Genomic DNA, 55695 nt, shown 5'->3' with positions numbered 1-55695 from the left:
GACGCTTCGCGCTGCGCGAAGAACAAGACAGCCTGCGCGATGTCGTCGGGCGTGCCGATGCGCTGCACGGGCACCGATTTCTTCAGCCGCTCCTGAAGGTCCGCATCGAAGGTCTGAAACAGCGGCGTATCGACGATGCCCGGCGCAATCGCGTTGACCGTGATGCCGGCGCTCGCCCATTCGAGCGCGAGACTGCGCGTGAGACTCACCACGCCGCCCTTCGCGGCCGAATAGTTCGACTGTCCGACACCGCCCAGCCACGCGCGCGACGAAATGTTCACGATGCGCCCATAGCGCGCGGCGCTCATGTGTGCGAGCACGGCGCGGCAACACAGAAACTGCGACTTCAGGTTCACGCCTATCACAGCGTCCCAGTCGTCGTCGCTCATCTTCGTGATGCGTTTGTCGCGCACGATGCCCGCGTTGTTCACCAGCACGTCGATCTGGCCAAAGCGTTCGACGACAGCTTCGACCGCCTCGTTGACGGATGCGCTATTCGTCACATCGACGGGCAGCGCGATCACGTCGGCGCCCGCTGCGGCCAGCGTGCTGGCGGCGTGATCGAGGGCCACGCGGTCGAGATCGAACAGCGCGATGCGCCTGCCGTTGCGAGCCAGCGCAGCCGCGATGCCGAAACCGATACCCTTCGCGCCGCCCGTGACGATGGCGACCTCGGCGGCCGGGTTGTGAGGTGATGCGTTCATGACGTGTCTCCATGGAATGAAAAGCCTGTGCATCCCATGCTAGGGCGCGCCACACCCCACGCTCAAACAACTTTTTTCGCGGCTTCGATTGACTTTCGCTCAATCGAAACCGCTCGCGCCCGCGCGTCGGCCGTCTGCGGCCTGGTTGCAAAAAATATCAATCGAAAGCGCAGAAAAAGTCGTTTGAGCGGCGCATCTGGCGAAACCTACGATGCGTCCATGTGCCGGACAGACTGCTGATTTTCCCGTTTCAAGCGATACGTCCAGCACTTTTCACCTGCGTTGCGCAACCAGCGCGCGCTCACCACAAGAGACACGGAGACAGCATGGACACCATCCTTCCGGGCGTTGCGCACGAAGAAGCCGCTACGCCGCTCACGCGAGCGCAGAGAAAAGCCATCGTTGCGGCGACGCTCGGCACGGTCGTCGAATTCACCGACTGGATCATTTACGCGACCTTCGCCGCACTGTTTTCACGGCACTTCTTTCCTGCGAACAACGACCGCGTGTCACTGCTCTCCGCGTTTGCCGTGTTCGCGGTCGGCTTCGTGATGCGGCCTATCGGCGGCGCGCTGCTCGGCGCGTATGCCGACCGGCACGGCCGCAAGAACGGTCTCGCGCTGTCGGTTGCGTTGATGGCGGGCAGCTCGCTCGTGATCGCCGTATGTCCTGGCTATGAATCGATCGGCATCGCGGCGCCGCTGATACTCGTGCTCGCGAGGCTGATTCAAGGCTTTGCGGCGGGTGGCGAGTTCGGTTCGGCGTCGACATTCCTGATCGAATCGTCTGCGCCTTCGCGGCGCGGCTTCGCAGGATCGTGGCAGCACTTCGCGGTCAACGCGGGCGTGTTGGTGGCGGCGTTGATCGGCGCGATCCTCACGTCGATGATCGACCATGCGGGCATGGCGAAGTGGGGCTGGCGCGTTGCCTTCACGATTGCCGGCCTGCTCGGCTTCGTTGCGCTGTGGGTCCGGCTCGCCGTCGCCGAAACCGATGCGTTCAGGAAGAGTGCCGCGACGCATCAACGCACGCGTCATCCGTTTCTCGAGATCGTTCGCGAGCATCCTCGCGCGGCGCTGCGCGTGATCGGCATCGCGATGGCGGGCAACCTCTGCATCTATCTGTGGCTCGTGCTGTTTCCGACGCTCGCTCATCTGCGCACCGGCTTGCCGCTGCACGACGCGTTCAACGCGAGCGTGATCTCGATCGTCGTCTCGCTGATCGCGATTCCGTTTATCGGCAGGTTGTCGGACCGTATCGGCCGCAAGCCCGTGCTGCTCGTTTTCGCAGGCGGCTCGGCGCTGTTCGCATGGCCCGCGCTGCATTTCCTCAGCAACGACTTCTGGAGCGCCACCGCAATCGTCACGATCGGCATGCTGCTTTCGTCGGGCTTCGCCGCAACCTGCGCGACGGTGATGGCCGAGCAGTTCCCGGCGCGAGTGCGTGCAACGGGTGTCGCGCTGCCCTATGCGGTATCGGCAGCACTGTTCGGTGGCACGCTGCCGTACATCGTCACTGCCATGTCGAATTCGGGTCTGTCGCAATACCTGTGGGTCTATGTCGCGACCGTGTGCGCCGTGGGCTTCGTGGTCTATGCGCGGATGCCGGAGACGCGCGGGAAGGTTCTCGATTGAGCGCTACTGAAGGTTAAGCAGACTCGCTCGTCGTCGTAGGTTCTGAAGTACTTTTATTGGAGGCAGCAATGCGCAAGGTTGTAATTGGCGGCGTCGGCATGACGTCCTTTGGCAAGTTCCTGGAGCGGAATCTGAAGTCGCTCGCTGAAGAATCGGTCTCGCTCGCATTGAAGGATGCGCGCGTCAGCGTCAACGACGTCGATCGTATCTTCTTCGGCAACGCGGCAGCAGGCGTCGTCACGGGTCAGGAAATGATTCGCGCGCAGTCGTCGCTGCGTAATACAGGGCTCGACGGCAAGCCGATGTTCAATGTCGAGAATGCGTGCGCGTCGGGCAGCTCGGCGTTGAATCTCGCTTGGCTTTCCGTTGCTTCGGGACAGTCGGAAACGGCGCTCGTGGTCGGTGTCGAAAAGCTCACGCACGAAGACAAGGCGATCTCGTTCGGCGCGTTTGCTAAAGCCGTCGATCTAGAAGAGCCGCTGCCCGAAGGCGTGACGACGGGGACGGGCTCGCTCTTCATGGATCTCTATGCGGCAAAGGCGCGCAAATGGATGGAGAAGACGGGCGCGGAGGCGAGCGATTTCGCGCGCGTCGTCGTGAAGAGCCGCCGCGCTGGGTCGCTGAATCCGCATGCGCAGTTCCGCAACGAGACGAGTGTCGAAGAAGTGCTCGCCAGCCGGACGGTCAGCGATCCGTTGACGCTCTTCATGTGCTCGTCGATCGGCGACGGCGGCGCGGCTGTGTTCATCTGCTCGGAACAATTCGCGGCGAAGCGCGACATTCGCCCGGTGTACATACGCGCGAGTTCGATCGTGTCGGCGAAAGCGGATGGATCGGGCGAGCTGGTCGCGGTGCGCGCGGCGAACGCCGCGTATGAACAGGCGGGCATCGGTCCGTCGGATGTGCATGTCGTCGAATTGCACGACGCGTCCGCGCCTGCCGAACTCATTCACTACGAGAACCTCGGTCTGTGCGCGCCCGGCGATGCGCCGAAGCTGATTCGTTCCGGCGATACGGATATCGGCGGGCGGATCTCAGTGAATCCGAGCGGCGGCTTGTTGTCGCGCGGTCATCCAGTCGGCGCGACGGGCGTCGCGCAGATCGTCGAGCTGACGCAGCAATTGCGCGGCACGGCGGGCGCTCGGCAACGGCCTGGGGCGAAGGTGGCGCTGGCCGAGAATAATGGGGGGCAACTGGCGGGGGACTCGGCGGTTGCGCTGGTGACTATTCTGTCGACTTGATTGCAGCTTGCTTCAACGTCGCGCCGCGTGGAGTACGCGGCGCGTTCAACGATCATCCGTTGCGGGCTTCTTGCGCGCCTGCGCTTCGATCAGTTGCAGCAACACCTTCACAGGCTCGCTCAAATGCTGCGGCGCGCGATGCACGAGGCCGACGTCGCGATGAAACGTGTGATGCTCGAGATCGACAGCGCGCACCTTCGCGGGCCAGCGCCGATACGTCGCCGTTTGCGGCACGAGCGCCACGCCGACGCCGTTTTCCACCAGTCTGACGATGGCTTCCAGTTCGTCCAGCTCGCACACGTCGCGCACGGTGAAGTGCATGCGGCGCAGGAAACGGTCCACTTGCCGGCCGCCGAACGACGCGCGGTCGTAGCGAATGAACGGCTGATCCGCCAGCAGTTCCGCCCAGTCCTTTCCCTTCACGCCACGCGGCACGATCAGCCTGAACGGCTCCTGCGCGAGCGTCGTCCAGCGCAGATCGCTTTGGAACGAAAACGGCGGGCGAATGATCGCGGCGATATCGATCTCGCCGGCGTCGACGAGATTGACGAGTTCCATCGACACGCCGGGAATCACACGCGTCGTGCATCCCGGACATTGCGCATGAAACCGCGCCAACGCATCCGGCAGCAGCGAGCGCTGCACCGACGCAATCGCACCGACCGTCACGCGCACGGTGGCCGCCGGGCCCGCCGCCGTCGAACTGAGATTGTTGTAGAGCCGGACGACTTCCTGCGCCTGCACGAGTATCTGCTGACCAGTCGCATTCAAACGCGCCGTTCGCCCTTCGCGGTCGAACAGTGCAACGCCCATTTCCGCTTCGAGCCGTTGCATCTGCGCGCTGACGGCAGCCTGTGTCAGACCGATCCGCTTGCCGGCAGCAGCGAACGTACCCTCCTGGGCAACGGTAATCAGCGTTTTCAGTTCACGGATCATTGATAAATTTCATTTGTGTTTGACGAAATTATATATTGATTTAATTTTTCAATTCCGCCGCGTACTATGTGCGGTCTGCGAGCGCCCCACATGGAGAAAACAGTGAGCCTTTCCCCTTTTCATCTGGCCATTCCCGTCTACGACCTTCCCGCCGCGCGTGACTTTTACGGACGCGTGTTCGGCCTCGAAGAAGGCCGCTCCAGCACGCAATGGGTCGACTTCAATTTCTTCGGCCATCAACTCGTGATTCACGAGCATCCGAAGACGGCGTCGCAAGAGAGCGTACACAGCAATCCCGTCGACGGTCATGACGTGCCCGTGCCGCATTTCGGCGTCGTGCTTGCGTGGGATCAATGGGAAGCGCTCGCAGCACGGTTGAGGTCGTTCGGCACGAAGTTCGTGATCGAGCCGTATATCCGCTTTCAAGGGCAGGTCGGCGAACAGGCGACCATGTTCCTGTTCGATCCGTGCGGCAACGCGCTGGAGTTCAAGGCGTTCAAGGACATCGGCCAGCTGTTTGCGAAGTAACGCGTGTTTGCACTTGCTGGTCAGCCTGTCACCCGTCACGGTCGAACAGATGGCAGCCACACGCTCGTACTGGAAGATCGAGACCGATCCGCTTGCATGCGACAGCGACACGCTGTGTTTCAAAACAGCGCCCATCGTCGACATGCTGCGCGACGGACGCAATGTGCTCGCGTTCACGCGTCGCCCGCACGCATCGGCGCGTTACGCGCAGCAAGAGGATGCCGCGCGGACCGCGCATGCGTGCGCGGCACTGCTGCGCGACGTGGTGCGCGCAGCGAGGCCACAGCGCATCGGCATTGCGGGCGGCGACACGTCGAGCCACGCGGTCCAGGCGCTCGACGCATGGGGTCTGTCCTATCGCGCACCGCTGACGGCGGGCGTCACCGTGTGCCGCCTGCACGCCGACGAGCCTTGGCTCGACGGCACCGAGGTCATGTTCAAGGGCGGACAGATGGGCGACGTCGATGTCCTCGAACGACTGATCGAGGGCTGAATGCGCGTTGTGCGCGTCAGCCCTCAAGCTTCGACATCGCAGCCGTCGCCGGATCGTACTGGTAGCCCTTCTGCGCGAGTTGCTGGGTCATCGTCGCGCCGATCAGCTTCTTCTGCGCTTCCCTGAACACCAGTTCGTGGTCGGGCTTGAGACGCTCCAGTTCGAACGAGAGCCTGCGCAGGAGCGCGACTTCGCCGGTGCTGCGCGCGTCGATGAAGAGGATTTTTTCGTTCGCCTGGTCGAGCCGCTGCTTGATGTCCTTCGCGTACGTCACCCATTGCTCGGCGTTCGCACGAAGCTCGTTGTAGGCCTTCGTGTGAGTCTTCGCCTGAGCGGCGATCTGGCGTTGCAAGGACGCGAGTTCTTCCGTGACATCGGTTCCGCCCGGCAGTTCGCCGCCTTGCGCGGCCTTTGTCGACGCCTGTTCGTGCGGGCGCTCGGCCTGCCTTTGCGCCAGCTCGCCTGCGCGCTGTTCCGCTGCATCCGCCCGCTCCTTCGCGTCGAACGCGTCTTGCGTCGCGCGCGCCAGTTCGGCGCTGGCCGCCGTCTGCGACTCGCTCATCGCGCTGATCTGTGCGCGGGCTTCGTCGAGTTCGCGCGTGACGCGCTGCAACTCGTCGAGTTGCGTCGACGCGTTGTCGCTTTTCGCTGCGGCCGCCTCGCGCTCGGACGAAAGGCTCTGCTCCGATTGCGCTGCCTGCCGTTCGGCTGCGTCCGCCCTTTCCTTCGCCGCCGATGCGTCCTGTGCGAGCCTCGTCAGTTCTGCGCTCGCTGACGTTTGTGCGTCGGTGAGCGTGCCGATCTGCTTGCGGGCTTCGTCGAGTGCTTGCGTGACGCGTTGCAGTTCGTTGAGTTGCGACGACGCTTCGCTGTTTCGCGTGGCGGCGGCTTCCTGCTCGGCTGCGAGGCTTTGTTCCAGTTGCGCTGCACGTTGCTCGGCTGCATCCGCTCTTTCTTTTGCGGCGGATACTTCTTGCGTGAGCCGCGACAGTTCGGCGCTTGCAATGGACTGCGCATCCGTCAAGGCGGCCACCTGTTTGCGTGCTTCGTCGCGTTCCGCTGCGAGCGTTTGTTCGGCCGCTTCCGCGCGGTTCTTCGCCGCGGATGCGTCTTGCGTCACCTGCGCCAGTTCTGCGGCTGTCGCCGTTTGCGTCTCGGTCAGTGCGTTGATCCGATTGCGCGCGTCTTCGAGTTCATGCGTGACGCGTTGCAACTCGTTCGATTGCGCCGCCGCTTCAGCGGTTCGCGCTGTCGCTGCCTCGCGTTCCGCAGCAAGGTCGCGTTCCAGACGGGCCGACAGTTGCGCGGCGGCATCGGCACGGCGTTTCTCGGCGGATGCATCTTGCGTGATCTGCGCCAGTTCAGCGGCTGCTACCGTTTGCGCCTCGGTCAGCGCGTTGATCTGACTGCGGGCCTCTTCGAGTTCGCGCGTGACACGTTGCAATTCGTCGAACTGAGCGGACGCTTCGCTGTTGCGCGCCACGGCTGCCTCGCGCGCGACGGCAAGACTCTCATCCAACTGGACGGCGCGCTGTTCGGCGGCTTCGGCCCGCTGCTGCACGGCAGCGGCTTCCTGCCTGGCGTTCGCCAGTTCGGCGCTTGTCGCCGTCTGCGCCTCGGTGAGCGCGTTGATCTGTGTTCGCGCTTCTTCGAGTTCATGCGTGACGCGCTGCAATTCGCCCGTCCGCGCCGCCGATGCTTCCCGCTCGCTCGCGAGGTTCTGCTCCAGTTCGATCACGCGTTGCTCGGCGGTTTCTGCCCTTTCTTTCGCGGCGGTCGAGTCTTGTGTCAACGCGTCGATCCGTGAACGGGCTTCGTCCAGTTCGCGCGTGACACGCTGCCGTTCATCGCTTTGCGCCGCCGTGGCCTCGCGCTCCACCGCCAAGCTCTGCTCCAGTTCCGCTGCGCGCTGTTCGGCCGACTCCGCGCGTTGCTTTGCGGACGATGCGTCTTCCGTGACCCGCGCCAGCTCGGACGTCGCGGCCGTCTGCGCCTCGTTCAGCGCATTGATCTGCGCGCGCGCTTCTTCCAGTTCGGTCCTGACATGCTGAAGCTCGTCGCTGTGCGCCGCCGTTATCTCACGCTCTACTGTCAGACTCTGCTCGAGTTGCGACGCGTGCTGCTCGGCGGCATCGGCCCTTTGCTTCGCGGCGAAGGCGTCCTGCGAGACCCGCGCCAGTTCGGCGCTCGCGGCCGTCTGCGCCTCGGTCAGCGTATCGGCCCGCGTCCGTGTTTCTTCCAGTTCGCGCGTGATGCGCAGCAGTTCGTCGCGCTGCGCAGCCGTTGCCTCGCGTTCCACCGTCAAGCTCTGGTCCAGCTGCGCTGCGCGCTGCTCGGCTGCGCCGGCTCGTTCGAGCGCCGCAGACGCGTCCTGCGTCGCGCGCGCCAGTTCAACTGCCCCCAGCGCGTGCGCCTCGGTCAGCGCGCCAATCTGCGCTCGCGATTCGTCCAGTTCTCGTGTGACGCGCTCCAGTACGCCACGCTGCTCGGAAAGGTCCGCGGCATGTTCCAGGGCGGCGTCGCGTTCCGCGGCGAGTGCGTTGCGGGTCTCGCTCAAGTCGGCCTCGACCGATGCGAGGCGCGCCGTGCTCTCGTTCGCCTGCGCCGTCGCTGCTTCGGCGCGCGACACTGCCGCGCCCGCCTCCTGAGACCAGCGCTCCGCCTCTTCCGACTTCGCCTGGCAAGCCTCATCCAGCGTCGCGATCTGCCGGCGCGCGTCGTCGCGCTCGCGGCCAAGCCGCGCGATTTCCTCGTTCTTACTCGAAACCGTCGCGGCCAGCCATTCGTTTGCCTTGTGCTGATCCTCGAGCGTGCTCTGGATCGCCGTGAGCTTCGCTTCACCCGCCGATGCGCGCTCGCTCAGGTTCTGGACGTTCGCCTCGGCGGCTTCCGCGCGCGCGGTCACGGCCTCCAGTTCCGAGCGAACCTGCGCGGCGGATTCCTGCAACGCATGCAGGTCGTTGCGCAACCCGTCCAGCCGCTCGCGCCCTGTTTCCACTTCTTCTCCCGTCTTCTGATAGGCGGCAAGCGCCTCGTCACGCTCTTTGCGCACGACATCGAGTTGCTGGCTCGCCGCGCCTAGACCCTCGCTGAGCATCCGGCCCGCGTCGTCCTGAGAAGCGGACCAGATGCGGCGCGCGGCCTCCATCAAGGTTTCCGCCAGTTCGCCAGGCAGCGCCTTCTGGGCTTGCGGCTCCGGCGCCTGCGGTGCCTGCGGCTGGCGCGTCTCGCGCCAGCGTTGCAGCGCCGCGGCGACGGCGACGATCGAACCGCTGCGAACTTCCGCCCAGATCGTGACGGGGGAAACCAGACGGCCTTCTTCGGTCATGCGGTCTGCAATGGCTGCGACCTGCTCATCAGTCATGGTGGTGTCGGTGTCGGTGGACATATGCGCCTCGAGAATCAACTGGCCAGGCGAAAGACAAAATTTTCGATACGTTACTACGATCGGCGGCATCCGCGACTGAAGAAACGTGCCAATGCTCATCCAGTAAGCATTTGACGGGCGATGCAGGCGCCTGGTACGCCGAGCCGTGATTTTGACAGGACGCATCAGCGAGATGGGCGATGGCCCTGCATGGGGACGGTCGTCAGACCCGTGCAACGGCGCGCGACGGGCGTTCAACGCAGCCGCAGAACGTATGCCCACGCGCCATTCCCGTCGGCAGGCGACGCTCGCACGGGAAATTTGATCGCGTGCAAGACCGCATTCCCTTGTGCGACAATACGAATAATTCTCATTTAGTAGTTTTATTTTGCTTACTGGACTCGTCCGGAAGACCGCGCATGCCGGCAGACAATCTCTCGTTGCGTCTCGAGGTCGAAAACCTCTACGTCGCCCATCATGGCTGGCTTCACACGTGGCTGCGCCGCAAGCTGGGATGCGCGCATCGGGCGGCCGACCTTGCGCACGACACTTTTATGCGCCTGCTCGCGCGCGACGAACCGCTTGAATTGCTCGAACCGCGCGCCTTCCTCACGACGGTCGCCCAGCGCGTCCTGGCGAATCACTGGCGACGTGAGCAGATCGAGCGCGCCTATCTCGAAGCGCTCGCGCTGGTGCCGGAGCCGCTTGCGCCGTCGCCCGAAGAACGTGCCGTGCTGCTCGAAACATTGTGCGAGATCGACGCGTTGCTCGACGGTCTGCCCGTACCCGTCAAGCGCGCATTCCTGATGGCGCAACTCGACGGCGCGACGCAGACGGAAATCGCGACCACGCTGCGTATTTCCCTCGCGACGGTGAAGCGCTATCTGCTGAAAGCGGCAGCGCAATGCTTCTTCGCGATGAAACTGGAATAGACGCGTGAATATCGGCAGTCCTCCTGGCATCGCTCCGAATGTCGCGCGTCGCGCGGTCGAATGGTGGCTCGATCTGCAGTCCGGTGACATCACCGACTCGCAACGACGCGCGTTCGAATGCTGGCGAGCCGAACACGCCGATCACGATCGCGCGTGGCGGCACATTCAGTCCGTGAGTCAACGTCTTCAGATGGTCAATGAAAGCCCGGCTGCGAATGCCGCGCGCGCCGCGTTGACGCGTCCGCGTTCGCCGGCACGGCGCGCCGGCATCAAGGCGCTCGTTGTCCTCTTCTTTGCGGGCGGAACGGCCTGGCTTGCGCGCGATCAGATTACGTGGCGCGGCTGGAGCGCGGATCTGCGCACCAGCACGGGCGAGCAGCGCAACGTGACGCTCGCTGATGGCACGCGGCTCATGCTCAATACCGCGAGCGCCGTCGATGTCCGCTTCTCGGACACGGAGCGCCGCATCGTTCTGATTCGCGGCGAAATCATGGTCGTCACGGGACACGACGACGGTCCCGCGCCGCGCCCGTTCGTCGCGCAGACGGCACAAGGTGTTTCGATACCGCTCGGCACGCGCTTCTCGCTCAGACAGGAGGATTCGACGACGCGGCTCGACGTGTTCGAAGGTGCGGTCAAGGCCGAACCAGCCCGCGCGCCGGGCGTGTCCAAGGTCGCGCGTGCAGGCGAGAGCATGCGCTTCACCGCCACGCAGATCATGCCGATCGAGCCGACAAGCACCGATACGGCCGCATGGACACAAGGCATGCTGGTCGCGAGCAACATGCGTCTCGCCGACTTCCTGTCGGAACTCGGGCGGTATCGCGACGGCTACGTGCGATGCGATCCTTCGATCGCGGACTTCCGCCTGTCGGGCACCTATCCGCTATCGGACACGGATCGCGTACTCAACACGCTTGCGAGCACGCTGCCCGTCGAGCTGGAGTACATCACGCGCTATTGGGTAACGGTGAAGCCAGCGCGTTCTTAGGGCGGCAATCACTACGCGGCAAAAAATTTTCATCGATATTGAGCTGTTTTCGATTCTCGCGGGACAAGGCAGATGAGAACACCAGATCATCTACCTCCTCGAGCTTCGTAAAACATGGGACTTTCTGCAAGAGCCTGCGCGAATACCGCCGCACTTGAATCACGTCGTCGCGCGTTTCCCGGACGGCACATCATCGGCATCGCGACGGCAACGATCTTCGCGACCATTGCATCTCCCGCCGTTTTCGCCGCCGATGCAACGGAGTCGGCCCAAACCTCGCCGCGCAAGTCTTTCGACATCGCCGCTGGGCCGCTCGAAAGCGCACTCAACCAGTACGGCCAGCAAGCGCAAATCATGCTGTCGTATCCGAGCGCGCTCACCGCGAATCGTCATAGCGCGGGCCTGCATGGCGAATACGATACGCAGCAAGGTCTCGTGCGCTTGTTGCGCGGCACGGGGCTGTCGTCCATCCAGCAGACCAACGGAAGCTACACGCTGGTCGAAGATGCGAGCAATGTCGAACTCGACGACAGCGCCGTGTTGCCCACCGTCAAGGTCGCCGCGACAGGCATCCGCCCCGGCAGTTACCGACCGCCTCCCGAAGCGAATGTTACGCGCTCCGACATTCCCGTCATCGATACGCCGCAAGCCATCAATATCGTGCCCGCGCAAGTGTTGCGCGATCAGCGCCCGCGCAATCTCGACGACGCGCTCGCCAACGTCAGCGGCATCGTCCAGGGCAACACGCTGGCGGGCACTCAGGACACGTTGCTCAAACGCGGCTTCGGCGGCAACCGCGACGGCTCGATCATGCACAACGGCATGCCGCTCGTGCAGGGCCGCGGCCTCAACGCCGCAGCCGATAGCGTCGAAGTGCTCAAGGGACCGTCGTCGCTGCTCTACGGCATCATGGACCCGGGCGGCGTCGTCGACGTGGTGAGCAAGCAGCCGTTGCTCACGCCTTATCACGCCATCTCGGCGCTCGGCTCGACCTACGGCCACGGCCGCAACGGCGCGGACGGCACGCTCGATCTGACAGGACCAATCGGCGATTCAGGCCTTGCGTACCGTCTCGTCGTCGACCAGGTCAACGAACAATACTGGCGCAACTTTGGCGAACACCGCGAGACCCTCGTCGCGCCTTCGCTTGCCTGGTATGGACGCGATACACAGGTCGTACTGTCGTATGAGTATCGCAAGTTTCTTTATCCGTTCGATCGCGGCACCGCGCTCGATCCAAAGACCAACAAGCCGCTGGCCATTCCCGCGCGCGAGCGTCTCGACGAGCCGTTCAACGAAATGGACGGCGAATCGAATCTCGCGCAACTGACCATCGATCATCAGATCGACGCGAACTGGAAGGCGCATTTCGGCTACAGCTACAACCGCGAAACGTACGACGCCGGGCAGTTGCGCGTGCAAGGCGTCAACAGCACGACAGGCGTGCTCTCGCGCAGCAACGACGCGACGCACGGAGCGCTCAGCACGGACAGCTACGCGATCGCCTACATCGATGGACATTTCACCGTAGCGGGTCTACGCAACGACCTGCAGGTGGGTGTCGATGACGAGTACCGGCGCATCTATCGCAAGGACCTGTTGCGGCAGGCGACGAAGTACACATTCAACTATCTGCACCCCGTCTACGGCCTCGAAAGCCCGTCGGCCACCGTATCCGCCAGCGACAGCGACCAGACCGACACGTTGCATGACGCATCCGTGTTCTTTCAGGACAGTCTGCATCTGACCGACAAGTGGATACTTGTCGGCGGTGCGCGGTTCCTGTCGTACAACCAGGTCGCGGGACGCGGCCGCCCGTTCCAGGTGAACACCGATCTGAACGGCACCAAATGGCTACCGCGCACGGGTGTCGTCTACAAGTGGACCGATACCGTCTCGCTGTACGGCAGCTATACGCAATCGCTCAAACCGACGTCGACCATCGCTCCGCTCAGCACGGGCGTTGTGATCGACTCGTCGGTGCTGCCGGAAGAAGCGACCTCGTGGGAAGTCGGCGCGAAAGTCGCGATGCCTGCGGGAGTGACCGGCACGCTCGCATTTTTCAACATCGACAAATCGAACGTGCTGGTGTCGCAGTACAACGACACGACCAAGCAAACCGACTGGCGAACTTCAGGCAAGGCGCGCTCGCGGGGCATCGAACTCGATGTCGCCGGGCAGATCGGCCAACGCTGGAGCGTCATTGCGAGCTACGCGTACATCGACGCGAAAACGACGGAAGACCCGCTGTATGCGGGCAACCGGCTGTGGAATGTCGCGCAGCATACGGCGTCGCTCGCCGCCGTCTACGACTTCGGCGCGATCTTCGGCGGCGATCAGTTGCGCGTGGGCGCGGGCGCGCACTATGTCGGCGAGCGGCCCGGCGATTCCGCGAACAGCTTCACCCTGCCCGCCTATACCGTCGCCGATGCGTTCGCGAACTACAACACGAAATGGGGCGGACACAATGTGTCGTTCCAGTTGAATGTGAAGAACCTCTTCAACAAGACGTATTACCCGTCCAGCGCTAATCGCTATTTCGTAGCGGTCGGCGATGCGCGGCAGGTGTCTCTCCTTTCCACGCTCGAATTCTGAACCCGGCTACGAGGAGTTCACCATGAAACGCAATCAACCCGCCACGATCGATCACACGCGACGCCATGCGCTCTCTTCCCTTCTGGGTCTGGCGACTGCCGCGCTCTTACCTTCCATCGCTCGCGCCAATGCCAAAGATACGCAGAAAAGTATCGTGATGGTCATACAAGTGAACGGCCCCAACCTTGCAACCGATCAGCGCATTGCCGCGCATCTCGGCGCGCGAGGCTATTCGGTTCAACTCGTCGATCAGGATTACCACCCTGAACTCGCGCGCGGCGCAAGTTTGATCGTCGTATCGTCGACAGTGTCGTCGAAGGATGTGCTGCCTGGGTGGCGCACGCTATCTGTGCCGCTCGTCACTTGGGAAAACGATCTGCTCGACGATCTGGCGATGAGCGGCAAGCGCCATGATGTCGATTTCGGCGAGACCGAAAAAGAGCGTTATCTGTGGCTGGTGAATGCGCCGCATCCTATTGCTGCGGGCTTGCCGGCAGGTGTTGTCAATGTGTACGGGAAGCAGGCGGTGATGAGTTGGGGCAAGCCGGGCCTCGGCGCATCCATTATCGCAAGCGTCTACGGTCAGCCCGACAAGGCCGCAATTTTTGCCTACGAAACGGGGGCGACGATGGATTACGAAACGCTCGCGCCTGCCCGACGCGTGATGTTCTTCATGAGCAACGACTCCTTCGCGAACCTCTCGCAGTCAGGCCAGCAATTGTTCGATGCCGCAATAGACTGGGCAATCAAACGTTAGACATCCCCCACTCGGCTGCACGCTGTTTCATCAATGATGTTCGAATAGCTTGCTATCGCTCATGCCTTTCGCCGGCGATCCCGACTGCGAAAAATTCAACGGCATCGTTCCGTAGTCACTTGCCGATTGCCGTGCAGCTATGGACGCGCTTGCGTTGTAGTCGGGATAGTGCACCTTCGATTGATGCAGCGTGCCGTCTTTCTCGGCTTGCACAATTTGCGCCTTGACTTCGGCGCGCGTCGTACTTTCATTCGAATCGATCTTCGCGTATGAGATTGCGGGCATTAAAAGCGCGGCAGTCAGCATCGCGACGGTGATTGAGGTTTTCATCGAACTCTCCTTCCTTGATGAGCGGGTTCAAAAAGATGCCCGTTCAGATTAGGTCCAAAAGACTTAACGGTTCCTTATCCGCTCACGGCGAATTCAAGTTACCGTTGTGCATCAGGCTTGGGACCAGGTTTGTGACGGTTAGATTATTGTCGAGCGCGGATGACCATAATCTGGCCGCTCGATTACTAATCTGTCATCTGCAAGGAAGGCCATCGAATGAAGCTGACACCTGGGAGGTGTCAATCAATGGCGTACGTTTGGCTGTATCCGAAGCATCAATCTGTCGATGAATGTTCGGATAAGATAGGTTTGCCTGGTGCTGTCGAATGCGTTGGACGCATTAGAAGAAGCAACAGTCACACGACATGGTGTGCCCGTCGCCTCCTTACCTCTTTGAACGCCCAGCTTAGAATTGCATCGTCGCACTAGCCACCGCCGTACGCGTCGCGGACGGGCTGACGTAGTAGCCCCACGCGGTCGTCCAGTAACGGCGGTTCAAGAGATTGTTGATGCCCGCACGGAACGTCACTTCTTTCCCCGCAATACGCGTTTCATATTTGCCGCTCAGATCGAACACCGTATATGCCGGCACGAATTGCGTGTTGGCAGCATCCACGGCCATATCGCTGACATAGCGGCCACCGAACGCCAGCGTAAGGCGACGCATGTACGACGGGTTGTATTCGACACGGCCCGTCACCGTCCATCGCGGCGCCCCATAGATGCGCTTGCCCTCAATAGTCGGATCGTCGATATCGACCGCCTTGGTATCGAGCCACATCACGCCGCCCATAACGCGCCAGTCGCTGGCAAGCTGAAGCCAGCCGCTCGCGTCGACGCCCGTATATCGCTTGGTGCCGTCCTGAACGAAAATGTTGGCGGAGTTCGTGTAGTAGTAGCCCTGATCGACGCGGAATAGCGCGAGATTCGCGCCCCACTTGCTGCGATCCGTCTTGAAGCCCACTTCGTACTGCTTGCTGCGCAGCGGACCAAATGTCGCCGGGTAGTTGAGGTTGGTGTTCGCAGCCGAACCACCTTGCTCGAGCGACTGGACGTAACTGACGTACAGCGTCGAATACGGGTCCGTCTTGTACATCAACGCCACAGTCGGCGTCACGGGAGACGCGCTGTAGTTCGCCGTGGTCGCACCCGTCGGATCGTACGTGAACTGATGGAACTGCGTGTACCGCAAGCCGAGCAGCGCCGAAATGCGCGGCGTGAACTGCACGGTGTCGCTCGCGTAGACCGCGGCCTGTGTCGTGCGGGACTGCTTGTATAGGTTCTCGCCGATATGCACGTCGGCATTCGTCAGGAACGTGCTGCTATAGATGTTACCGACGCCGAGGCTATACCCATCGTTCCAGCCTTCGCTATTGTCGTACTCGGTGACTTGCGATTGATATCCCGCACCGAAGACGACATCGTGCTTGATGCTGCCCGTATTGAACTTGCCTTCCACCATCGCGTCGACGTTCTGGTAGAAGTATCGCGTCATCGCCGCATATAGCGTGTTGGAGTAGTCGCCGGCCGTGTTGTACACGTACAGCAGACTGTCCGAGTTCGTGCGGTTTTCCTTCGCGAAGCGGTACTTCACGCTCGCGTGCCAGTTCTCGGAGAGCCGATAGTCGAGACCCGTTCCGAACGACGCCATTTCGACCTGGTAGTAGTTCTGCGGCTGCGACAGATTGTGCGTGACCAGACTGGCGTCCGGAATGCCGCCCGCGTCCGAGCCGAACATCAGGCCGAAGATCGTGCCTTCCTGCTTGCGCTTCGTGTAGAACGCGTCGACCGTCCAGGTCAGGTCCGGTGTAATGCGGAAGTCCAGAGCCGCCGACGCCACCTGGCGTCGCAGATGACCATTTGCCTCGGCCGTATTGCCTTCTTCGTTGACGAGGTTGAAGCGGTAGCCGAACCGGTCGTCCGTGCCAAAGCGGCCGCCGACGTCGAGCTTCTCGCTGAACACGCCCGCCGACTGATAGCCCACCGAAAAGCTGCGATACGGCGTGTCGGTCGGACGCTTCAGTACGTAATTGACGATACCGCCCGGCGAGCCAAACCCGTACATGAAGCCGGACAGCCCTTTCAGCAGTTCCACCTGCTCGAACGGTTCGAGTGCGAGATCGGTGTCCCACGACGGGAAGCTCTGACCATCGACCTTGATGCTGTTGAGCGTGTCGATCGGCATGCCTCGCACGTTGAACGTCGAGTTTTCGCCGATGGCGTTGGTGCCCGTGATCGACACGGCAGGGTCGTACTGGAACAGGTCGTTGGCCGTGTTCGCGAACAGATCCTGCGCCTCTTCGCTCGTCACGACGTGTGTCGAAAACGGCGTGTCGACCTGCTTGAGCGTGCCGAGCGCACCAGCACTGATCTTGTCGGCCTGCGCCCCATTGTTATCAGCCGACGCTTTCACGCTGACGGTTGGAAGTGTCGCGTCTGCGGCAACGGCGTCCTCCGCGTGTGCGCGCGACGGTGCCGTCGATAGCGCAAGCCCGACGCTGATGAGCAGCGCCGCGCCGAGAACCGACTGGTAACGGAAAAAACGGTGAGTAGAAAGCGCGTGGTGGTCAGACTTCAGAATCTTCATTCGTTGTTATGGCAGGCGGGTTGCGAAACACCTGGTGTAAACGGTGGCGAAATTTCGGGTGAATAGTAATGACAACGATTCGCAATTGCAATGAAATTTGACCGTTTAGTACATTTAGTAGTGACCGCGCCACAGCGTGCTTTTCGTGCGTCGTTGGCGCTTGCGCCGACTGGTGGCGGGTCTCGACCGGGCGAGCCGCGTTTCTTACCAAAACTATCAAATGCGACTCATTCGCATTTACCAGGGAAATGTGATATGGTGGTGTAAGGTGCGCGTTTGTCACTTTGACGACGTATCGCGGCACCTGACGGGCGGCGGGCGGATCCATGTTCCCAACGTCACTGGCCTCGCGATATTGTTCGGAGTACGAATAATTTATTGCTTGTCATTTTGATAGCCGAACGCGCAAAGCTTGCCACCACCGCTGACCGCGCTGGAACGTCCACGCACCCGTGACAGTGTATGCCCATCACGGGTTTAAGAAGACACCGGGAGTGAAACGATGAACGTATGGTTCAACGGTAGAAGTGTGGATGCGCGCCGGCCACGCGGAAACGCTGCACGTTATATTCGCCGTGCTGCCGGATTCGGTATTGTGGGCGCCGGTGCGCTGATCGGTATTGTTCGACTAACAGCGTGGTTGTCGAACGCTACGTGACGGCTGTACGAGGAAACGCAAAAAGACTCGCGCAAGGTCCGACGTCACCGCCCACCAGCGATTGTTTCCAGGCAACAACGCCACTCCACACATAAAGGCTTCTGACGCCTTTTATCTCCAGGATCAAAATCGCAGGATCTCAATCCGTCTTCCTGTCGAAATTTACTTGACATCTAAACTATCAAAACCTAAAGTAAAGTCGAGCACACACGTTGGGGAACCAGCATGCGCATTGTCTGTATCGGCGGCGGCCCGGCTGGGCTGTATTTTGGGTTGTTGATGAAGCACCGGCATCCGGCGCACGAAGTGGTCATCGTCGAGCGCAACCGGCCGTATGACACCTTCGGCTGGGGCGTCGTGTTCTCCGACCAGACGCTAGGCAATCTGCGCGCCGCCGACGCCAAAAGCGCCGACATGATCCTCGACGCGTTCAACCACTGGGACGACATCGAAATCAACTTTCGCGGCGCGAAGGTACGCTCGTCGGGTCACGGCTTTTGTGGCATCGGCCGCAAGCGGCTGCTGAACATCCTGCAGGCGCGTTGCGAAGAACTCGGCGTGAAGCTGGTCTTCGAAACCCAGGTCACGAACGACGACGATTACGACGCCGACCTCATCATCGCCAGCGACGGCCTGAACAGCGCGATCCGCCAGAAATACGCGGCAACCTATCAACCCGACATCGACATGCGCGACTGCCGCTTCGTGTGGCTCGGCACGAAGAAGCTCTTCGACGCCTTCACGTTCGCGTTCGAAAAGACCGAATGGGGCTGGTTCCAGGCGCACGCGTATCGCTTCGACGATGAAACCTCGACGTTCATCGTCGAAACGCCCGAGCGCGTGTGGCGCGCGGCCGGACTCGACGAAATGAGCAAGGAAGACAGCATCGCGTTCTGCGAGCGGCTCTTTGCGAAGTACCTCGACGGCCATCCGTTGATGTCGAACGCGAGCCATCTGCGCGGCTCGTCGCAATGGATCCGCTTTCCGCGTGTCGTCAGTCGCGAATGGGCGCACTGGAAAACAGGCGCCGACGGCAAACGCGTGCCCGTCGTGCTGATGGGCGACGCCGCGCACACCGCGCATTTTTCGATCGGCTCGGGCACCAAGCTCGCGCTCGAAGACGCGATCGAGCTCGCGAACAGCATCGACGCGCATCCGCACGATCTCGCCGCCGCGCTCGCGCACTACACGGAAGTGCGCAGCGTGGACGTGCTGCGCATCCAGAATGCCGCGCGCAATTCGACGGAATGGTTCGAGCATGTCGACCGTTACACCGCTTTCGAGCCGGAGCAGTTCGCGTATTCGCTGCTGACGCGCTCGCAGCGCATTTCGCACGAGAACCTGCGGGACCGCGATGCCGGCTATCTCTCGTCATTCGAAGACTGGCTGGCGGCGCGCGCGGGCATGGAACGCGCGCCGGACAAGCACTCCGTCCCGCCCATGTTCACGCCGTTCAAATTGCGCGGCGTGACGTTGAAGAACCGCGTCGTCGTCTCGCCGATGGCGCAGTATTCGGCCGTCGACGGCATCGCTGGCGACTATCACCTGATGCATCTCGGCGCGCGTGCCATGGGTGGCGCGGCGCTCGTGATGACCGAGATGACGTGCGTGTCGCCCGAAGCGCGCATCACGCCGGGATGCCCCGGCATGTACGCGCCCGAGCATCTCGCCGCGTGGCGCCGCATCGTGCAGTTCGTGCACGGGCAATCCGATGCGAAGATCGGCATGCAGCTCGGCCACGCGGGCGCGAAGGCTTCGACACGCGTCAGCTGGGAAGGCATCGATCAGCCCTTGCCCGATGACAACTGGTCTTTGGTGTCGGCATCGCCGCAGCAATACCTGCGCGGCGTGAGCCAATGGTCGCGCGAAGCGACGCATGCAGAACTGCGCGAGATCGAAACGCAATTCGTGCGCGCAACCGAAATGGCCGCGGAAGCGGGCTTCGACTGGCTCGAACTGCACTGCGCGCACGGCTATTTCCTGTCGAGCTTTCTCTCGCCGCTCACCAATCATCGCACTGACGAATACGGTGGCTCGCTCGCGAATCGCCTGCGCTACCCGCTCGAAGTGTTCGCCGCGATGCGCAAGGTTTGGCCGCAGGACAAGCCGATGTCGGTGCGTATCTCCGCGCACGACTGGGTCGACGGCGGCACCACACCCGACGACGCCGTCGAGATCGCACGCGCGTTCAAGGCGGCGGGCGCGGACATGATCGACGTGTCGTCGGGTCAGGTCAGCAAGGAAGAAAAGCCCGTGTATGGACGCATGTTCCAGACGCCGTTCGCCGATCGCATCCGCAACGAGGCGGGCATCGCGACCATCGCAGTCGGCGCGATCTCCGAGGCGGATCACGTGAACAGCATCATCGCAGCAGGCCGCGCGGACTTGTGCGCGGTCGCGCGTCCGCATCTGGCGAATCCGTCGTGGACGCTGAACGAGGCGGCGAAGATCGGCTACTTCGACGTCAACTGGCCGAAGCAGTACACCGCGGCCAAGTCGCAGCTCGAACGCAACTACGAACGCGAGCGCGCACAGGCCGCCGAGAATGCGCGGCTGTCGCCGATCGAACGCGCGCAGCGCGCGGAAGGAACAGTTTGATGAACAGCACCCTTGCGGGAAAGCACGCCGTCGTAACGGGCGGCGGCAGCGGCATCGGCGCGGCGACGGCAGAAGCGCTGGTTCGCGCTGGCGCACGCGTCACGCTGATGGGCCGCGACGCGCAACGTCTTGCCGCGCAGCGCGAATCCTTGAGCGCGTATGGCGAGATCGCGGCTTGTATCAGCGTCGATGTGTGCGACGAAAGCGCTGTTAACAAGGCGTTTTCTGAAGCATCATCGATTGCGGGCGCTGTCGATGTGCTTGTCAACAACGCCGGCCAGGCGCAAGCGGCGCCCTTCGCGCACACGGATATGGCGCTGTGGCAACGCATGCTCGACGTCAACCTGACGGGCGTATTTCTCTGCACGCGCGCCGTGTTGCCGTCGATGCTCGAACGCGGCTATGGCCGCATCGTCAACGTCGCGAGCACGGCGGGACAGATCGGTTACGCGTACGTCGCCGCTTACTGCGCGGCCAAGCATGGCGTGATCGGCCTCACGCGCTCGCTCGCGCTCGAAGTCGCGACGAAGGGCGTCACCGTCAACGCCGTCTGTCCCGGCTATACGGAAACGGAACTGCTGCGCGCGTCGCTCGACCAGATCACTGCAAAGACTTCACGCAGCGAGCAGGAAGCGCGCGACGTTCTCGTGCGCAGCAACCCGCAGCGCCGCTTCGTCGCGCCCGCCGAAGTCGCGAATGCCGTGCTGTGGTTGTGCATGCCCGGCTCCGAATCCATCACAGGTCAATCTGTTTCCGTTTCAGGCGGAGAAGTCACATGAGCAACATTGCAAAGAAGAAGACGGCCGTCGCCGCCGAAACCAAACCGACGCGCAAAGGCATTGCGAAACCCGCGGAGAACGTCGTGGACATGGAAATGAGCACGGGCGCGGACAGTCACATGGGCTTGCGCCTGTGGCTGCGCATGCTGACCACCACCAACCTCGTGCAAGCGGAATTGCGCAAGCGTCTGCGCAACGAGTTCGACACGACGCTGCCGCGCTTCGATCTGATGGCGCAACTGGAGCGTCATCCCGAAGGCCTGAAGATGACGGAACTGTCGCGCCGTCTGATGGTGACGGGCGGCAATATCACCGGTATTACGGATCAACTGGAAAAAGAAGGGCTAGTCGCGCGCGACACCGATCCGAACGACCGCCGTTCGATCAGCGTCCGTCTCACGCCTGAAGGCCGCGCGCTGTTCGACAAAATGGCCGTCGCACACGAGCAATGGGTCGTCGAAATGTTCGGCGGCCTCGATCTCGATGAGAAATCGCACACACATCAGAAGCTCGGCAAGCTCAAGCAGCATCTGCTGAACACGATCAAGAGCTGACGCGCGACATCTGCAAAAGAGGAGACAACGATGACCCGTTCCGCTGCCGAGGCCCTGCTGGCCGGCAATCGCACGACGCTCGCCGCGTATGATGCGAAGCACTTCGGCTGGTCCGTCGACGCGGGCGTCGCGACGATCACGCTGAACCGCCCCGAGCGCAAGAACCCGCTGACGTTCGAATCGTACGCGGAGTTGCGCGATCTGTTCCGGCAACTCGCCTATGCAACCGACGTGAAGGTCGTGATCATGCACGGCGCTGGCGACAACTTCTGCTCGGGCGGCGACGTGCACGACATCATCGCGCCACTGATCGATCTGCCGATGCCCGAACTGCTGCTCTTCACGCGCATGACCGGCGATCTCGTGAAAGCGATGCGGCATTGTCCGCAACCGATCATCGCGGCCGTCGATGGCGTCTGCGCAGGCGCGGGCGCGATTCTCGCGATGGCCTCCGACATGCGCCTCGGCACCGCACGCAGCAAGCTCGCGTTTCTGTTCACGCGTGTGGGCCTTGCCGGTTGCGACATGGGCGCGTGCTCGATCCTGCCGCGCATCATCGGCCAGGGGCGCGCAGCCGAACTGCTGTACACGGGGCGATCCGCGAGCGGCGAAGAAGGTTACGCGTGGGGCTTCTACAACCGCCTGTGTGCGCCGGAAGCGTTGCTCGACGAAGCATCGAAACTCGCCGCCGATCTCGCCGCCGGCCCAACGTTCGCGCACGGCGTCACGAAGAAGATGCTGCATCAGGAATGGAGCATGAGCATCGACGAAGCGATCGAATCCGAAGCGCAGGCACAGGCCATCTGCATGACGACGCGTGATTTCGAGCGCGCGTATCGCGCATTCGCAGCGAAATCGCGTCCCGTATTCGAAGGAGACTGACCGTGAAGCTGAAAGATCCGCACGGCGCGTTGGCCTGGCCGTTCTTCGAAGCGCGTCATCGCGAACTGGCCGAAGGAATGGAAACATGGGCCTCGCAGCATCTCGCACACGTGCCGCATGACGACGCCGACGCGACATGCCGCCAACTCGTGCGCGCATTGGGCGAAGCGGGCTGGTTGAAGTATGGCGTCGGCGGCACGCAATACGGCGGACATGGCGACACGATCGACACCCGCGCCGTGTGTCTGCTGCGCGAGACGCTCGCGAAACACGACGGCCTCGCGGACTTCGCGCTCGCCATGCAAGGCCTCGGCTCGGGCGCGATCACGCTGGCGGGCACGCATGAACAGAAATCGCACTATTTGCCGCGGGTGGCAAGGGGCGAAGCCATTGCAGCGTTCGCGCTGTCAGAACCTGAAGCGGGTTCCGACGTTGCGGCAATGGCCTTGCAGGCGCGCGCGGAAGGCGACAGCTACGTGCTCGACGGCGACAAGACGTGGATCTCGAACGGTGGTATCGCCGACTTCTACGTCGTGTTTGCAAGAACGGGCGAAGCACCCGGCGCGCGCGGTATCAGCGCATTCATTGTCGATGCCGACACGCCCGGTTTGCAGATTGCCGAACGCATCGAGGTGATCGCGCCGCATCCCCTCGCGCGTCTGCATTTCGCCAACGCGCGCGTGCCGCGCAGCCAGATGCTCGGCGCGCCCGGCGAAGGCTTCAAGATCGCGATGCGCACGCTCGATATCTTCCGCACGTCGGTCGCGGCGGCGTCGTTGGGCTTTGCGCGTCGCGCGTTGCAGGAAGGCCTCGAACGCGCCGCGTCGCGCAAGATGTTCGGTCAGACGCTCGGCGATTTTCAGTTGACGCAAGCCAAACTCGCGCAGATGGCGTTGACCATCGACAGCAGCGCGCTGCTCGTCTATCGCGCCGCATGGCTGCGCGATCAGGGCGAGAGCGTCACGCGTGAAGCCGCGATGGCGAAGTGGCACGCGAGCGAAGGCGCGCAGCAGGTGATCGATGCCGCCGTGCAACTGTGGGGCGGCATGGGCGTGCAAAGCGGCACGACGGTCGAAAGGCTGTATCGCGAGATTCGCGCGTTGCGCATCTACGAAGGCGCGACGGAAGTGCAGCAACTGATCGTCGGACGCGATCTGCTCAAGGCGCACGCGGCTGCGCAGCAGGAACGCGAATCATGAGCGCAACGTTCGACATGCCTATGCGCATCCGCTTCGCGCATTGCGATCCGGCGGGCATCGTCTACTTTCCGCAGTATCTGGTGATGACGAACATGCTCGTCGAAGAGTGGTTCAGCGAGCGTCTTGCCATCGACTACGCGCACATGATCCAGACGCGCCGCGTCGGCCTGCCTATCGTGAAGCTCGATTGCGAGTTTTCGAGGCCAAGCCGCATGGGCGAAACGATCACGCTTTCGCTGGATGTCACGCGCATCGGACGCCGTTCGATTGGCATCGCGATCGTCGCCCGTTGCGCCGATGAAGTGCGCTTTCGCGCGGCGCAAGTGCTCGTCACGACATCGCTGGAAAGCGGACAGTCGATCGACATTCCCAACGACATCGCCGCCGCGCTCGCGGCATTCGCGCCGCAGGCCATTCAATCCGAGGAGCAACGCTCATGAAAAAACGATCGCTTCTGCCCGCAGGCTGGATCAAGCCGAAGGGCTATGCCAATGGTGTCGCGGCGAACGGCACGCAGGTGTTTATCGCCGGACAGATCGGCTGGAACGAAGAGGCGCGCATGACGAGCGAACGCTTCGCCGAACAGGCCGTGCAGGCACTGCGCAACGTGCTCGCGGTACTGCGCGAAGCAGGCGGACAGCCCGAGCACCTCGTGCGCATGACGTGGTACGTCACTGACAAGCGCGAGTACCTCGCGTCGCTCAAGGAGATCGGCCAGGCATTCCGCGAACTGATCGGCGACTACGACATCGCGATGAGCGCCGTGCAGGTCGTCGCGCTGATCGAGGACGACGCCAAAGTGGAAATCGAAGCAACCGCCGTGATTACCGACTAGACGCGCTGCGGGCAGCGCAGATCAAACCATTTCGCACATCACGCACGTATGGCAGGGGAGTTTCATGATGGAACCGTCAGCTCACGTCGATACTTTCGCGCGCGATCACTTGCCGCCGCAGAATCAATGGCCTTTGTTCCTGCTCGACAATCCGGACGTCGCGTATCCGGCGCGTTTCAACTGCGCGACTGAACTGCTCGATCGTGCCGTCGAAAATGGGCATCGCGATCGGCCTGCGATCTGGTCCGATGTCGACGGCAAGCCGCACGCGACCACTTACGGCGAACTGGTCGCAATGGTCAATCGCAGCGCACACGTGCTGATCGACGACATGGGATTGCGGCCGGGCAATCGCGTGCTGTTGCGCGGGCCGAACACGTTGCAGATGGCCGTCGCGTTTCTCGCGGCGTTGAAGGCGGGTCTCGTCGTCGTGCCGACCATGCCGTTGCTGCGCGCAAAAGAACTCAAGCAGATCATCGACAAGGCGCAAATCGGCGCGGCGCTGTGCGACACGCGTCTGACGGAAGAACTCGCGCGCTGCGCGACGCAAGGCGACGAGTACTTTTGTGAAGGCCTGAAAAACACGCTGGTTTTTCACGACGACGACGCAGCGGGTTCGCTTGAAACACTGGCGGCGTCAAAGCCGGCTGAATTCAAGGCCTGCGACACAGCCGCCGACGACGTCTGCCTGATCGCCTTCACGAGCGGCACGACAGGCGCGCCAAAGGGCTGCATGCACTTCCACCGCGACGTGCTGGCGATGTGCGATCTTTTCCCGCGCCACATTCTGAAGCCCACCGCCGACGACATCTTCTGCGGCACGCCGCCGCTCGCGTTCACGTTCGGCCTTGGCGGGCTGCTGTGCTTTCCGTTGCGCGCGGGCGCATCGACAGTGCTGATCGAAAAGCAGACGCCCGAAACGCTGCTGCAAAACGTCGAGCGCTTTCAGGCGACCGTGATGTTCACCGCGCCGACTTTCTACCGGCAGATGGCGCCGTTGATTCCGCGCTACGACATTGCATCGCTGAAAAAGACCGTGTCCGCAGGCGAAGCGCTGCCCGATTCGACGCGCGCGCTGTGGCGCGAAGCGAGCGGAATCGAAATGATCGACGGCATCGGTGGCACTGAGCTGATTCATATTTTCATCTCGTCGGCGGGACACGATGTGCGGCCGCATGCAATCGGCAAGGCCGTGCCCGGATATGTCGTGCAAGCCGTCGACGACGACATGCGCCCCGTGCCCACCGGCACGCTCGGCAAGCTCGCCGTGCGCGGGCCGACGGGCTGCCGCTATCTCGCCGACGAGCGTCAGCTCAAGTTCGTGCGCGACGGCTGGAACCTGCCCGGCGATTCCGTCTATATCGACGCAGACGGCTATGTGTTCTATCAGGCGCGCGCCGACGACATGATCGTCTCGGCGGGTTACAACATCTCCGGCCCGGAAGTGGAAAGCGTGCTGATGCAGCACCAGGCCGTCGCCGAATGCGGCGTGATCGGCGTGCCCGACGAGACACGCGGACAGATCGTGAAGGCGTTCGTCGTGCTCAATACGGGCTATAGCGGCGATGAGAAACTGGTCGCGGAGTTGCAGGAATTCGTGAAGAATACCGTTGCGCCGTACAAGTATCCGCGCGTCGTCGCCTTCATCGACGCGCTGCCCCGCACGGAAACCGGCAAGATCAAGCGGTTCGCTTTGCGTGCGATGTAGCGCATCAAGCTTCATTCGATAACGGCGAGCGGTGACGCGCGCAGTCCCCGTCGTCCCATAATCGAGGAGCATTTGATGGCCGGTTCCTTTATCGAAGTCGCCGCTCGCGATGGCGGCCGTTTCAACGCATACATGGCGCGCCCCGCGCAGGGGTCCGGCCCGGGCCTCGTGCTGTTGCAAGAGATTTTCGGCATCAACGACTATCTGAAGCAAACGGCCGACCGCTACGCCGAAGAGGGCTATGTCGTGCTCGTGCCCGATCTGTTCTGGCGCATGCAGCCGAATGTCGTGCTCGGCTACGACGGCGACGACATGAAGCGCGCGCTCGACTTCCACGCGAAGTTCGACGTCGATCTCGCCGTGCGGGATATCGCCGCGACGCTCGATGCGTTGCGCGCGCTGCCCGAGCAACAAGGCAAGGTCGGCACGGTCGGCTATTGCCTCGGCGGCAAGCTCGCGATGCTCGCGGCTGCGCGCACGGACGTCGATTGTGCGGTGAGCTATTACGGCGTCGGGCTCGAAGCGTATCTGGACGAAGTGAAGAACATTCGTTGCCCAATGGTGTTTCACTTCCCCGAGAACGACGCGTACTGCCCGCCGCCCGTGCGCGAGCAGATCATGGCCGCGCTTCGCACGCATGCGTACATCGAGCAGTATGTGTATCCCGGCTGCGATCATGCGTTCGCCGCGCCTGCGCGCCCGCAATACGACAAGCCCGCCGCGATGATGGCGTACTCGCGCACGCTCGCGCTGCTGCGCAAGGTGCTCGGCCCGATCTACGATCTGAATACGCTGTGGGAACAGCACTGCTATTTCGAGTTCGCGACGCGCGACGTCGAAGCCGTGATGCCGACCATGGTCGCGCAGCCATACGTCAACCACGTGCCGACCATGACGGGCGGCGTCGGTTATGACAATCTCAAGCGCTTCTATACGAATCACTTCGTCAACTCAAATCCACCGGACACGAAGCTGATTCCAATCTCGCGGACCATCGGTTCCGATCGCATCGTCGATGAATTCATCTTTGCTTGCACACATAGCTGCGAGATCGACTGGCTGCTGCCGCGCGTCGCGCCGACGGGCAAATACTTCGAGGTGCCGATGCTCGCTGTCGTCTGCTTCCGCGGCGACAAGCTGTATAACGAGCATATCTATTGGGATCAGGCTTCCGTGCTCGTGCAGGTCGGCTTGCTCGATCCGAAGGGCTTGCCCGTTGCGGGCATCGAAAGCGCGCGCAAGCTACTCGATGAAAAGCTGCCGTCCAATCAGCTGATGGGTGACAAGTGGTCGGCGTGATGGTTGCACGCGCATCGTAAAGCATCGCGAAGAATAGAGGCCGCCCTCTCACGCGGCCTCGTATGATGTTCGCTCCGCCGATACACGGCCTTTCCGCGCGACTCGCCGCCCGCTCATGCTCACCGTCCACCACCTGAACAACTCCCGTTCGCAGCGCGTGCTGTGGCTGCTCGAAGAACTCGGCGTGCCGTACGAAATCAAGCGTTACCAGCGCGACCCGAAGACGATGCTCGCGCCGCCCGAACTGCGGGCCGTTCATCCCCTCGGCAAGTCGCCCGTCGTCACTGACGATGGTCAGACCCTCGCTGAGTCCGCCGCGATCATCGAGTATCTGCTCGAACGTTATGGACAAGGCCGCTTCGAGCCGGCTGCCGGCACGCCCGAACGCCAGAAGTTCAGATACTGGATGCACTATGCGGAAGGCTCTGCGATGCCGCCGCTGTTGCTGAAGCTGGTTGCGCTGCGCATCGGCAGCGCGCCGATGCCGTTCTTCGCGAAACCGATTGCGAAGAAGATCTCGTCGACATTGCAATCCACGTTCATCGATCCACAGATCGCGCTGCATATGAGTTTTATCGAAGATTCGCTGCGCAAAACCGGCTATTTTGTCGGCAGCGAATTCACGGCCGCCGATATTCAGATGAGCTTCCCGCTCGAAGCCGCCACCGCGCGCGGCAACCGCGATGCGAAATATCCGTCGGTCGCCCGTTTTCTCGACACGATCCATGCCCGGCCCGCCTATCAGCGCGCGCTCGAACGCGGCGGCAAGTACGATTTATTGAGCTGAAACGTGTCGATTCCGGCTGCATTCGATCGTCGCTTGAATAGAAGCGGGCACGAGCAGGGAATTGCAGTTGCCGTCTGGAACGGATGCTCGCTAGACTGAAAGCGCATCGACAGCCAAGGAGGACACGCGCGCATGACGCATAACATCGAAGGCAAAAAGCGCTGGCTTGCACTGATCGTGCTATGCATGGGCGTGTTGATGATCGTGCTCGATACGACGATCGTCAACGTCGCCCTGCCGTCGATCGCGGCCGATCTGGGCTTTTCCGAAACCGCGCTCGTATGGGTCGTCAATGCGTACATGCTGACCTTCGGCGGCTTTCTGTTGCTCGGAGGCAGGCTCGGCGATCTGTACGGACACCGCAAGCTGTTCCTCGCGGGCATTACGCTGTTCACGCTGGCGTCGCTCGCATGCGGACTCGCGAACTCGCAAGTCATGCTGGTTTGCGCGCGCGCAATTCAAGGGCTAGGCGGCGCGGTCGTGTCTGCCGTCTCGCTGTCGCTCATCATGAATCTGTTCACCGAAGAGGGCGAGCGGGCCAAGGCGATGGGCGTCTACGGTTTCGTGTGCGCGGGCGGCGGCAGCATCGGCGTGCTGCTCGGCGGATTGCTGACCAATCTGCTGAGCTGGCACTGGATCTTTCTCGTCAATCTGCCCATCGGTATCGCCGTGTATGGGGCGTGCATCGCGCTGATGCCGGCCGGCCGCGGGCACGCGCATGGCGAACGGCTCGACGTCGCGGGCGCGGCAACCGTGACCGCGTCGCTGATGCTGGCCGTCTACGCAATCGTCAACGGCAACGAGGCGGGATGGCTGTCCGCGCAAACCGTCGTCCTGATCGGCGTCGCGCTGGCGCTGCTCGGCGCGTTTCTCATCATCGAGGCGCGCGTCGCGCATCCGTTGATGCCGCTCAAGCTCTTCACGTTGCGCAATGTCGCGACGGCCAACGTGGTCGGCGTGTTGTGGGCAGCGGCGATGTTCGCGTGGTTCTTCATCTCGGCGCTTTATTTGCAGCGCGTGCTCGCCTATGCGCCGCTTCAGGTCGGCCTCGCGTTCCTGCCCGCGAATCTCATCATGGGCTTTTTCTCGCTCGGCCTGTCGGCGCGCATGGTGATGCGCTTCGGCATCCGGCGGCCGCTCGCCGTCGGCCTGTTTCTCGCGGCGCTCGGGCTGCTGCTGTTTGCGCGCGCCCCCGTCGATGGACACTTCGTCGTCGATGTGTTGCCCGGCATGGTGTTGCTCGGCGTGGGCGCGGGCGTCGCGTTCAATCCGATGCTGCTCGCTGCAATGAGCGATGTCGATCCCGCGGATTCCGGGCTCGCGTCGGGCATCGTCAACACGTCGTTCATGATGGGCGGCGCATTGGGACTCGCGGTCCTGGCGAGTCTCGCGGCCGCGCAATCGGCGAGCAGCGGTGCGCAGCAAGCCGATACGCCCGCTGCGCTCGCGAGCGGCTATCACGTTGCGTTTCTCGTCGGCGCGATCTTCGCGGCCATGGCTGCGACGATCGGCGGCGCGTTGCTGCGGCCCGGCTCGCCATCCGCCGCGCAACGTGAGCGCGACGGCGACACGTTGAAGCAGCAGATGGAGCAATCGCCATGAGCAAGACCACGGATGTTCCCGATCTGGTTCGCCGCTGCTTCGCGGCGTATCGGCACAAGGACCGCGCGGCGATCGAAGCGATCCTCGCCGACGATTTTCATTTCACCAGTCCACGCGACGATCATATCGACCGGCGCGAATACTTCGAACGCTGCTGGCCGTTCAACGAACAGGTCGAGTTCTTTCAGATCGAGAAGCTGTTCAGCGAAGGAAGCGAAGCGTTCGTGCGTTATGCGTGCAAACCGGTGAATCGCGAGGCGTTTCGCAATACCGAGTTCTTCCGGATCGAGAACGGCAAGATCGTCGAAGTGCAGGTCTATTTCGGGTCGCCCGCGAAAGACGTATCGGCGGAATGACGGGCCGCTGCATCTGCAGAACCGCAAGCGCGATCAAATGAACGGTCCGTCCAATCGATATGCTGGGTTCATGCCGAAACGAGAGTCCGTATGAACTTGATCGGAAACCCTGCGGGAAAGGCGTTGTGGTTTATCGAAAGCCACTTCCATGAGGAACTGTCTCTCGACGATATCGCCAGTTGCGGTTGCGTCTCGCGCTTTCATCTGTCGCGCGCGTTCGAAGCGGCAACGGGCCATGCGGTGATGCGCTATGTGCGCGCGCGCCGCCTGACGGAAGCGGCGCGGCGACTTGCGCGCGGTGCGCCGGATATCCTCGCCGTCGCGGTCGACGCAGGTTACGGCTCTCACGAGGCATTCACGCGCGCGTTTCGCGAGCAGTTCGGGCTCACGCCCGAAACGTTGCGCGCGCAAGGTCATCTCGACAACCTCGCACTCGTGGAGCCGATCAAAATGGATGAATCACTTCTTGCCCATCTGGAGCCGCCGCGTTTCATGGACGGCAAACCGTTGCTCGTCGCGGGATCGAGCGAACGCTACAACTGTGAAAGCAGCTCGGGCATTCCCGCGCAATGGCAGCGCTTCAACGCGATCTTCGGCAAGGTGCCCGGACAGATCGGCCGCGTCGCGTACGGAGTCTGCTACAACGCCGACGACTCAGGCAACTTCGACTATCTGTGCGGTGTGGAAGTCGCGGATTTCTCGGGCTTGCCCGATGAACTGAGCCGCGTGCGCATCGGCACGCAGCGCTATGCGGTGTTCACGCACAGCGAGCACATTTCGACGATACGCCGCACGTGGAACACGATCTGGAACAAGTGGCTGCCGGAATCCGGGCACGCCCCCGCCGATGCGCCCAACTTCGAGCGCTACAGCGAGCAGTTCAATCCCGTGACGGGCATGGGCGGCGTCGAAATCTGGCTGCCGCTCAGGAACTGAAGCGCGAACCCAGCGCGGACGCGAATCAGCGCGTGTCGCCGACGGGCGCGGCTTCGACTTCAAACGTGTCGCCGGTTTCGAAGAACGTGCCGCCCGCGACGTAATGGCAGGTGCGCATGTCGTGATCGTCGCCGAAGTGCCAGCGGTTGTCCGAATAGACGCGGCTGTCCGCGTAGCACGCGACCACTTCGGCGAGGATCAGATCGTGCCGCTGGGCGTCGTCGGGAATCACCTTGCATTCGAACCACGCCACGCACCCTTCCAGCATCGGCACATCGATCTTTTCGGCCGGAAACGTCTCGAGCTGGAGCGCGGTGAACTTGTCGATTTCGACGCCGGCGTTCGAGCCGACCGCGAGCGTATGGCGCGCGAAGCCGCGCGTGGGCAGTTGCAGGCCGAATACGCCGCTCGCTTCGACCAGTTGACGCGTCAATGTCTTCGCGTCGATCACGACGACGAGTTTCGGCGGCACGAAATCCAGCGGCATGGCCCACGAAGCCGCCATCACGTTCGAGCGCCCGTCGTGTGCGCTCGTGATCAACGTGACGGGACCATGGTTCAGAAGGCGCGTCGCACGTGCCAGATCGACGGGTTGCCGGAATGATTGCATGAGAGACCTTCGCGATATCGATCGCTGCATTCTAGCGAAGCCGGGCAAAACGCCAAGCTTGCGTGCCATGGCAGCAAAGCTGCCGCACGAGCATGCTTCATGCGAAAAGCAGATGCAAAAACGCGGGGCAAAAAAACGGCGGCGCCAATGCGCCGCCCGCAGATCCGCATGGATGCAAATTCAGTGCGTCGTCGGTGGCTTGCCGTGCGTGACGTCGAGCGGTTTGTGCGCTTCGCCGTTCGCGCCGGGGAAGAAGGCGTTCCATGCGGCACGCACGCCCTCGGCTGCCGTGGCCTCCGCGTCGATGGTTTCCGGTTCATCCACGCGGGCGGGATCTTCGCTCAGTCCGCGCCAGTGGGTGAACACGAGAAGCGGCTTCTCCGACCATCCGCCTTCGATAAATTTAGCGAATGCCGTGTCTCCGCTCACCAGCTGGACTTCGTACCACCCATCTCGCACGGGCGCATAGTCGTCCAGCGGGTACCATGCGGTCGCTTCGATTTCCATAGTGCCGTCTCCTGTCGTGGAAGTGACTCATAGGGAGGCATTGTTTATGCCTTACGGGCGGCGCGCCCGCTCACGGCGTCGGGTACTAGCGCGGTCCGGGACTTGCAGGGCGAACGGACCCAGAAAAAACGACGCACTTTTTGACCACGACGCACCACCAGATTTACACATCTCGCCTGTCGCCGTAAAGCCCGGCAACATATTCGGATTTTTCGAACGTACGGTCCGAAACGTTCGAACCTGAACATTCACGCCTTCGCGTTCAGTTTGAAGGCGCCGCGATCGAACGCTTCGCAGTATGCCTTCCAGTCGCTGACGACCTGCGCTTCGCACTGCGTCGCGAGTTCGATCAACGGCAATTGCCATTTGCCGTCTTCGCCGAAGGCGATCAGGTCGTCGGCGATTGCGGAAGTCTGCCTTCCGCTGCTGCGGAAGTGCGCCCACGCGACTAGCTCGGCCATGTTGCGTACGACGGACTCCAGCCGTGGCAGCTTGCCATTCCAGTTGTCGAGCGCGACGCGATCCTCCGATGGCTGCAGGCCGCGCAGCACGAACGGCCGCTGTTCGAACTCGACGGCATGCAGGAAGGCTTGCGACACCACCTGGTTGCGCCTCTGAATCTCGACGACGCGCTCGGCCTCGCTGCCCCATTTGGGCTGCGGCGTATGAACGTTCGGCGCGGTGGCGGACGGCAAAGCCAGCTTCATGTCGAGCAGGTAATTGCCGTCGGGCGAGCCCTTGCCTTCGACCAGAATCACATAGCGCTCGACGCCCAGACTGCCTGTACCCGCAATGCGGCGCGCGACGTCGATGATCTCGTAGAACTGCGGATTCGGCTCGCGCTTCGCGAAATCGTTCATGAACGCGACGACCTTGGCGCGCGCTTCGGCTGAGACAGGCAGCGCCTTTTTGCCGTCGACGCGCAGCGTCCGCTTTTTCCCCTTCAATTCGGTGCGCCGGTTCAGGTGATCGACGCGCGAGCGCTGGTGCAAAGCCGCGAACAGTTCGCCGACCATACCCTCGGCCGTCTCCTCTTCGATCCAGCGCGCCTTGCCAAAACGCAGCGCGGCGGCGTAGGCGTCGGTTGCCGTATGGCACAGCGCGAGTGCCTCGGCGCGACTGAGCTTCAGGTCGTCGGCCGCTACCAGCACGCTCGACAGCAGACGGATCATTTCGTACAGGCAGGGCGCCAGGCATGCCTCGTCAAAATCATTGATGTCGAAATAAATGAGCCGGTTGTCGCCCTTGTAGCTGCCGAAATTCTCCAGATGCAAGTCGCCGCAGATCCACGCGCGCGGCGCGCCGTCCAGCACTGTGCCTTTGGACAGACGCTTGTAGAACAGATGACAGGTTCCGCGCAGAAACACGAATGGCGACGCGCGCATGCGCGCGTATTTCATTGCGAGGCGTTCGGGGTCACGGCCCGCATTGAACCGGGCGATTTCATCAGCAACGTCGAGCATGCGGACCTCTCACGAATGGGGAATGATCGGGATCATTCTGTACCGCCAGCCTTTCACTTCCAAACGTTCGCAATCGGCGCACCTTTCACGACCGGTGGCGAGACACCGCGATGCTGGCTCCATCGAATCGCGCCCACCTGGTTCTTACGGGCGCGCAGCCTTTGCCGTATCGTGCCTGCTTGGCATACTTCAAACGGTACACGCGACGGGAGAATGACGTGGTGCAACGAGTCAACGAATACGGCCAGGCTATCGGCGAACCCATGCCACAGTGGCAGCCCGCAAAGGCGCCTGGCGATCAGCCGATGACAGGCCGCTACTGCCGGCTGGAACGGGTCGACGTCGAACGCCACGCGGATGATCTATACGACGCCGACAGCGCCGCGCCCGACGGCCGCGACTGGACCTATCTTTCGGTAGGCCCGTTCGACACACGCGAAGCGTACCGCGACTTCCTCGCGTCCTGCGCGGCTTCCCCCGACCCGCTGCATCACACCGTCATCGATCTCGCGACGGGCAAAGCCATCGGCACGCTTTCGCTGATGCGCATCGACAAGGCGAACGGCGTGATCGAAGTCGGCTTCGTCGTGTTTTCGCAGCGTCTGCAAAAGACGCGCATGGCAACGGAATCCATCTTCCTGTTGATGCAGCGCGTATTCGACGAACTCGGCTACCGGCGCTTCGAATGGAAATGCGATTCGCTGAATGCGCCGTCGCGCGCCGCGGCGGCCCGCTTCGGCTTCACGTACGAAGGCATCTTCCGGCAGGCCGTGACTTACAAAGGCCGTAACCGCGATACGGCGTGGTTCTCGATCATCGACAGCGAATGGCCGGCGCTGCGCGCCGGCTTCGCGCAATGGCTCGACGAAGCGAACTTCGACGCGCAGGGCACGCAGCGGCGCACGTTGCAGGCGTGCATTGCGGCACAACGCCCGTAACGCGGCGACACCGTTACATCATCAGGAATGCTTTCAAACTGCGGCGGATCGCATCCAGTTCGGGCTGCGCGATCCGCTCTTCCCTGAATTCACCGCGCCGCGCCACCCAGTCGAGCGTGGTGATCTGGTCGATCAGCGCGACGCACGGCTTTGACAACGCGGAGACGGGAATCTCCGTCGAAAAGCCGCGTATCTTCGACGTGCACGGCACGGCCACAATGCGCTGTGCCGGACCGTTGTGCTCGTGGTGCGACAACACCACCACGGGCCGTGGATAACTGCCCCCCTGCGCGTGCCCGACCACGGGTTCGAGACTCATCCACCACACATCGCCGATTTCGGGAACGCCGTTCTTCATGTTGCTCCTTACCAGTCGTCCTGGTCCGTTGGATCGGCAAGTTCGGAACCCACAGCCACGCCATGATCGATGGTCGGATGCACGTCGCCGGGCCGCGCCGCGAGTTGCTCGCGATACTCGTCCCAATTGAACGTCCTGATGGCGGGCGTTGCGACGAGCGCTCCATCCGCTACCACCATGTCGACTTCCTGATCTTCGCGCAGGTGCAGTTCCTCCGCCAGGCTTGCGGGAATGCGCACCGCAAGACTGTTGCCCCACCGCTTGATTGTCTGAATAGCCATAGCCCCACCTTCGCCCGAGAAATCCAGATACACGATTGCCTCCTTTGAAACCCCACGAGGGAGCAGAAGCGCCGCGCGTATCTACAATGTAGATACCATGATGCTACGCGGCGCGGGTTGATGTGTCAACGCTGTATCTACGTGCGATTGGGTGGTTCAGATGACCGATGCATTCGCGCAGTCAATATCGCATCGACGGCGGCCTCAAACAATTCGGCCGGAAGATATAGGAACCCTAGGAAAAGCCCGAAAAACTCTTAGACAGCGCGGCAAAACACCCCGGTCGGATGCCCTTTGTATGTCGCCTGCCGCGTCTCGACGTAGCCGCATTTCGCCGCAACCCGCCGGGACGCCACGTTGTCCGGCGCGATGATGCACACGGTCTCACGCTCAGGCCATTTCGCATCGGCCCAAGTCAGCGCGCCGCGCACGGCTTCCGTCGCATAGCCGATGCCATGCATCGACGGCATCAACGCCCAGCCGATCTCGGGTGCGCCGAGCGGCGGCTCGATGTCGCGCTGGTAGTCCGCAAAGCCGATCTCGCCGACGAACCGGCCGCTGTTTTTCTCGCGGATCACCCAGTAGCCGTAGCCGAGCAGCGCCCAGTGCCCGGCATAGCGCAGCAGCCGCGACCATACCTCTTCACGGCTGAACGGCTTTCCGCCGATAAAGCGCGTAACGGTCTCATCGGACCACAGCGCGTAACTCTCGTCGAAGTCCTCGCGAACGTGAGGACGCAAGATCAGACGGTCGGTTTCAACCTCAGGGACGGAAGGATTCATCGCGCGTATCCGGCGGGAGCCGGCCAGGAGGAAAGCGCCGATGATCGCAGATACGCGCGCCGCAGCAAAAGCCATTCACGCGCGGCGCGCGCCACGCTCAACAGAAATCACTGCCCGTTGAAAGCCGCTTCGAGCGCCTTCACATCGAGCTTCACCATTTGCATCATTGCCTGCATCGCGCGCTGGACCTTCGCCTGGTCCTTGTCTGTCAGAAACTTCATCATCATGGTCGGCACGATCTGCCACGAGACGCCGTAGCGGTCCGTCAGCCAGCCGCACTGCACCGGCGAGCCGCCGCCTTCGAGCAGCTTGTCCCACAACGTGTCGACTTCCTCTTGCGATTCGCACTTCACGAACATCGAAATCGCCGGAGAAAACGTGTACTGCGGGCCGCCGTTCAACGCGAGGAATTCGCGGCCTTCCAGATGGAAGGTGATCGTCAGCACTTCACCAGCCTTGCCGGGCATCGCCTCGCCGTAATGCGTGATGTCGCCGATGCTCGAATTCCCGAAGATGCCCGTGTAGAACCGGACGGCTTCCTCCGCATTGCCGTCGAACCACAGGCACGTGGCAATCTTGTCCATCACATCTCCTTGGATGGTTGTATCGGGCGCGGCAGCGTGCGGCGAAATGCGCGATGCATCACCGCGCACCGATTCACGCGCCCGCGACAGACGTTATTGACGGCCTTGCGCCATCTGCTCCATCGCCGATTTCATTTCGTCGGGCGTGACGTCGCGCTTGTGCGTCGCGACGGACCAGCGGTGGCCGAACGGATCTTCGACCTGGCCGTAACGGTCGCCCCAGAACATGTCGGTGGCGGGCATGATGACCTTCGCGCCCGCTGCCGCGGCTTGCGCGATGGTGGCGTCCGCGTCGTTGACATACAGGTGCAGCACGACAGGCGTGCCCTTCAGTTCCTTCGGCCCGAACGACGCGCCGTTGCCGCAATCGGGCATTTCGTCGACCAGCATCAGCGTCGAATCGCCAATTTTCAGCTGCGCATGCATCAGCTTGCCGCCGGGACCGGGCAGGCGCACCTGCTCGACTGCATTGAACGCTTTCTTGTAGAACTCGATTGCTTCGGCCGCGCCCGCGACGATGATGTGCGGTGTCAACGTGTGCATCCCTTCGGGGATGGGCTTGACGGCTGGCGTGGACATGTCGTGTCTCCTGATGTGAAGAGTTTCATGAGTGAAGAAGTTTCGCCCGATTAGCGAGTCTTCACCACTACGACGAGTGAGCCATCTTCAGATCGACACGTGCAACCGATTATTTTTTTCGCACCGGATCAAGCGGGGTCAAACGGGCCGCCATTGCCCCGGCACCCATGCCCAGTGATTGCCCTCCCAGCGATAGTGACCCTTCACCCACCGATATCCCAGCGCAGGCGCCGCGGGTATCACTTCCGCGACGGGTGCGGGCTGCGCCGGCCGCGCAGGCTCGACGACATAGCAGGCGGAAAGTGTCGATGCGCAGAGCGTGGCCACCAGCAGCGCGCGCAGTTTCGTGGATTTCAGGTTCAGACCATTCATCGTCGAGTTCATCTCCCTGTTGATCGACTAGGGATTCGGCTTGATTGTTAAATCGGCTCGCGCGGCCTAAACACGAATCAGGCCCGTCATCGGCTGCGCGCTGCCCGCTTGCGCGAACAGCGTGCGCGAAGTCCGGTGCGGATCGAGCCCGAGGCTTTCGCTCGCGACGCCCGTGATCAGCGCGTCGAGCGAGGCCGTCGGCTTCAGGTCGCGCGCCTGGTACAGATCGCTTTGCCGCAAGCCCGGCCAGTCGGCGACGACGCGCCCGCCCGCCACCGCGCCGCCGATCACCATCGCGACGGATGCCGTGCCGTGGTCCGTGCCGCCCGTCCCGTTCGCAGCAGCCGTGCGGCCGAATTCAGTAGCGACCAGCACCGTCGTCTTGCTCCACGCCGGTCCGAGCCCGTCGCGCAATGCAGCGAGCATCGTGTCGAGTGCTTTGAGTTGTGCGGCGAGGCGCGGCATTTGCGCGCTGTGCGTGTCCCAGCCGCCCGTTTCGATCATCGCGATACGCGGCCCGTCTTCGCGCGACAGAAACCCGGCCGCGAGCTTGCCGAGACTCGCCGGGTCCTGGCGCGCGCCCGCATCGCCCGCGAGACCGCGCGCCGCCATCGCGGATTCCCACAGCGGACGCAACTGCGCGTCCTGTTCGTAGAGCTGCGAGACGCGCGTGAGCAGATCGTCGGGTGCCTGCGGCAGCCCGGAAGGCGCATACGACGCGACGTTCGCCGCACCGCGCAACGCCATCGGCACGGTCGGCGCGAACGCGATCGCGTTCTCGTGCGTCGTCGACGCTGCACCGGGCATCATGCCGACGAGCCGATTGAGCCAGCCGTCCTTCACCTGATACGCGGACGATCCGCCCGTCTCCAGCACGTTCTGTCCGTCGAAATGCGAGCGGTCCCGATACGGCGACGCGACGGCATGCACGAACAGCGCCTCGCGCCGGCCGTACATCTGCCCGATCTGCACGAGCGACGGATGCAGCGCGAACGTGCCGTCCAGCTTCGTCGAAGCCGACGTATCGACGGCCAGCGCGCCACGCAGCGACGCATAGGCAGGGTCCGCGTACGGCACGACGATGTTCAGCCCATCGGCGGCGCCGCGCTGGATCACGAACACGAAGCGGCGGTCGGTCGCGGCGCGCGCGAACACGATCTGCGGCGCGACGAGCATCGCGCCCGCGCCAGCGGCTGCGGTGCGCACGAAACTGCGGCGAGTGAGCATGGTCATCTCCGTTGGAAATCGGGCGAGACGAGCAGCAGCGCGAGCGCCGTCGATGCGCTTTCCGCGCGCGACACGGCGAGCTGCGTCGGATCGCTCAGCGAACCTGCCGTCAGCGTCTGCCCGAGCGAGCGCGCATCGAGCCGGTCACCGACGCGCGCCGCGAAACGCTGCGCGATCTCGACACGCCGCACTAGCGCATCGGGCGCGGCCCAGCTCGCAGCGATATCGTCATAGCCGGCCGGCGAGCCCGGACGCCACACCTGCTGGCCGAGTTGCGTCAGCACGGGCGCCATCTGCACGACGCGCTCGCCGTCGTTCAGGTTGTGCATGCCGAGGCCGCGCATCGACGAAACCGTCCATTCCCAAGGCGACTTGAACTTGACGGCAACGGACGACCACGCGGCGTCACTGTCGATCAGCGCGCGATAAACCGTGGGCAGATCGCCGCGACTGCGCATGAAGGCTGTCGCCAGTTGGTCGACAACATCGGGCGACGGATTGTCCGCGACGAAGTGGCGCGCGAGCTTGGTCGCGATATGCGTCGCGGTGGCGGGCGCGCTCGACAGATCGTGCAGCACCGCGAGCGTTTGCCCTTCGCCCGGCTGGTCGTAGCGGCGGCCCATGATGGTCCGCGTCCCCGGCTCGTGCAATTGCGGACGGAACATGAACGCGCCCGGCGGCACGGCGTTCGCATTGTTCGCGTTGCCTGCGTTGTTCGCCTGCGGACCTTGCGCAGCCGCAATGCTCCAGCCCGTCATGGCGCGTGCGAACTCGGTGACGTCGTCCTGCGTGTAGCCACTGCGCACGCCGAGCGTATGCAGTTCCATGATCTCGCGCGCGAGGTTTTCGTTGAGTCCTGGCTTGCGGTTCGGATTGCGCTGCGCGGCACGCAACGCGGCGACGCTATCGGGTCCGACCGAGCGCGTCTGGTCGAGAAAAAGCTGCATCGCGGGATGACGCTCGACGGCCACCAACATGTCTTCGAAGCGCCCGAGCACGTGCGGGCGGATCGCCTCCGCTTCGAACGCGCCGGCGAACGGCGCGACGCGGCCTTTGTCGATGGAAACCGCGAAGTGATTCGACCAGAAATGCACGAGCCGCTCGATGAACGGCGCGGGCGTCGTCAGCGCGCTCGCGACGCGCGCGTTCACGGCTGCGCGGTAGGTGTCGCGCGTTTCCATGCGCTGCGCCTTGTTCGCGGCCTGACGGGCGGCTTTGCGCGCGTCATCCGCGTTGCTGGCGAGGTTCGGCGCGCTGGCTGCATTCGCGCCGCTCGCCGAGGCGTTCGTGGCGTTCGTTACCGGGTTTGCCATCGCCTGCTGGCGTTCATCGGCCAGATCCGCAGCGATTGCCAGCGATGTCGGTTGCGCAGCCCATGCCGCGGGCATCGGCTGATAGGCGTCGAACTGCGCGAGCAGCCAGTTCTTCGGATTCGCCGGTGGCGCTTCGTCGGCGCGCGCGCCGAGGCCGAAGCGGTTCAGCGCGATCGCGGCTGTGCTCAACGGCGGCGCCGTGGTTGCAGGTGAATTGGCCATGCTCGCTCCTGTCTCGCCTGTCGTGCGTGGTTCGATGTGCATTAAACGGAGCGAGTGACGCTTTTCCGTCGCTGCTTTTTTCAGTCGCGGCCGATCAGTCGCTGGCGGGTTGATTGCCCGGTTTCTGCAAGCGCTGCTGCGCCTGCGCGAGCCGCCATTGCCCACGCTCGCGCAAGCCTTCCGCGAACTTCACGCGCTCATCGGGCGACAAGGTCGCGGCGAAATCGGCGACGCTTTGCTCGACCCGCGAGCGCAGCGCGATATCGGCTTCGCGCGTGCGGTTCAGCGCCACGTCGAGCGCCGCGCGGTCCAGTTGCGGCGCGGCTAGCAGCCGCAGCACCTCGCGCCGGTCCTCGCGCCCGTCACGCGCGTACTCGCGCGCTTCGCGGCGCGCGTCCTTCAATGCATCGACGAACTGCTGCTGGCGCTCCGCCGACAGCCCTTCCGCCGCGAAACGCAGCGCGCGTGGCTGTGCTTGAGTGGCGGCCGTCGCGCCGCCATGCGCGACGAACCACTGATATGCGCCGCCCGCGACGCCGCCAATCAGAAACACGTTGAGCACCAGCGAGCCGACCAACAGAAATTTCCAGGCGCGTCCGCTCATTCGTCACTCCAGTCTGCGGCCGTGCCGCCAAATCCAGTTGTCAGATAGGAAGACTCCGGTCCCGGAGACGGGTTGCCCGTCACGAGAAAAAACGACACCGCGAATGCGCCCGCCAATCCGCCGATTAAACCAACGCCCGCGAACGCCGCGCCCGACCACCACCAGCCCGCCCGCCGCGAGCCGCCGCCCGCCCAGGCCAATGACAGCCAGCGCGGTTGTCGCAGTTTTCGGTTAGCGGGCGCCGAAGCAATCACGCGCTCGATGAGCGCGGCATCCGGCGCCACATCAGTCGCGGCGGCATCGCTCGCGAGCCATGCGTCGAGTTGCGCGGCCTGCGCGAGCAGCGCGTCCGCCTCGCGGTGATGCTGCGCGGCCCACGCGCTCGCGGCCGCGCGCTCCGCTTCGGGCCAATGGCGCGCATCGGCGCCATACGCATCGACGATTGCGCGAAATCTCTCTGGAGTCATCGGCTGGTCCTCGTTCCGGCAAGATCGTCGCCCGCCAGTTGCGCGCGCAGATTGCGCCGCGCGCGGGCCAGCAGGCTTTCGAGCGCATCGACGGTAATCCCCATCAGGGCGGCCGCCTCGATGTTCGACAGTTCCTGGTAATAGTTGAGCACGAGCGCCTCGCGCTGACGCGCCGGCAACGCGGCGAGCGCCGCGCGCACGCGTGCCTCGCGCGATTGCGCTTCGAGTTGCGCATCGGGCGTGGCGGTGGGATCGACGGCGTCGGGCAGTTCGTCGGCGGGTTCCTCGCGATGCGCGCGCAAACGGTCATAGCAGAGATTCAGAGCGACGCGATGCAGCCACGTATCGAAACGCGCCTCGCCCTCGCGCCAGCGCGGCGCCTGCTTCCAGATGCGCATGAACGCTTCCTGCGCGACGTCTTCCGCTTCCATACGGTCTCCCAGCATCCGCGTGGCGAGCGCCAGCAGACGCGGCAACTTGCGCGCGACGAGCGTGCGGACGGCGGCCGGCTCCTGCCTGCCGACGCCCGCCACCAGTTCCGCGTCCGGATCGCGTTCGCTCAACGCGCGCGGCTCCGGGTATGCCGCATATTCCACGCATGCCGCGTGTCACGCGCGGCATCTGTCGCGACGAGGTGTGCTGTCGTCACTGCTGTCGCTCCCTGTTGTTCTGATCGAGTGACTTCACAGGAACGCCGCGAACTGCGCGGTGCGCTCCGTCAACCTCTCTTCAAGGCAGTTCAATATACGACGACGGCAGGCCGGTAGTAGTAAGGGCGCGCCGGCACCACCACGCAACCCGCGAGCGTCGCGGTAAGCAAGGCCAGTAACAACAGCTTCTTCATCTTTCAGTCTCCCGTCGCCACGCTCAGCGCACCCAGTGCGCGGGCACCCAGCGCCAGTTCGGACCATGCGCGACCCAATGCCCAGGCACCCAGCGATAGCCCGGACGCATGGTCTGCCAGTGCCCCGCCACCCACACGTAGCGGCCGCCCGCCCAGCGCCAATGGCCGGAGTCCCACGCGTAGCCCGCGCGCGGCGGCGGCACGACTTCGATGCGCGCGGCGGGCGGCGCCATCGGCGCGACGATCACCGCCTGCGCGAACGCCGCTGAGGCGCTCAGTGCGGCCACGCCTACTGCAAGCATGCGGACCAGTTTTTGCATGTTCATTGCGTTATCCCTTGGAACGGTTGCCGGTTTGAAATCGGCAGGTTTTGGGGTTAAACGCGCAAGCGGCGAAAATCCGTCGCAGGATTTTTCGCGGCCGCGAGGCCCAGCGGGTGCGGTGGCGCACGCGCGGGGGAATGGGTATCGTCAAGGCTGAACTTCACACGACAGGAGCGCCCAGTGACAAACAACAACTGGTTCTCGAAGTTCTCGACGGGTCTTTCGACGATGGCCGGCAAGCCGGCGACGTTCGTGATTGCCGTGGTGCTTGTCGTCGTATGGGGCATCAGCGGGCCGATGTTCCATTTCAGCGACACCTGGCAACTGGTGATCAATACATCGACGACGATCGTCACCTTTCTGATGGTCTTTTTGATCCAGAACACGCAAAACCGCGACACGGCCGCGATGCAGATCAAGCTGGACGAACTGATCCGCGCGCTGGACGGCGCACACAACGCGCTGCTCGATCTCGAGGAACTGAACGAAAAGGATCTCGGGCGCTTTCGCCAGCGCTACGAGCAGCTCGCCGAAAAAGCACGCAGCGCGCTGCGCTCGGGCGGCACCGACACCGACTCGCCGTTCATCGACCAGAGCGAAAGCGATGACGACAAGGACCGCAAGCCTCGCCAGGACGCGCACTGAGCGATGACACAAGCGACTCCACCCGCCCTGCATGACGCGGACAAAGGCCATTCGCTAGCGCGGCACTATCCGCGCGGGCTGCGCATCGACCCGCATTCGCATACGTGGGCGCAGGTGCTGTATGCCGTGTCGGGTGTGATGTGGGTCGAAGCCGGGCACGAGGCGCTCGTCGTCCCGCCGCAGCGCGCCGTGTGGCTGCCCGCCGGCACCGAGCACTCGATCCACATGATGAGCGACGTCGAGATGCGCAATCTGTATTTCCATGAGCGCAGCATCGGCCATCTGAGCGCACGCAGCGACGTGTTCGAGATCAACGGCTTGTTGCGCGAACTGATTGCGTCGATCGCCGAACATGAAGAGGCGCAGACGCGCGACGAAGACTATCTGAGCACGGCGTACCGTCTCGCCATACTCGAACTCGAACAGGCGCCGCGCTCGTCGCTACGCATTCCGCTGCCCGACGCGTCGGACCGGCGGCTCGACGCGCTGTGCCGCGCGGTGATCGACAATCCGTCGAATGCGATCAGCTTCGAGCAGCATGCGGCGTCGGTGGGCGCGAGCGTGCGTACGCTGGCGCGGCTCTTCACGCGGGCGCTGGGTATCGGCTTCGCGGAATGGCGCAGGCAGGTGCAGTTGGCCGTCGCCGTGTCGGGGCTCGCCGAAGGACGCGCGGTCAGCACCATCGCGCGCGAACTCGGCTATCTGCCGAGCAGTTTCAGCGACATGTTCCGCCGCGAACTCGGCGCGCCGCCGACCGACTTCGATCCTCACGCGACGCTGGCCGCGTCGGCTGCGCTAAAGTCCTGAGGCTGTCGGGCGTCGCGACACGCGCAAGCGCGCTCGCTGCGCTTGAGCGAGAATCGTGGGCGTCGGCGGCGCGGACGGACAGATGGATGGATCGGCTGGCGTCGCCATGGCCAAACCTAAACGTGAGGAAACGTGAAATGAGCAAGGGATACTGGGTCACTCTCTACCGCAAGACGAACGATCCGGCGGCGCTGGCCGCATATGCACAACTGGCGTTGCCGGCCGTCACGGCCGCGGGCGGCAAGTTTCTCGTGCGCGGTCTCGCCGAGGAAGTGCGTGAACATGGCCTGAAGGACCGCACCGTCGTGATCGAATTCCCGACCTACGAGCAGGCCGTCGCGGCCTACGACAGCGAGGCGTACAAGAAGGCGCTGGCCGCGCTGGGGAATGCCGTCGAGCGCGATCTGCGCATCGTGCGCGGCGCGGAGTGATTCTTTAGGCGCGCGTTGCTGAAACGTTGCAGAACAGCGCGGGCCGCAACGTTCGCTCAGTAGCGGATTACCATCGGCAGAAGCGCGCCGTCGCGTGGTTCGTCATCGGGCAGCATGACGGCGCTGCCCGCCGCGATGCGGTGCGCGCTCCATAGCACCGCAAAGGCATCGAGCACGTCGTCTTTCTGCGCGTGCCGGGCAACACGTTCGTCAAGCGCGGTCTGCAACGTGACGCCGAAGATAGGGTCGAGCAAGGCTTTTCTTTTCGCATGCCCGGCTTCTGACGTTTTGCCCTCTTTGAGGCCGGCCGCTTCGCCGCCTTGCTCGATCTGAAGCTGCATGAAGGCAAGCTCCGGATGCACCTCGAACACACGCGAAGCATCGCTCTTGCTGGCGCGCAACGACGTATCGACTTCGGCGATCTTGCCGAGAATGTTGAAGGCCTGTTGCGAGATTCCCTTGCCCGTTGCTTCGCGGTTCAGATCGCACGCCATTCGATACTCCCTGATGCCAAGCGTCTGACGCACAGGCGTCTGAAACACCGACGCACTGCGCGGCCACTTCAGACGCTTCCTCGCTTCCGCATCACACGCGCGATAGCCCGTCGATGCCAGGCCGATCGGCATATCGACGGCCACGATGGCGGGCGCCGGCGCCCACGCAAGCAACCCGGCGAACGTCGTGCAGATTCGCGTCTCGATCGCGCCCGTCCGGGCGTGCTGCCTGACGGCGTACCAGCCGCCCTTGCAGCCGTCCACGCCCACCAGGTCTGTTGTCTTCTGACGCATCACGCGTTTCCCCGAACCGATTGATCGTTCCGAACCAGCGCCGCCCGCTGTCCGATATTCGAAAGCACTTGTCTGAACAGCGCCGCGCCGGTCACTTAGACTGCCTTCATACGCTGATTCACCCATCGTGAAGCAGCAAGCGAAACCCATCGAATCCGACAGTTTCCGCAGGAGCGGCAATGAAAGCGATCCAGTTCAACTCTTTTGGCGGTCCCGAAGTCCTCGACCTCGTCGACCTGCCGACACCCACCGCCGACGCCGACAGCGCGATCGTGCAGGTGAAAGCAGCCTCGGTGAATCCAAGCGACGTGAAAAACCTCTCGGGCCATTTCGGCCACACGACGCTGCCGCGCATCCCCGGCCGCGACTTCAGCGGCGTCGTGACGGAAGGCCCCGCCGAATGGATTGGCGCGGAAGTATGGGGCACGGGCGGCGACATCGGCTTCACGCGCGACGGCACGCACGCGCAGTTCATCAAGATTCCCGTCGGCGCCTTGTCGCGCAAGCCGCGCACGCTCACGCACGAACAGGCGTCGGCGATCGGCGTGAACTTCGTGGTCGCGTGGCTCGGCGTCGTCGATTATGCACAGCTCGTCGCGGGCGAAACGGTTGCCGTGATCGGCGCGAGCGGTGGTGTCGGCGGCGCGGTCGTGCAGATCGCGAAGTCGCGTGGCTGCAAGGTGATCGCCGTCGATCGGCATGAGCCTGACGCTGACTCCCCCGCAGGCCGTCTGCTCGACCACTATGTACCGTTCGACGAGCACGCCGCGGAACGCGTGAAGGAACTCGGCGGCGCGGATGTCGTGTACGACGCCGTTGGCGGCGTCGCGTTCGAAACGGCGCTGAAACTCGCGAAGTGGCGCGGCCGGGTGGTCGAAATCAGCGCGACGGGCAAGCGGCACGTCGAGTTCGACCTGATCGACTTCTATCACAACGAGACGCAGCTGTTCGGCGCGGACAGCGCCAAGCTCGGCGTCGCGGATTCCGCACGCCTGATGACGGAACTGGCCAGCGTGTTCGACAGCGGCGCGTTGCAGGCGCCGTCGATCGCGCAGACCTTTCCGCTCGAACAGGCACGCGACGCTTACGCGGCCGTTGCAGGCGGCACGCGCGGGCGCGTCGTCATCACGATGTGACAACACCCGATCACTACAACCGGAGACTCGTATGAAGCCGTATATCGTGTCGCTGGCGGCGGGTGTCGTCGTCGGACTGCTGTACAACATTGTCGATGTGAAATCGCCCGCGCCGCCCATCGTCGCGCTGCTCGGCCTGCTCGGCATGGTCGCGGGCGAGCATGCGATTCCGTTCGCGCGTTCGCTGCTCACTCACGTGACGAGCTAAAGCAAACCGCGAACGCCTACTGCATGCGACCGGGCGCGCCGCCCATTTCACGCGCGCGCTCGAGCAGCAGTTCGCGTTCGCGCGCATTTCGCGTCATCGATGCGGCGCGCTCGAATTCCGCGCGCGCTTCGTCGTTGCGAGCGAGCTTGGCGAGCAGATCGCCGCGCACGCTCGGCAGCCAGTGATAGTTTTTCAGCGAAGGCTCGTCGGCGAGCGCGTCGACGAGTTCGAGCGCGGCCATCGGACCATACGCCATGCCGACGGCAACCGCCCGGTTCAGATCGACCACGGGCGACGGCGCGACCTCGGCGAGCGCATCGTAAAGCGCGACGATCTGCGCCCAATCCGTTTCCGCCGCCGTGCGGGCGCGCGCATGACACGCGGCGAGTGCGGCCTGCAGCGTGTACTGACCGCTCATCCCGCCGAGCGCTTCCGAGCGCGCAAGCGCGCTCAGCCCGCGACGGATCAGCAACGGGTCCCAACGGCTGCGATCCTGATCGAGCAACAGCACGGGCCTTCCCTGCGCGTCAACGCGCGCGTGCATGCGCGACGCTTGAATCTCCATCAGCGCGACCAGGCCGTGCACTTCGCTTTCGTCGGGCATCAGGCCCGCGAGCACGCGGCCCAGGCGCAGCGCTTCTTCGCACAGCGTCGGGCGCATCCAGTCGTCGCCCGCGGTCGCCGAATAGCCTTCGTTGAAGATCAGATAAATCACTTCGAGCACCGACGCGAGCCGCACCGCGCGATCGTTCGCCTGCGGCACTTCGAACGGCACCTTCGCCGCCGACAGCGTCTTCTTGGCGCGCACGATACGCTGCGCGATGGTCGGCTCGGGCACGAGAAACGCGCGCGCGATTTCATCCGTCGTCAGGCCGCCGAGCAGGCGCAACGTCAGCGCGACACGCGCGTCCTTCGACAGCACGGGATGACAGGCGGTGAACACCAGCCGCAGCAGATCGTCGCCGATGTCATCGGCACGCGCGGCGTCGAGCGCATCGACGAAATCGGGCACGATATGCGCCTCGCGCGCGTCCATGTCGGCGCCGAGTTCCTCATGCTTGCGCGCGTGCAGCGCATCCTGGCGCCAGCGGTCGAGCGCGCGGTTTTTCGCGGTCGCCATCAGCCATGCTCCAGGATTGTCCGGCACGCCCGCGTCGGGCCAGGTTTCGAGCGCAGCCACCAGCGCGTCCTGCGCGAGTTCTTCCGCCACGCCGACATCGCGCACGATCCGCGCGACGTGGGCGATGACCTTCGCGGATTCGATCCGCCAGACTGCCTCGATGGCACGATGGGTCGCAGCCGTCGTCACGGCCGGCCTCAAGACGCGTCGGCCGCTGGCATCGCGGCGTTCGGGTCCATGTACACGAGTTCCCAGATATGCCCGTCGATATCCTCGATGCTGCGCTCGTACATGAAGCCGTGGTCCTGCGCCGGGCGCGACAACGCGCCGCCTGCGGCGAGCGCCTTATCGGCGAGATCGTCGACTTGCGCGCGGCTGTCGCATGACAGGCAGATCAGCGCTTCCGTGCTCTCCTTCGGATTGCACAGCGTCCTGTTCGTGAAGGTCTGGAAAAAGTCCTTCGCGAGCAGCATCGCGTAGATGTTTTCGCCGATCACCATGCAGGCCGCCTGCTCATTGGTGAATTTCGGTTCGAACGTGAAGCCGAGTTGGGAGAAGAACGCCTTCGATTTCTCCACGCTGTTCACGGCGAGGTTCACATAGATTTGCTTGTGCATGATCGTTCCTCGGAAGCTGGCGGATGCAAGGAGATGCAAGGTCAGTGGCTCGCGCCTTCGATCTTGCGAAAGCGTTCCGTCGACTGGCTCGGCTCGAAGTCGTCGAGGTCGAACATCTGACGCACTTCGATTTCGCCGTCGACCTGTTCGCCGAACGGCGCGGGAAAGCGCCGCGCCCATTCCATCGCTTCTTCGCGCGATCGCACCTGAATCACGGTGTAGCCCGCGATCAGCTCTCGGGTTTCGGCGAACGGTCCTTGCGTCACGGTGCGCCTGCCGTCGGCATAGTGCACACGCCAGCCCTTCGCACTGGGCTGCAGGCCGGATGCGTCGAGCAGCACGCCCGCCCTCTGCAACGCTTCGTGATACGTCGCCATCGACGCCATCAGTGCTTCGTCGGGCATCTTGCCGGCTTCGCTGTCGGCCGTAGCCTTCACCATGATCATGAATCGCATCGCCGTCTCTCCTCGTGGATGAAGGACGCCCCGTGGCGGCTTCTTACTTCCACGACGAGCGGCGCGCAGTCAGATCGACAACCGGCATCGCCAGGGAAAACCCTTCCGGCCGCGCCGGACGGTTCAGCCGGTGTGTGCCGTCAGTACTCGTAGCACGGCGCGACCTTGCGGATTTCGATCGTGCACCACTCGGCGGCCGGACATTCTTTGGCGAGCGCGAGCGCTTCTTCGTAGGTATCGACGTTCAACAGAAAGAAGCCGCCGACCATTTCCTTCGCTTCGGCAAACGGCCCGTCGATCAGGCGGGTCTGTCCGTCGCGCTTTTCGAGGCGCACACCTTTTTTGACAGGCGACAGCGATTCGGCGGCGATCAGCTGGCCGCGCGACTGCAACCCGGCGCGGTATTTGAGCATGCGGTCGTAGACGGCGCGGCCAGCGAATTCGCCGCGTTCCTCGCGTTGCTCGGTGGGTTCGACGATGAGCAGCATGTAAGACATGGTGACTCCGTGTTCCGGTTGTCGGGCCGCTGCGTTCGAGGGGTGCCGTACTTCGTGAGACGGGTGGCGCGGCGGCAATGGCAGCAAAGGTTGATTCTGCTGGCGAAGGCAGTCTAGCAAAGTGGCCACGCGGGCGGAAAGGTCTGCTGCGCGAATGGGCATTCCACTGAGGGAAATGGCACAACGCTTGCTGAAGAAGATACATCTTCAATCAGGCAGGAGCATGACATGTTGAAGCGCTATATCGTCCGCGTCGCAATCGCAGCAGCGGTCCTCGTGCCGTTCGTGAGCGGATGCACCGTCGGCGGCGCGGCAGCGGGTGGCTATGTCGGCCATGAGACGACGCATAGCACCGTGGGCACGGTGGGCGGCGCCGTCGCGGGCGGGATCATCGGTCACGAGCTGGGCAAGTGACGTTGAGTGGAAATTGTTTAAAAGATTTGAAAAGGCGGCAATTGACCTGAATCGCCGTCTTATTTTTTGTCAAAAAATGTCACTGCCCTCCCGAATAACTCAATTGCAAATATTTGTCTTTCATTGGGATCAGTATTTTCTGTGTGACACGCCTAGCGTCCGAATGATATTCAATCCATAGTTGGCAAATTCGGATTAATTCTAATTACAGCGACGATCGCAACCACTCAAAAAAGTTCACTGACATTTTTGATTTATGACACACTCTGACGAAATCGCCTCTGACGCGCGATGCCTTTATTTCATCAGGCTTTTGCAGCGTTACACCGAGCCGATACCGCTGCTCGTACCGAATACATCGCTTCTATTTTTAGATATGACTTATCTCAAATAAATCACCACCAAACTTCGTTGCTGTATCACAACAATAAAATTTATACCAATAAAAAGATCGGAAACCAGTTCGATTAAAAGACAAATCAAATCAATCCTCTTCGCCTTTTCTTTCTGCTCCGGAAATAGACCCTTTCCATTTTAGATATCAATTGATAGTTAGGGTCCCTTTCTATACTTGCGCTTCCCCAAACCGGGCAAGTTAAGTGGTCTTGCTTCGTACAGGACGTGGCATGCATAGCTTGTCCGTTTGTATTCAAGCCTCGTATTGCCCCATGAACTGAAGGAAGCACAGATGAAGAAGATTCTGATCGCGACGGCAGTGGCTGCCTCGTTCGCCTCGGTCGCACACGCACAAAGCAGCGTCACGCTGTACGGCACGCTGGACACGTCGATCACCTACACGAGCAACGTCAATGGCGGCCACCAGTGGGCAGTCGGCAGCGGCTCGACCGATGAAAACCGCTTCGGCCTGCGCGGCGTCGAAGACCTCGGCGGCGGCCTGAAGACCGTCTTCACGTTGGAAGAAGGCTTCGACACGAACAACGGCGCACAGGCGTCGCAAGGGAAGATGTTCTCGCGTCAGGCGTTCGTCGGCCTGTCGAGCCAGGCTGGCACGGTCACGCTCGGCCGTCAGTACGACGCGATGCAGGACTTCGTCTCGCCGCTGTCCGCAACGGGCAGCTGGGGCGGCGCGAACTTCGCCCATTACGGCAACCTCGATCACCTCGACAAGAACAGCCAGGACGCAGCCAGCAACTCGATCAAGTTCGCGAGCGCCAACTACTCGGGCTTCTCGTTCGGCGGCACCTACTCGTTCTCGAACAGCTCGCAGTTCGCCAACAACCGCGCGTACAGCGTCGGCGCGGGCTACGAAAACGCAGGCCTGCGCGTCGGCGCGGGCTACGCGCAGCAGAACAACCCGAACGCCACGTCGGGCGGCGCATACAACAACCTCGATCTGAACAATATCGGTCTGACGGGCGTGTCGTTCCGCCAGCGCCAGTTCGGCGCGGGCGCAACCTACGCGTTCGGCCCGGCACTGTTCGGCATCGTATGGACGCAAGCTCGCCTCGACAACGTGACGGGCGGCACGGGTTCCGTTCATACCAACAACTACGAAGCCAACGCCACGTACAACCTGACGCCCGCACTGGGTCTGGGCATTGCCTACACGTACTCGAACGGCGCGGCTGAAGATGCGCACTTCCACGCGAACCAGGTCGGCCTGAAGGGCGACTACTCGCTGTCGAAGCGCACGGACGTGTACGTGCAAGGCACGTATCAGGAAACGAGCGCGCCGGCTGGCTCGACGATCAACGCAGTGATCGACAACGGCAGCGTGACGGGCGTTTCGTCGACGCACCGCCAGGGCGTCGCATCCGTCGGTCTGCGTCACCGCTTCTAATCAAACACGAAGCGCGGCGGGTTGATGCGTACGATCGACCCGCCGTAAGCGCTCGGGCCCGCGAGGCGACCACAACGGCCTCACGTTCTTCGGAACGTGAGGCCGTTGCCTATTGAATTGACTGAACTGACGGGATAGCGCCACGAGAACCGTGACGCCCGCTCAAACCATCCGCTTCAACTCTTTCTGCAGACGGTCGAAGTTCTCTTCGTTGGCCTTGACGGCAAACGTCTTCGCCTGCGCGCACACGGCAGGCGTCTCGAAGACCATGCGAAACGTGATGCGCGTCTGTTCGTCGCTCAGCGCATCGAAGGTAGCCGTGACGCGATAGTGCGGCCCCGACACATGATCGAACACGATACGTTCGGGCGCGACGATCTCGACGAATACGCTGTGATTCTTGTAGTCGACGCCATCCGGCCCGTGCATCGCGAAGCGCCAGTTGCCGCCCGGACGCAGATCGAATTCGTGGAAGGAATTCGTGAAGCCCTTTGGCCCCCACCAGTGCGCGAGATGTACCGGCTCCGTCCAGGCCCTGAACACAAGATCGCGCGGAAAATCGAACACGCGCGTCGATACGATTTGCAGATCCGCGATCGGCGGAGTTGCGTCGCCATCCTCGGACATGAGACAGCCTCCTTCAAACAATGCACCGCGTCCGCCCGAAGCCGGGCGGACAAATCAAGCATAACGCATTGTCGAAACATCGCGCGCCTGCCGTGCACGCAGCACGGACAGAGAATCGCGGCGAATGAGAGGGGCCGAACGTTCGAACGCCTAACGTCCGATCAATGGCCGTTTGAAACGATGCGCCACGAAGTCAGACGGCAACGGACTCGGCAGAAGGCTCGATCGGAATCACCCGCCGCGCCGCGGGCGCGCCGCATTCGCGCAGCAGATCGCGCAGGTCGTTGATCACCGGGAAGACTTCGTGATTCCAGTCGGCGCCTTGCGCGTCGTGCGCTGCCTGCTCGAGTTCGACGATCCAGCGGTCTTCCTTGAAGATGCGCTCGGTGAACCACACCAGCAGCGGCCACGCGACGTCGAGCAGCGCGCCGATCTTGGGCCGCTTGATGGACAGCAGGCCGAACGTGCGATTGGTGCGCTGCTCGTGATCGAGCGGCACGTAGCAGATCCACAGGTCCATCACGATCGTCCCGTCGGACGTGCGAATCCGCAGCGTCTGAAACGGATACTGCGTGCGGATCGTCATCACGTCCTTGTCGTCGGCCCTTGTGGTCTTGCGGCTCTGCCCGAACACGAGCGCTTCGCCGATCGGCTGCTGACCCGCTTCGCGCGCGAACGTGTAGTCGACTTCGACCCAGTCGTCGCCGCGCCGCCGGCCGAGCGAACGCGCGCGCATCTTGCCCATCTGCTTGCGGTGCAGGAACTGATGGTTCATGTCCATCAGGTTTTCGTGCATGAACGAGTAGTGGCACGCTACTTCGCGGCCGAAGCGCCGCGTCTTGTACGCCTTGTCGGCCACGGAGCCGAGCGGAGGCAGCGGCATCGTCTCGGCGAGCGCGGCGTCGCCCGGAAACACGAAGATCAGCCCTTCGGCTTCGCGGCACGGATACGCGCGCACGCCATTCGGCAGACGCTCACGGCCGAGATACGGCACATCGATGCATTTGCCCGAGCAGTCATAGGTCCAGCCATGATAACCGCAGCGGATAGCCTCGCCGTCGACCACACCGCCGCTCAGCGGCACCTGCCGGTGCGCGCAGCGATCCTCCAGCGCGAACACCTTGCCCGATTCACTGCGCGCGAGCACGATCGGCTCACCGGCGAAGCGCACGGCATGCGTTTTACCGCGCTTCACTTCGCGCGACCATGCGAGCGGGTACCAGTGATCGGGATGAATATCGACGCGGCGCAGATCGCGCACAGCGGCTTTGGGAGGGTTATCGACGGGATTGCTGTCCAACGGAGCGACTACGTGCATGAATAAGGCCTCCTGGCACAACGGTCGGCCGGTCGCCGGGACCGAGCGAGTTTGATAGTTAGAAACCGATGTCCGGTCAGTCTACTAGAAGTCGCACCCGGGAATCATGGGGACTCACCGCAGGTAGGCGCGCCGGTAGGCATTACCGGACGAGCGTCGACGCCCGCCGCTGCGCCAAAGACAAAGGGCGGTGCCGAAGCACCGCCCTTCCATTTTGTTGCAGCCGCAACGCTCAAGAAACCCGCAACAACCTCATACGTCGCCGATATGCACGGCAACGACGCTCAACGCGTAGTCTGCGTCGCGCCCACGAGACCCGACCGATGCTGCTTGCCCCACGTCTTGCCACCGCGTAGAAATTGCAGCCAGCCGAGCACCGCGCCCGTATGCCGCAGCAACTGGAACGTGAACGGCTCGGCGATCGCGGCAGCAACGGCCATCGGCAGGCTCGTGCCGCTCGTCAGCCCCGTCCAGCGGCGGTACAGATGGATGCTCCACAGATAGAACGCGAGGTCGATCGCCGTCTTCAGCCCGATCACGCTGAAGATCGAGACGACGATCAACCCATGTCCACCGACCACGAAGCCGAGCAGCAACGCGAACGCGGTCAGGCCGTAGACGGGCTGCATCGTGTCGAAGGCCTTCACGGGCAACATCAGCCGGCCGAGCGTGCCGTAACGCGCATTGCCCGTCATGTCGCGGTTCCAGTACTGCGTTTGCAGGAAGCCTGCAAACCAGCGGCGGCGCTGGCGCAGGAACGCACCGAGTGTCGCGGGCGCTTCCGTCTGCGCGTGCGCGTCGCCGACCACGCGCACGTCCCAGCCGAGGTCGTGATCGACGGAATAACGCCGCAGCCGGTGAATCAGTTCGTAATCTTCGACGAGGCATTGCGCATCGAAGCCGCCGACGGCGACGAGCGCGTCGCGCCGGAACGACGCAAAGGCGCCCGATACCAGCAGCAGGCTGTCGGCCCGCATCCATGCGAAGCGCGCGATGAAGTTGCGCATGTATTCGTAAGTCTGGAACCACTGGAAGACGCGCCCGCTCGCCGTCCGGTTGCAGACGGGCACGAGAATGCCCGTCGCCGCGACCAGCTTCGGCGACTGCGCGAAGGATGCACGCATGGCGAGCGTGGCGTCGTCGGCGAGCAACGTGTCGGCGTCGACGGTCATCACGGTGTCCGTCGTCATCACGTCGATCGCGGCGTTCAGCGCCAGCGCCTTGCCGCCATGTGGCACGCGCAGCCAGTGCAGATTCGGGAAGCGGCTGCTAGGCGCGCTCAATACGCCCAACGCGGGCTCCGTCAGACCGAAGCGGCTGGTCAGCAGTTCGCGCGTGCCGTCCGTCGAGCCGTCGTCGGCGATCACGATCTGCGCCGGGCCGTGCGTCTGCCGCAGCAGCGCGGCGAGCGTCACGGGCAGCACGCCTGCCTCGTTGTGCGCGGCAACGATGACACCCATGGAGGGCAGTTTGCCGCCATCTTTCGACCGGTGCGCAGGCAACGAGCGGCGGATCAGCGGCCAGGTCTTGACGGTGACGAACACGAGCAGAAGCGTGTCGTACAGCACGTAAGCGATCCCCGTCGACCACGCGAGCGCGCCATGCAGAAAGAACGCGCGCGCGAACAGCAGCAGCCACAACGCGGTCACGCTGCCGTGAATCACGGCGCTCTGCCAGGTGCCTTTGCGCGGGTTGATGCGCGGCGACGCGGCAGCGAGCGCTTCGCGTAGCGACGGCCTTGGACGCTCGCCCGCTACCACCGTGGGCTCGTCGGACAGGCTGTGGTTCGTCAGCGTCGCGTCTTCGATCACATCGATATCCATCACGGCACCATCCGCTTGATGACGGAATGACGGTCGAACAGCTCATGCTTGAGCGCGCCGCCGATATGCATCGCAAGCAACGCGTACAACGCATAGCCGAGGTACGTGTGCAGCGCGCCGAATCTGTCGTGCAGCGGCTCTTTCACGGCGGGATCGAGATTCATGATGAAGCCGATGCGGGGAAACGGGATCACGCCGAACAGATGCATCGGATGCGTTGCCGCCGCCTTCCACGCGGAGTCGTGC

At 63.1% G+C, this 55695-nt stretch carries 59 protein-coding genes (2 of these 59 cut by a window edge); 29 read left to right on the top strand and 30 right to left on the bottom strand.

From position 1 onward, the window contains the following. A protein-coding gene (locus tag SB822_RS05595) for an SDR family oxidoreductase (RefSeq protein ID WP_410854243.1) crosses the window boundary here: on the bottom strand, positions 1–704 show its 5' portion. It extends 64 nt beyond the left edge of the window; 704 of the gene's 768 nt are visible here — the first part of the coding sequence; it begins with the start codon at positions 702–704; the stop codon falls past the left edge of the window. A gap of 326 nt (positions 705–1030) precedes the next feature. On the opposite strand from SB822_RS05595, the gene SB822_RS05590 reads away from it, so the two are divergent. Both SB822_RS05590 and SB822_RS05585 read left to right on the top strand, forming a co-directional pair. Beyond that, positions 1031–2338: an MFS transporter gene (locus tag SB822_RS05590; protein ID WP_410854242.1), complete on the top strand. Its 1308-nt coding sequence runs from the start codon at positions 1031–1033 to the stop codon at positions 2336–2338. Between the two features lie 68 nt (positions 2339–2406). Continuing rightward, a complete protein-coding gene (locus tag SB822_RS05585; protein WP_410854241.1) occupies positions 2407–3579 on the top strand; it encodes a thiolase family protein in 1173 nt (390 codons plus the stop codon). A 45-nt stretch (positions 3580–3624) separates the two neighbouring features. On the opposite strand, the gene SB822_RS05580 is transcribed toward SB822_RS05585, so the two are convergent. Then, positions 3625–4515, bottom strand: coding sequence for a LysR family transcriptional regulator (locus tag SB822_RS05580; RefSeq protein WP_007583077.1), 891 nt, complete (start codon positions 4513–4515; stop codon positions 3625–3627). Between the two features lie 102 nt (positions 4516–4617). On the opposite strand from SB822_RS05580, the gene SB822_RS05575 reads away from it, so the two are divergent. Together SB822_RS05575 and SB822_RS05570 are read left to right on the top strand one after the other, a co-directional pair. Then, the gene (locus SB822_RS05575) at positions 4618–5043 is read left to right on the top strand and encodes a VOC family protein (protein WP_035538285.1); all 426 of its coding nucleotides are present in this window, start codon (positions 4618–4620) and stop codon (positions 5041–5043) included. Positions 5044–5056: 13 nt separating this feature from the next. Beyond that, positions 5057–5536 (top strand): nucleotide-binding domain containing protein, encoded by a 480-nt coding sequence (locus tag SB822_RS05570; RefSeq protein ID WP_410854240.1) that lies wholly within the window; start codon positions 5057–5059, stop codon positions 5534–5536. Positions 5537–5552: 16 nt separating this feature from the next. Here the strand turns inward: SB822_RS05570 and SB822_RS05565 are convergent, their stop codons facing one another. Then, a complete protein-coding gene (locus SB822_RS05565) occupies positions 5553–8924 on the bottom strand; it encodes a DNA-binding protein (protein ID WP_410854239.1) in 3372 nt (1123 codons plus the stop codon). A gap of 398 nt (positions 8925–9322) precedes the next feature. On the opposite strand from SB822_RS05565, the gene SB822_RS05560 reads away from it, so the two are divergent. The 4 genes from SB822_RS05560 (at position 9323) to SB822_RS05545 (ending at position 14178) form a co-directional block, all read left to right on the top strand. Next, positions 9323–9835: a sigma-70 family RNA polymerase sigma factor gene (locus tag SB822_RS05560; RefSeq protein WP_007737640.1), complete on the top strand. Its 513-nt coding sequence runs from the start codon at positions 9323–9325 to the stop codon at positions 9833–9835. 4 nt (positions 9836–9839) lie between these two features. Next, positions 9840–10826: a FecR domain-containing protein gene (locus SB822_RS05555; RefSeq protein WP_410854238.1), complete on the top strand. Its 987-nt coding sequence runs from the start codon at positions 9840–9842 to the stop codon at positions 10824–10826. Positions 10827–10940: 114 nt separating this feature from the next. Continuing rightward, the gene (locus tag SB822_RS05550; RefSeq protein ID WP_410854237.1) at positions 10941–13421 is read left to right on the top strand and encodes a TonB-dependent siderophore receptor; all 2481 of its coding nucleotides are present in this window, start codon (positions 10941–10943) and stop codon (positions 13419–13421) included. Positions 13422–13443: 22 nt separating this feature from the next. After that, complete coding sequence (locus tag SB822_RS05545; protein ID WP_410854236.1) at positions 13444–14178, top strand: hypothetical protein; 735 nt, start codon at positions 13444–13446, stop codon at positions 14176–14178. Between the two features lie 30 nt (positions 14179–14208). On the opposite strand, the gene SB822_RS05540 is transcribed toward SB822_RS05545, so the two are convergent. Together SB822_RS05540 and SB822_RS05535 are read right to left on the bottom strand one after the other, a co-directional pair. Then, the gene (locus SB822_RS05540) at positions 14209–14508 is read right to left on the bottom strand and encodes a DUF4148 domain-containing protein (protein ID WP_007583061.1); all 300 of its coding nucleotides are present in this window, start codon (positions 14506–14508) and stop codon (positions 14209–14211) included. 406 nt (positions 14509–14914) lie between these two features. Further along, positions 14915–17095 (bottom strand): TonB-dependent siderophore receptor, encoded by a 2181-nt coding sequence (locus SB822_RS05535; RefSeq protein WP_410854235.1) that lies wholly within the window; start codon positions 17093–17095, stop codon positions 14915–14917. A gap of 883 nt (positions 17096–17978) precedes the next feature. Here SB822_RS05535 and SB822_RS05530 point away from each other — a divergent pair. The 13 genes from SB822_RS05530 to SB822_RS05470 all read left to right on the top strand — a co-directional run bounded on the left by SB822_RS05530 (position 17979) and on the right by SB822_RS05470 (position 31288). Then, complete coding sequence (locus tag SB822_RS05530; protein WP_410854234.1) at positions 17979–20351, top strand: bifunctional salicylyl-CoA 5-hydroxylase/oxidoreductase; 2373 nt, start codon at positions 17979–17981, stop codon at positions 20349–20351. Continuing rightward, entirely contained in the window at positions 20351–21130 is a 780-nt protein-coding gene (locus tag SB822_RS05525; RefSeq protein ID WP_410854233.1) for an SDR family NAD(P)-dependent oxidoreductase, read from the top strand. Before SB822_RS05530 ends, SB822_RS05525 begins: the two co-directional genes overlap by 1 nt. Further along, positions 21127–21684, top strand: coding sequence for a MarR family winged helix-turn-helix transcriptional regulator (locus tag SB822_RS05520; RefSeq protein WP_353554889.1), 558 nt, complete (start codon positions 21127–21129; stop codon positions 21682–21684). The genes SB822_RS05525 and SB822_RS05520 overlap by 4 nt, the downstream gene beginning before the upstream one ends. A 30-nt stretch (positions 21685–21714) precedes the next feature. After that, entirely contained in the window at positions 21715–22566 is an 852-nt protein-coding gene (locus SB822_RS05515; RefSeq protein ID WP_410854232.1) for an enoyl-CoA hydratase family protein, read from the top strand. 2 nt (positions 22567–22568) lie between these two features. After that, on the top strand, positions 22569–23765 hold the full coding sequence (locus SB822_RS05510; protein WP_410854231.1) for an acyl-CoA dehydrogenase family protein: 1197 nt from the start codon (positions 22569–22571) through the stop codon (positions 23763–23765). Continuing rightward, the gene (locus SB822_RS05505) at positions 23762–24205 is read left to right on the top strand and encodes an acyl-CoA thioesterase (RefSeq protein WP_410854230.1); all 444 of its coding nucleotides are present in this window, start codon (positions 23762–23764) and stop codon (positions 24203–24205) included. Before SB822_RS05510 ends, SB822_RS05505 begins: the two co-directional genes overlap by 4 nt. Beyond that, a complete protein-coding gene (locus SB822_RS05500; RefSeq protein ID WP_086916916.1) occupies positions 24202–24600 on the top strand; it encodes a RidA family protein in 399 nt (132 codons plus the stop codon). Before SB822_RS05505 ends, SB822_RS05500 begins: the two co-directional genes overlap by 4 nt. A 67-nt stretch (positions 24601–24667) precedes the next feature. Next, positions 24668–26308: an AMP-binding protein gene (locus SB822_RS05495; RefSeq protein WP_410854283.1), complete on the top strand. Its 1641-nt coding sequence runs from the start codon at positions 24668–24670 to the stop codon at positions 26306–26308. Between the two features lie 75 nt (positions 26309–26383). Then, positions 26384–27607 (top strand): dienelactone hydrolase family protein, encoded by a 1224-nt coding sequence (locus SB822_RS05490; RefSeq protein ID WP_410854229.1) that lies wholly within the window; start codon positions 26384–26386, stop codon positions 27605–27607. A gap of 115 nt (positions 27608–27722) precedes the next feature. Continuing rightward, complete coding sequence (locus SB822_RS05485; protein WP_007737602.1) at positions 27723–28394, top strand: glutathione S-transferase; 672 nt, start codon at positions 27723–27725, stop codon at positions 28392–28394. Positions 28395–28526: 132 nt separating this feature from the next. Continuing rightward, positions 28527–29996, top strand: coding sequence for a DHA2 family efflux MFS transporter permease subunit (locus SB822_RS05480; RefSeq protein ID WP_410854228.1), 1470 nt, complete (start codon positions 28527–28529; stop codon positions 29994–29996). Then, positions 29993–30352 carry a nuclear transport factor 2 family protein gene (locus tag SB822_RS05475; protein WP_410854227.1) on the top strand — a complete coding sequence of 120 codons (360 nt, stop codon included), beginning with the start codon at positions 29993–29995 and terminating at the stop codon, positions 30350–30352. Before SB822_RS05480 ends, SB822_RS05475 begins: the two co-directional genes overlap by 4 nt. Before the next feature lie 90 nt (positions 30353–30442). Continuing rightward, entirely contained in the window at positions 30443–31288 is an 846-nt protein-coding gene (locus SB822_RS05470; RefSeq protein WP_410854226.1) for a GyrI-like domain-containing protein, read from the top strand. A 25-nt stretch (positions 31289–31313) separates the two neighbouring features. Here SB822_RS05470 and SB822_RS05465 read toward each other — a convergent pair whose 3' ends face one another. From SB822_RS05465 to SB822_RS05455, 3 genes are all read right to left on the bottom strand, one after another. Further along, the gene (locus SB822_RS05465) at positions 31314–31898 is read right to left on the bottom strand and encodes a flavin reductase family protein (RefSeq protein ID WP_007583028.1); all 585 of its coding nucleotides are present in this window, start codon (positions 31896–31898) and stop codon (positions 31314–31316) included. A gap of 180 nt (positions 31899–32078) precedes the next feature. Then, positions 32079–32405: a hypothetical protein gene (locus SB822_RS05460; protein WP_007583025.1), complete on the bottom strand. Its 327-nt coding sequence runs from the start codon at positions 32403–32405 to the stop codon at positions 32079–32081. A gap of 248 nt (positions 32406–32653) precedes the next feature. Next, positions 32654–33868 carry a DUF2252 domain-containing protein gene (locus tag SB822_RS05455; protein ID WP_410854225.1) on the bottom strand — a complete coding sequence of 405 codons (1215 nt, stop codon included), beginning with the start codon at positions 33866–33868 and terminating at the stop codon, positions 32654–32656. Positions 33869–34086: 218 nt separating this feature from the next. On the opposite strand from SB822_RS05455, the gene SB822_RS05450 reads away from it, so the two are divergent. After that, a complete protein-coding gene (locus SB822_RS05450) occupies positions 34087–34806 on the top strand; it encodes a GNAT family N-acetyltransferase (protein ID WP_410854224.1) in 720 nt (239 codons plus the stop codon). A 13-nt stretch (positions 34807–34819) separates the two neighbouring features. On the opposite strand, the gene SB822_RS05445 is transcribed toward SB822_RS05450, so the two are convergent. From SB822_RS05445 to SB822_RS05385, 13 genes are all read right to left on the bottom strand, one after another. Then, positions 34820–35164 carry a type II toxin-antitoxin system PemK/MazF family toxin gene (locus SB822_RS05445; protein WP_410854223.1) on the bottom strand — a complete coding sequence of 115 codons (345 nt, stop codon included), beginning with the start codon at positions 35162–35164 and terminating at the stop codon, positions 34820–34822. Positions 35165–35172: 8 nt separating this feature from the next. Beyond that, positions 35173–35445, bottom strand: a complete 273-nt coding sequence (locus SB822_RS05440) for an AbrB/MazE/SpoVT family DNA-binding domain-containing protein (RefSeq protein WP_007583018.1) — start codon at positions 35443–35445, stop codon at positions 35173–35175. 257 nt (positions 35446–35702) lie between these two features. Continuing rightward, a complete protein-coding gene (locus SB822_RS05435; protein WP_410854222.1) occupies positions 35703–36227 on the bottom strand; it encodes a GNAT family N-acetyltransferase in 525 nt (174 codons plus the stop codon). Positions 36228–36334: 107 nt separating this feature from the next. Continuing rightward, entirely contained in the window at positions 36335–36811 is a 477-nt protein-coding gene (locus SB822_RS05430) for a VOC family protein (protein ID WP_086916910.1), read from the bottom strand. A gap of 93 nt (positions 36812–36904) precedes the next feature. Further along, positions 36905–37390 (bottom strand): VOC family protein, encoded by a 486-nt coding sequence (locus tag SB822_RS05425; RefSeq protein ID WP_007583012.1) that lies wholly within the window; start codon positions 37388–37390, stop codon positions 36905–36907. Positions 37391–37528: 138 nt separating this feature from the next. Next, positions 37529–37774, bottom strand: coding sequence for a YXWGXW repeat-containing protein (locus tag SB822_RS05420; RefSeq protein ID WP_410854221.1), 246 nt, complete (start codon positions 37772–37774; stop codon positions 37529–37531). Positions 37775–37828: 54 nt separating this feature from the next. After that, positions 37829–38989, bottom strand: a complete 1161-nt coding sequence (locus tag SB822_RS05415) for a DUF1501 domain-containing protein (RefSeq protein ID WP_410854220.1) — start codon at positions 38987–38989, stop codon at positions 37829–37831. A 2-nt stretch (positions 38990–38991) separates the two neighbouring features. After that, positions 38992–40524 carry a DUF1800 family protein gene (locus SB822_RS05410; RefSeq protein ID WP_410854219.1) on the bottom strand — a complete coding sequence of 511 codons (1533 nt, stop codon included), beginning with the start codon at positions 40522–40524 and terminating at the stop codon, positions 38992–38994. 94 nt (positions 40525–40618) lie between these two features. Beyond that, complete coding sequence (locus SB822_RS05405; RefSeq protein ID WP_079500595.1) at positions 40619–41128, bottom strand: periplasmic heavy metal sensor; 510 nt, start codon at positions 41126–41128, stop codon at positions 40619–40621. Next, a complete protein-coding gene (locus SB822_RS05400) occupies positions 41125–41595 on the bottom strand; it encodes a hypothetical protein (protein ID WP_410854218.1) in 471 nt (156 codons plus the stop codon). The genes SB822_RS05405 and SB822_RS05400 overlap by 4 nt, the downstream gene beginning before the upstream one ends. Next, positions 41592–42158 (bottom strand): RNA polymerase sigma factor, encoded by a 567-nt coding sequence (locus tag SB822_RS05395; protein ID WP_410854282.1) that lies wholly within the window; start codon positions 42156–42158, stop codon positions 41592–41594. Before SB822_RS05395 ends, SB822_RS05400 begins: the two co-directional genes overlap by 4 nt. Before the next feature lie 176 nt (positions 42159–42334). After that, on the bottom strand, positions 42335–42439 hold the full coding sequence (locus tag SB822_RS05390) for a lipoprotein (RefSeq protein ID WP_165576566.1): 105 nt from the start codon (positions 42437–42439) through the stop codon (positions 42335–42337). A gap of 23 nt (positions 42440–42462) precedes the next feature. Beyond that, a complete protein-coding gene (locus SB822_RS05385; RefSeq protein WP_410854217.1) occupies positions 42463–42765 on the bottom strand; it encodes a hypothetical protein in 303 nt (100 codons plus the stop codon). A 177-nt stretch (positions 42766–42942) separates the two neighbouring features. Between SB822_RS05385 and SB822_RS05380 the strand changes: the two genes are divergently transcribed. The 3 genes from SB822_RS05380 to SB822_RS05370 all read left to right on the top strand — a co-directional run bounded on the left by SB822_RS05380 (position 42943) and on the right by SB822_RS05370 (position 44645). Further along, a complete protein-coding gene (locus SB822_RS05380; RefSeq protein WP_007582998.1) occupies positions 42943–43407 on the top strand; it encodes a low affinity iron permease family protein in 465 nt (154 codons plus the stop codon). 3 nt (positions 43408–43410) lie between these two features. Then, the gene (locus SB822_RS05375; RefSeq protein ID WP_114222116.1) at positions 43411–44214 is read left to right on the top strand and encodes an AraC family transcriptional regulator; all 804 of its coding nucleotides are present in this window, start codon (positions 43411–43413) and stop codon (positions 44212–44214) included. A 137-nt stretch (positions 44215–44351) separates the two neighbouring features. Continuing rightward, on the top strand, positions 44352–44645 hold the full coding sequence (locus SB822_RS05370; RefSeq protein WP_079500592.1) for a DUF1330 domain-containing protein: 294 nt from the start codon (positions 44352–44354) through the stop codon (positions 44643–44645). A 56-nt stretch (positions 44646–44701) separates the two neighbouring features. On the opposite strand, the gene SB822_RS05365 is transcribed toward SB822_RS05370, so the two are convergent. After that, positions 44702–45433, bottom strand: a complete 732-nt coding sequence (locus SB822_RS05365) for a DUF429 domain-containing protein (RefSeq protein ID WP_410854216.1) — start codon at positions 45431–45433, stop codon at positions 44702–44704. 179 nt (positions 45434–45612) lie between these two features. Between SB822_RS05365 and SB822_RS05360 the strand changes: the two genes are divergently transcribed. Next, positions 45613–46569, top strand: coding sequence for a quinone oxidoreductase family protein (locus SB822_RS05360; RefSeq protein WP_410854215.1), 957 nt, complete (start codon positions 45613–45615; stop codon positions 46567–46569). Positions 46570–46600: 31 nt separating this feature from the next. Continuing rightward, complete coding sequence (locus SB822_RS05355; protein WP_410854214.1) at positions 46601–46777, top strand: DUF1427 family protein; 177 nt, start codon at positions 46601–46603, stop codon at positions 46775–46777. Between the two features lie 16 nt (positions 46778–46793). On the opposite strand, the gene SB822_RS05350 is transcribed toward SB822_RS05355, so the two are convergent. The 4 genes from SB822_RS05350 to SB822_RS05335 all read right to left on the bottom strand — a co-directional run bounded on the left by SB822_RS05350 (position 46794) and on the right by SB822_RS05335 (position 49466). Further along, positions 46794–48086, bottom strand: a complete 1293-nt coding sequence (locus SB822_RS05350; RefSeq protein ID WP_007737573.1) for an RNA polymerase sigma factor — start codon at positions 48084–48086, stop codon at positions 46794–46796. A gap of 8 nt (positions 48087–48094) precedes the next feature. Next, complete coding sequence (locus SB822_RS05345; protein ID WP_007582990.1) at positions 48095–48514, bottom strand: VOC family protein; 420 nt, start codon at positions 48512–48514, stop codon at positions 48095–48097. Positions 48515–48555: 41 nt separating this feature from the next. After that, positions 48556–48969, bottom strand: a complete 414-nt coding sequence (locus SB822_RS05340) for a YciI family protein (RefSeq protein ID WP_410854213.1) — start codon at positions 48967–48969, stop codon at positions 48556–48558. A 140-nt stretch (positions 48970–49109) separates the two neighbouring features. Beyond that, a complete protein-coding gene (locus tag SB822_RS05335; RefSeq protein ID WP_007582988.1) occupies positions 49110–49466 on the bottom strand; it encodes a YciI family protein in 357 nt (118 codons plus the stop codon). A 228-nt stretch (positions 49467–49694) separates the two neighbouring features. On the opposite strand from SB822_RS05335, the gene SB822_RS05330 reads away from it, so the two are divergent. Both SB822_RS05330 and SB822_RS05325 read left to right on the top strand, forming a co-directional pair. Beyond that, on the top strand, positions 49695–49880 hold the full coding sequence (locus tag SB822_RS05330) for a glycine zipper 2TM domain-containing protein (protein WP_007737571.1): 186 nt from the start codon (positions 49695–49697) through the stop codon (positions 49878–49880). Between the two features lie 688 nt (positions 49881–50568). Further along, positions 50569–51681 carry a porin gene (locus tag SB822_RS05325; RefSeq protein ID WP_410854212.1) on the top strand — a complete coding sequence of 371 codons (1113 nt, stop codon included), beginning with the start codon at positions 50569–50571 and terminating at the stop codon, positions 51679–51681. 162 nt (positions 51682–51843) lie between these two features. On the opposite strand, the gene SB822_RS05320 is transcribed toward SB822_RS05325, so the two are convergent. The 4 genes from SB822_RS05320 to SB822_RS05305 all read right to left on the bottom strand — a co-directional run. Further along, positions 51844–52308, bottom strand: a complete 465-nt coding sequence (locus tag SB822_RS05320) for an SRPBCC family protein (protein WP_079487549.1) — start codon at positions 52306–52308, stop codon at positions 51844–51846. A gap of 193 nt (positions 52309–52501) precedes the next feature. Then, the gene (locus SB822_RS05315) at positions 52502–53626 is read right to left on the bottom strand and encodes an aromatic ring-hydroxylating oxygenase subunit alpha (protein WP_079487550.1); all 1125 of its coding nucleotides are present in this window, start codon (positions 53624–53626) and stop codon (positions 52502–52504) included. Between the two features lie 284 nt (positions 53627–53910). Then, on the bottom strand, positions 53911–55449 hold the full coding sequence (locus SB822_RS05310; RefSeq protein ID WP_410854281.1) for a glycosyltransferase family 2 protein: 1539 nt from the start codon (positions 55447–55449) through the stop codon (positions 53911–53913). Continuing rightward, positions 55449–55695: the 3' portion of a cytochrome b gene (locus SB822_RS05305; RefSeq protein WP_007582976.1), read on the bottom strand. It continues 374 nt past the right edge of the window; 247 of the gene's 621 nt are visible here — the last part of the coding sequence; its start codon lies off the right edge, out of view; it ends in the stop codon at positions 55449–55451. The genes SB822_RS05310 and SB822_RS05305 overlap by 1 nt, the downstream gene beginning before the upstream one ends.

This window comes from Paraburkholderia sp. SIMBA_054, from assembly GCF_046534875.1.
In the GTDB taxonomy this organism is placed as follows: domain Bacteria; phylum Pseudomonadota; class Gammaproteobacteria; order Burkholderiales; family Burkholderiaceae; genus Paraburkholderia; species Paraburkholderia hospita.
Note: the sequence above shows the minus strand (reverse complement) of the source record. Positions and strands in the feature narration are given on the sequence as shown.

Bases quoted from the DNA above. Each gene is read 5' to 3' on its own strand.
- SB822_RS05565 (WP_410854239.1), bottom strand. From the start codon at position 8,924: ATGTCCACCGACACCGACACCACCATGACTGATGAGCAGGTCGCAGCC.
- SB822_RS05375 (WP_114222116.1), top strand. From the start codon at position 43,411: ATGACACAAGCGACTCCACCCGCCCTGCATGACGCGGACAAAGGCCAT.
- SB822_RS05460 (WP_007583025.1), bottom strand. From the start codon at position 32,405: ATGGAAATCGAAGCGACCGCATGGTACCCGCTGGACGACTATGCGCCC.
- SB822_RS05420 (WP_410854221.1), bottom strand. From the start codon at position 37,774: ATGAACTCGACGATGAATGGTCTGAACCTGAAATCCACGAAACTGCGC.
- SB822_RS05310 (WP_410854281.1), bottom strand. From the start codon at position 55,449: ATGGATATCGATGTGATCGAAGACGCGACGCTGACGAACCACAGCCTG.
- SB822_RS05415 (WP_410854220.1), bottom strand. From the start codon at position 38,989: ATGCTCACTCGCCGCAGTTTCGTGCGCACCGCAGCCGCTGGCGCGGGC.
- SB822_RS05525 (WP_410854233.1), top strand. From the start codon at position 20,351: ATGAACAGCACCCTTGCGGGAAAGCACGCCGTCGTAACGGGCGGCGGC.
- SB822_RS05325 (WP_410854212.1), top strand. From the start codon at position 50,569: ATGAAGAAGATTCTGATCGCGACGGCAGTGGCTGCCTCGTTCGCCTCG.
- SB822_RS05440 (WP_007583018.1), bottom strand. From the start codon at position 35,445: ATGGCTATTCAGACAATCAAGCGGTGGGGCAACAGTCTTGCGGTGCGC.
- SB822_RS05430 (WP_086916910.1), bottom strand. From the start codon at position 36,811: ATGGACAAGATTGCCACGTGCCTGTGGTTCGACGGCAATGCGGAGGAA.
- SB822_RS05345 (WP_007582990.1), bottom strand. From the start codon at position 48,514: ATGCACAAGCAAATCTATGTGAACCTCGCCGTGAACAGCGTGGAGAAA.
- SB822_RS05465 (WP_007583028.1), bottom strand. From the start codon at position 31,898: ATGCAATCATTCCGGCAACCCGTCGATCTGGCACGTGCGACGCGCCTT.
- SB822_RS05530 (WP_410854234.1), top strand. From the start codon at position 17,979: ATGCGCATTGTCTGTATCGGCGGCGGCCCGGCTGGGCTGTATTTTGGG.
- SB822_RS05410 (WP_410854219.1), bottom strand. From the start codon at position 40,524: ATGGCCAATTCACCTGCAACCACGGCGCCGCCGTTGAGCACAGCCGCG.
- SB822_RS05500 (WP_086916916.1), top strand. From the start codon at position 24,202: ATGAAAAAACGATCGCTTCTGCCCGCAGGCTGGATCAAGCCGAAGGGC.
- SB822_RS05320 (WP_079487549.1), bottom strand. From the start codon at position 52,308: ATGTCCGAGGATGGCGACGCAACTCCGCCGATCGCGGATCTGCAAATC.
- SB822_RS05585 (WP_410854241.1), top strand. From the start codon at position 2,407: ATGCGCAAGGTTGTAATTGGCGGCGTCGGCATGACGTCCTTTGGCAAG.
- SB822_RS05330 (WP_007737571.1), top strand. From the start codon at position 49,695: ATGTTGAAGCGCTATATCGTCCGCGTCGCAATCGCAGCAGCGGTCCTC.
- SB822_RS05515 (WP_410854232.1), top strand. From the start codon at position 21,715: ATGACCCGTTCCGCTGCCGAGGCCCTGCTGGCCGGCAATCGCACGACG.
- SB822_RS05360 (WP_410854215.1), top strand. From the start codon at position 45,613: ATGAAAGCGATCCAGTTCAACTCTTTTGGCGGTCCCGAAGTCCTCGAC.
- SB822_RS05545 (WP_410854236.1), top strand. From the start codon at position 13,444: ATGAAACGCAATCAACCCGCCACGATCGATCACACGCGACGCCATGCG.
- SB822_RS05490 (WP_410854229.1), top strand. From the start codon at position 26,384: ATGGCCGGTTCCTTTATCGAAGTCGCCGCTCGCGATGGCGGCCGTTTC.
- SB822_RS05335 (WP_007582988.1), bottom strand. From the start codon at position 49,466: ATGTCTTACATGCTGCTCATCGTCGAACCCACCGAGCAACGCGAGGAA.
- SB822_RS05495 (WP_410854283.1), top strand. From the start codon at position 24,668: ATGGAACCGTCAGCTCACGTCGATACTTTCGCGCGCGATCACTTGCCG.
- SB822_RS05370 (WP_079500592.1), top strand. From the start codon at position 44,352: ATGAGCAAGGGATACTGGGTCACTCTCTACCGCAAGACGAACGATCCG.
- SB822_RS05580 (WP_007583077.1), bottom strand. From the start codon at position 4,515: ATGATCCGTGAACTGAAAACGCTGATTACCGTTGCCCAGGAGGGTACG.
- SB822_RS05550 (WP_410854237.1), top strand. From the start codon at position 10,941: ATGGGACTTTCTGCAAGAGCCTGCGCGAATACCGCCGCACTTGAATCA.
- SB822_RS05340 (WP_410854213.1), bottom strand. From the start codon at position 48,969: ATGCGATTCATGATCATGGTGAAGGCTACGGCCGACAGCGAAGCCGGC.
- SB822_RS05405 (WP_079500595.1), bottom strand. From the start codon at position 41,128: ATGAGCGGACGCGCCTGGAAATTTCTGTTGGTCGGCTCGCTGGTGCTC.
- SB822_RS05365 (WP_410854216.1), bottom strand. From the start codon at position 45,433: ATGCGTCAGAAGACAACAGACCTGGTGGGCGTGGACGGCTGCAAGGGC.
- SB822_RS05355 (WP_410854214.1), top strand. From the start codon at position 46,601: ATGAAGCCGTATATCGTGTCGCTGGCGGCGGGTGTCGTCGTCGGACTG.
- SB822_RS05470 (WP_410854226.1), top strand. From the start codon at position 30,443: ATGAACTTGATCGGAAACCCTGCGGGAAAGGCGTTGTGGTTTATCGAA.
- SB822_RS05480 (WP_410854228.1), top strand. From the start codon at position 28,527: ATGACGCATAACATCGAAGGCAAAAAGCGCTGGCTTGCACTGATCGTG.
- SB822_RS05315 (WP_079487550.1), bottom strand. From the start codon at position 53,626: ATGCACGTAGTCGCTCCGTTGGACAGCAATCCCGTCGATAACCCTCCC.
- SB822_RS05390 (WP_165576566.1), bottom strand. From the start codon at position 42,439: ATGAAGAAGCTGTTGTTACTGGCCTTGCTTACCGCGACGCTCGCGGGT.
- SB822_RS05385 (WP_410854217.1), bottom strand. From the start codon at position 42,765: ATGAACATGCAAAAACTGGTCCGCATGCTTGCAGTAGGCGTGGCCGCA.
- SB822_RS05485 (WP_007737602.1), top strand. From the start codon at position 27,723: ATGCTCACCGTCCACCACCTGAACAACTCCCGTTCGCAGCGCGTGCTG.
- SB822_RS05540 (WP_007583061.1), bottom strand. From the start codon at position 14,508: ATGAAAACCTCAATCACCGTCGCGATGCTGACTGCCGCGCTTTTAATG.
- SB822_RS05445 (WP_410854223.1), bottom strand. From the start codon at position 35,164: ATGAAGAACGGCGTTCCCGAAATCGGCGATGTGTGGTGGATGAGTCTC.
- SB822_RS05535 (WP_410854235.1), bottom strand. From the start codon at position 17,095: ATGAAGATTCTGAAGTCTGACCACCACGCGCTTTCTACTCACCGTTTT.
- SB822_RS05435 (WP_410854222.1), bottom strand. From the start codon at position 36,227: ATGAATCCTTCCGTCCCTGAGGTTGAAACCGACCGTCTGATCTTGCGT.
- SB822_RS05505 (WP_410854230.1), top strand. From the start codon at position 23,762: ATGAGCGCAACGTTCGACATGCCTATGCGCATCCGCTTCGCGCATTGC.
- SB822_RS05560 (WP_007737640.1), top strand. From the start codon at position 9,323: ATGCCGGCAGACAATCTCTCGTTGCGTCTCGAGGTCGAAAACCTCTAC.
- SB822_RS05425 (WP_007583012.1), bottom strand. From the start codon at position 37,390: ATGTCCACGCCAGCCGTCAAGCCCATCCCCGAAGGGATGCACACGTTG.
- SB822_RS05455 (WP_410854225.1), bottom strand. From the start codon at position 33,868: ATGCTCGACGTTGCTGATGAAATCGCCCGGTTCAATGCGGGCCGTGAC.
- SB822_RS05520 (WP_353554889.1), top strand. From the start codon at position 21,127: ATGAGCAACATTGCAAAGAAGAAGACGGCCGTCGCCGCCGAAACCAAA.
- SB822_RS05475 (WP_410854227.1), top strand. From the start codon at position 29,993: ATGAGCAAGACCACGGATGTTCCCGATCTGGTTCGCCGCTGCTTCGCG.
- SB822_RS05400 (WP_410854218.1), bottom strand. From the start codon at position 41,595: ATGACTCCAGAGAGATTTCGCGCAATCGTCGATGCGTATGGCGCCGAT.
- SB822_RS05590 (WP_410854242.1), top strand. From the start codon at position 1,031: ATGGACACCATCCTTCCGGGCGTTGCGCACGAAGAAGCCGCTACGCCG.